Consider the following 56,653-nt stretch of genomic DNA (forward strand, 5'->3'; position numbering starts at 1 on the left):
AGCCAGCGCGCCGGGGTGCTGTTTAGCGGCGAGTCTGACGGCAACGATCCCCAGGTTTTTCGCGCGGGCTATGGGCCTGGCGCCGCCACCGGGATTGGTATCGGTCTATTCGATGCGATGGGGAACCTGGTAAAGCCAGACACCGCGCCCCCCTGGTACAGACCTTTGCAGGACGGTGAAAACCGGCTGAGCTATATCGCCAGGTATCGCGCCACCGAAGATAGCGTCAACGCTGGTACCGCGAACGCGCAGGTCTGGTTCATCGTTTTTTACCAATAACTGACTCACAGGCAAGAAGCCTGACACATGAGAAACTGAGGGAACAATGCGTATCATTACATCACGCTGTAAACTGACTCGTCTGATAGCTGGCGCGCTAACGGCTCTGTTCGCGATGGGGATGGCCGGTTCTGCCAGCGCAGGCGGTATCGCGCTCGGGGGAACCCGGGTGATTTATCCCCAGGGTGATAAGCAGGCTTCATTAGCCATTATTAACTCTTCAACGAATACCACTTTTTTAATTCAGAGCTGGGTGTCCAACGCCGAAGGGGCAAAATCAGCGGATTTTGTCATTACGCCGCCGCTGTTCGTTATCCATCCTAAAAAAGAGAATACCCTGCGTATTATGTACGTGGGCCCCGATCTGCCTGTCGATCGTGAAAGCGTTTTTTATCTGAACAGCAAAGCCATTCCTTCCGTCGAGAAAAATAAGCTTTCCGGTAATACGCTACAAATTGCCACCCAGAGCGTTATTAAACTTTTTATCCGGCCGAAAAAATTGCCGTCGCTCTCTATTGATGCGCCCAAAACATTAACCTGCTCAGTCACCAATGGAAAAGTCACTATTACCAATCCATCGCCTTATTACGTTTCGTTGGTTCAGTTTTTCGTCGGCAACACGCAACTGGCAAATAACATGGTAGCGCCCAAAAATAACCTGGTGGTGGAGATCCCCGGTGGCGGCACTGGCAGCGTGAGGTTTCAGACCGTTAATGACTTTGGTGCCAACACGCCCGTTCAGTCATGCGCGAAATAAGTCGTATACGGCGTTACGTATGACGTTTTGTCATTAAAAGCCTCGCAGGTAAGGGAAGACATGAAGCGTGTTCAGCCACGAAGATTTAACGCGCTCGTCAGAGCGTCGCTAACGCCGCTGGCGTTGACGATTGCGGGACTCCTTTCGTCCATCACCGTGCGCGCGGAGTATTTTTTTAACCCGGCATTTTTGTCGAGCGATCCTTCCGCCGTGGCGGATCTCTCCCGTTTTTCAACAAATGGCCAGGCGCCGGGCGTCTATCGCGTGGATCTCTGGCTGAATGGAACATTTGTCACCACCCGCGATATCAACTTTATCGCCAGAACCGTAACGGACGGAGCCGTACAGGGCGACGACACGGGGCTAATGGCCTGCCTGACGCCCAAAGCGTATGAAAACCTGGGCGTCAACGTTCAGGCATTCCCGGCGCTGGCCGCCGCGAAAGCCGACAGCTGCGTGGACATTGCCGCCATTATTCCGGCCGCTGCCACTCTCTTTAATTTCGAACAGCAGCGTCTGGAAATCAGCATTCCGCAGGCCGCATTACGCAACAACGCGCGCGGCTATATCCCGCCAGAGCAGTGGGATGAAGGTATTAACGCTCTGCTGCTGAACTATAACTTTAGCGGCTCATACAGCCGCGATCGCAGCGAAAACGGCACAACCCACAAAAGCTATTTCCTCGGCCTGAACAGCGGGGTGAATCTTGGTGCGTGGCGTCTGCGGGACTACTCGACGTGGAACTACTATAACAGCGACGAGAACCGCCATAGCGAATGGGAACATATCAACACCTATCTTGAGCGGACGGTGATTCCGCTAAAGGGCAGACTGACGGTGGGCGATAGCTATACCTCGTCGGAAATTTTCGACAGCCTTCCCTTTCGCGGCGCGCAGATCGCCTCGGACGACAACATGCTGCCAGACAGCATGAAAGGCTTTGCGCCCACCATTCGCGGGATTGCCAAAAGCAACGCGCAGGTCACCATCAAGCAGAACGGCTATAGTCTTTACCAGAGCTACGTTCCGCCCGGCGCCTTCGCCATTAACGATCTCTTCCCAACCTCCTCCAGCGGCGACCTCACGGTGGAAGTGAAGGAGACGGACGGCAGTATCTCCCGCTATTCCGTTCCTTACTCCGCCGTACCGCTCCTCCAGCGCGAAGGGCGGGTGAAGTATGCCCTGACGGCGGCACAGTACCGCAGCAATAACGGTCAGCAGGACGAGGTGAATTTTGCCCAGGGCACGCTGATTTGGGGGCTACCGCAGGGCGTAACCGTCTATGGCGGCTCACAGCTTTCCGGCGATTATCACGCGCTGGCTCTTGGCGCTGGCCTCAATATGGGCAACTTTGGCGCCGTCTCTCTCGACGTTACCCACGCGCGCAGTACGCTGGCCGACGACACCAGCCATACGGGGCAGTCTCTTCGTTTCCTGTATGCCAAATCCCTCAACAAGATGGGTACGAACTTCCAGCTGCTGGGCTACCGCTACTCCACGTCCGGGTTCTATAACCTGGATGAGACAACCTACACACATATGCAGGGCTATACGGGCGATGCGGAGCAGGATGACGCGAATGAGGCCACGAACTGGCTGGACTACTACAACCTCAACTGGACTAAACGCGGCAAGCTTCAATTCAATATTTCGCAGCAGCTAGGCAGGCTCGGCTCGCTGTTCGTGACCGGAAGCCAGCAGAGCTACTGGCACACGGACGACAAAAACACGCTCGTCCAGGTGGGATACAGCGGTACCTGGGCCGGGATCTCATACAGCCTGACCTACAACTACAACAAATCGCCGGGCATGTCGGATAGCGATGAGATTTATGCGATTAACCTTTCCTTCCCGCTTAGCCAGTGGCTTTCACCTGCCAATGACGTCAGCCAGAAGCGGAACTACGCCTATGCCACCTACGGCATGAGCGCCAATAAACATGGAGAAACATCTCAGAACGCGGGGATTAACGGCACGCTGCTGGCGGAGAACAACCTTAACTACAGCGTGCAGGAAGGTTATGCCCGCCAGGGGGCTGGCTCGCAAGGTTCCGCCAGTCTGGAATACGATGCCGCCTACGGCAACGCCAGCCTGGGCTACAACTACAGCGATAACGGCGATTATCGGGAAGTAACCTACGGCCTGAGCGGAGGCGTGGTAGCCCACCGCAACGGCATCACCTTAAGCCAGCCACTGGGTGATACCAACGTGCTGATTGCCGTACCGGGCGCAGCGGACGTCAGCGTCGAGAATGAACCCGGTATCCATACCGACGGACGCGGCTATGCGGTGGTGCCTTACGCCTCGGCCTACCATCTGAACAGGATGGCGCTGGACATTAACTCCCTCTCAGACGCCATGGATATCGATGATGCCGTCACCAGCGTGGTGCCGACCCACGGCGCCATCGTGCGCGCCACGTTTAACGCCCGTCTGGGCGCACGCGCGCTGGTAACGCTGCGCTACCACGGCAAGCCGGTGCCGTTTGGCGCCATGGTTTCCCGCGACGATAACGGCAGCGACACCATCGTAGGCGAAGAAGGCGAAACCTACCTCTCCGGCCTGAGCCAAAAGGGAGTGTTGAAGGCGCAATGGGGAGAAGGGGCGGATAAGCGCTGTACGGCCAACTACCACTTACCTGAAAGCAAACAGCCGCTGCTGCGGATCATCATGGAGTGTTCATAAATGAAATTAAGGATGATGCTTCTCTCTGCCGCTGGGCTACTTTTTTCGCTGAGCAGCCTGGCCGCAACGTGCAAAAACGCTAACGGCGGAATTTCCATGGTGAATTACGATCTGACCACCACGCTCACCACGGATCAAAACATCAAGGGCAACGGTACAGAGCTGAACCGAACCCAGGATATCCACGTCAACGCCACCTGTCCCCCAGGCAACTGGGAGAAGCGCACCTATCGTACCTATATCTCACCTTTCCCCGTGGTCAAAACGGAAGGCGAGTGGAAATATTTACAGCTTGATCCGGATTATATTATCGGTGCGATGAAAATCCATGATGCCACCATCGGCGATTTTTATCCGCCGGTGGAGTATGTCCACATGGGGGGGCACGAAGAGGTGGATACGGGCGGCGTCTTCCCGGTGAACGACAGCAATCTGACCTTCAAAATACAGATTGTCAGGCCGTTCATCGGCTCGGTCGTGATCCCGCCGAAACTGATGTTTAACGTCTATGTCACCACGACGGAAAATGACCGGCCCACCGTAATCGTTTATCAGATCACCTACAGCGGCGTAATAACCGTCCCGCAAAACTGCGTGATTAACGCCGGGCAAACCGTCACCGTCGATTTTGGGGCACTCTACCACGGCGATTTCACCCAGGCCGGACAGCGACCCGACAGCGTAGCGCCAAAAACCTTTACCGTGCCGATCGAATGCAACGCTGATGTCAACTCACCGGCGCAGCTCACCCTACGGGTACAGGGGACGGCAGACGCTCGTTTCGCCAACGCGCTGGCGACGGATAACCCGGACGTGGCCGTCGTCGTGACCAGCCCGCAGGGCGAGATCCTGCGGCCAAACGTGTTCTCAAGCAGCGTCCCCTTTACCACGGATATGTCAGGACGCGCGGACGTGACGCTGCAAGCCTACCCCATCAGCACCACCGGGCAGTCGCCAGAGCTGGGCGTCTTCAGGGCGCTGGCGCTGTTACGCATTGATTTCGCCTGAGGAAGCGTAATGACCATTTCATGGAAAAACACCGTATGGCTGAGCGTGGCCCTGTTAAACCCGCCGCTGGTGAAGGCTGACGACACAAGCTTTAACGTGCAGTTTATCGGCACCATCGTTGGGGAATCCTGTAACGTCGATACTAACAGCGCAGAGCAAACGATCGACCTGGGTGAATTTACGACAGAGGAATTTCCGCGCGTGGGCGCCACGACACCGGAAAAGCAGTTTACCATCACGCTCAAAAACTGCACCCGCGCAATCGGCGGCACGACCGTCTGGTTTACCGGCGACGCGGACGCCAACGATCCCAAGCTGCTTGCCTTATCAGATACGGGAAAAGGGACGCAGCACATGATGGCGACCGGACTGGCAGTCGAGCTGCTCGACAGCGCGCGGGCGTCTGTCCCGATCAATAATACCGAGTCGCCGCTATATCCCCTGCTGCCGGGCGATAACACGCTGACCTTCTTCCTGCGCTATAAATCTACGCTGCCGACGGTCACCACCGGCAACGCCACCGCCGTGATGTATTTCGATCTGCTTTACCAGTAAGGAGACAGAATGACGATCCTGAACAGGTTATTTATCTGTTGCGCGCTGCTGTTGTCAGGCAAGACGCTCGCCCATGACGGCACGGTCTATATTACCGGCGTGGTGAAAGGCAAAACCTGTATTGTCTCCCCCGGCTCGGAACAGCTGGTAGTGGAGATGCATGATGTGGTGGCCCGCCAGCTGGCCGGGCAAAAAAACGAAACGCCCTATGAGCCGTTCACTATTAACCTTGAAGCCTGCGGCGCCGGGTTATCCGCCGTCAGCACCCATTTTGAAGGCACGCCGGACGGTAACAATAGCGATCTGCTGGCCCTGACCGGCGGGCCGGACTATGCAACCGGCGTGGCTATCGGCCTCTATAATCCTGATAAATCGCTGATCGCCATGGGGGATGAAAGCCTGCCGTTCGCGCTAAGCAATGACCAGACCACCCTGGCGCTGCATTTTTACGCCCGCTACCTCGCCGTGACGAACGCCGTTACGCCGGGGGTGGCTAACGCTGCCGCCACCTTTGTGCTGACCTATGCGTGAGGCCAGCCTGCTGAAAAAAGCGGAGATAGCCCTGCTGACCGCCGCGTCTTTCTGGCTCTTGCCCACTCAGGCCGGGGTGGTGATTGGCGGCACGCGGTTTGTTTATCCTCAGGATCAGCGCGCTATCAGCGTCACCGTGCGCAATAAGTCCTCGCTGCCGTATCTGATTGGCACAAAAATTTATCGCGGCGGCCGATGGCCGGGGGCGCAGCAGCCCCCCGAAGCGGCCACCGCGTGGTTTACCGCGACGCCGCCACTTTTTGCACTCCAGCCCGGACGTGAGAATAAGATCCGTCTGTTTCGCGCCGATGCGCCGCTTCCTGCCGATCGCGAAACGCTTTTCACGCTAAGCATTGCCTCCATTCCGGCCAGCCAGCGTCACAGCGATAACGTTCAGATGGCGGTACGTTCCAGCATGAAGTTTATCTATCGCCCGGAGAGGCTTCAGGGCGAACCGGCGCTGGCCTATCGTCAGCTACGCTGGCAGCTGACCGCCGACGGGCTGACGGTTGAAAACCCGTCGCCTTATTACGTCACGCTGTATCAGCTTTCCGTTAACGGAACGCGGGTGGATAACGCCGGCGTTGTCGCCCCTCTGAGCCAGCGACAAACGGACTGGTGTAAAGGGACTGCCAGGTGCCAGCTCACCTGGCAGTCGCTGAGCGACGAGGGGCGGATATTGCCCTCGATCGCCCGCACGGTGAAATAATTGCTCGCGGGGGTATCCTGGCAGCGGACCGACACTAGCGGTGAAACTCCGCTACCGTCATGGTAAAGCGCAGCACTTTTTCTCCCTCATTGGCATAGCCGTGCGCCGCTTCCGTTTTCGCTACCGCCGACGCGCCAGCATTAACCTGTACCACCGTCTCGTCCACCGTCAGGGTTAATACGCCTTCGTTCACGTGCAGCAGCTCAAACGTTCCCGCCGGATGTCCCGGAGAGGTGAAAGTCTCTCCCGGATGCATCTCCCACTGCCACAGCTCAATCATGTCGGGGCCTGCGGTGCCTGCCAGCAATCTGGCATAACCGCCCTGTGCGCCCTGCCACAGAACCGGGATCGCCTCTTCCTGAATAATGTGTATCTGCGGCTCGCTGGAGACGTTAACGATGTCTGCCACCGAGACGCCAAGCGCGGCGGCCAGTTTGCACAGAATGGCAATGCTGGGGTTGGCAGCCCCTTTTTCGATCTCCACCAGCATGCCTTTGCTGACGCTGGCGCGGCGGGAAAGCTCGTCCAGCGACAGCTTTTTCTCTTTCCGCCAGCTGCGGATACGGTTCGCCACGGCCAGGCTTACCTGGGCAACATCGGCGCCCGCATCGGTCATTATATTAACTTTATCAGTCATTGGTCACTACCATGGTATAAAACAGTCAATACAGGATTATTTATGTCTCTTCTAACACCGTCAATAGATTCGCGACTTGTCGGGATCGCGCCCGGCTTTCGGGCGCTGAGCATTCTGGTTGAAGCTGCCCCGATTACCCAACCGGAGGTTGCGCCCGCTGCGCTGGCGCAGGCCTGCCAGCAGATGCTCAATGATGATGTGCCCTGGGCAGAAAATCATCTCGCCGCCTGGGATGAGGTGTTTAAAGCCTTTGGTGCAAAACCCAAACGTACGCCCTGCTCGGCCTCGGCCCTGCGCAAGCGCGTGATGAGAGACGGTTCGCTGCCGCCGCTCGACCCGGTGGTGGATGTCTATAATGCCATCAGTATCCGCTACGCTATTCCGGTAGGGGGAGAAAATCTGGCGGCTTACTCGGGAGCGCCGCGCCTGACGCTGGCCGACGGCAGCGAGCCGTTTGATACCTTTAAAGAAGGTGAGCCGGTTGTAGAAAATCCGGAGCCAGGCGAAGTTATCTGGCGTGACGATCTCGGCGTCACCTGCCGCCGCTGGAACTGGCGACAGGGGGTACGCACGCGTCTGGACAGCCAGGCGCAATCCATGTGGTTTATTCTCGAAAGCCTGCCGTCGATGCCGCTGGCGGCATTACAGGAAGCTGGCGATGAGCTGGTGAGCAATCTGCAAAAGCTGATGCCGGGCGCGACGGCGCGTATTCAGTTGCTGGAGCTGGCGTGAACAACGCCGGGTGGCGCTTCGCTTACCCGGCCTACAAAATCAACACCCCCCGTACCCGTAGGCCCGGTAAGCGTTAGCGCCACCGGGCAAATACCGCACCATCTCGCCCCCGTAGGCCCGGTAAGCGCAGCGCCGCCGGGCAAACACCGCACCATCCCCCGTAGGCCCGGTAAGCGCAGCGCCACCGGGCAAAGCCGCTACTCCGGCAACAACCCCACAAAACAGCGTTTTTTGCGCGGCTCTGACATCAGCTCTTCAAGCTTATCCACGCACGCCAGATAGTGTGGCGTTTGCTTATGCGCCAGCACCGCCGCTTCGTCTTTATAGGCTTCGTAAATAAAGAAGCGGGTTTTCACCCGTGGGTCCTGCAAGACATCAAAGCGCAGGTTTCCCGGCTCCTTGATGGCCCCCTCGTGGTTGGCGCGAAATACCTCCAGAAACTCGTCCACCCGCTCGGGTTTAATATTAATCTCCACCAGCGTCACGTTCATTTTGCTTCTCCCTGTTTCTCTTCCTGCCAGAACTGGAACGCCTCCCGGGCGCTCATGTTCTCGTGAACGACTTTCTTCACCGCCTTCAGCATGGCGAGTGGCGCGCTGGACTGGAAGATGTTGCGCCCCATGTCCACGCCGGATGCGCCCTGGTCAATCGCCCGCCAGCACATCTCCAGCGCCTCGTGCTCCGGCAGCTTTTTGCCCCCGGCGATAACAATCGGCACCGGGCAGCTGGCGGTCACTTTTTCAAAGCCCTCGTCCACGTAGTAGGTTTTGACGAACTGCGCTCCCATTTCGGCGGCGATGCGGCTGGCAAGCGAGAAATAGCGCGCGTCACGCGCCATCTCTTTCCCCACGCCCGTCACCGCCAGCGTCGGCATGCCGTAGCGCGCCCCCGCATCCACCAGCTTGATGATGTTGTTGATCGACTGATGCTCAAACGGGCTTCCGATATACACCTGCGCCGCCACCGCGCAGACGTTCAGACGCAGCGCGTCCTCCATCGCCACCGCCACGCACTCGTTGGAAAGCTCGCCCAGAATCGAGTTACCGCCGGAGGCGCGCAGCACCACCGGTTTGTTGGTCGCGGCAGGCACCTGGCTCCTGAGGATGCCGCGGGTGCACATCAGCACGTCGGTTTCACCAAACAGCGGCGCGATGGAGAGATCGATACGCTCAAGGCCGGTGGTCGGCCCCTGAAAGTAGCCGTGGTCAAAGGCCAGCATCACCGTGCGGTTGCTCTGTGGGTTGAAGATGCGCGCAAGCCTCGACTGCATTCCCCAGTCCAGCGAGCCGCAGCCCTTCAGGGTGTAAGGCACGTTCTGCTGCGGCGTGCCGATGCCAAAATCCTTGCCGTCTTTGATGTCGTCTAAATCAGCCATTTGCTCCCCCGTCAGAAATCGTATTTGTTGATGTTCTCTTTGGTGAACACCACCCGCTCCGGCAGCAGCACGATGCCGTTGCCCTTCGCCTCATACTGGTAGCCCTGCACGCTGTTCGGCTCGACCTTCAGCGTCCCGATATCTTTCACGTCGACGCTGTCGCCAGGGTTAAGATCGCCTTTTTTCAGTAAACGATCGGCGACATTGACCGCAATTTTGCCCTGTTGCACCACATCCCACAGGCCGAAGGCTTTCACCGTGCCGCGCTCAACGTACGGGCGCATCACGTTCGGCGTGCTGAAGCCGACAATCGCTACCCCTTCCCGTTTCAGGTTTTCCGCCGCCTGTGCCGCGGCTGGCAGGGCGTTGGCGTCCGGGGCGATAATCGCGTCCAGATCCGGGTAGGCTTTTAAGATCCCCTCGGCGGTTTGCAGGGATTTGGTGGCGTCGTTATAGCCAAACTGGGTGGTGACGACCTGCCACTGAGGATGATCTTTCTCGATCTTGGCCTTCGCCTCTTTCACCCACTGGTTCTGGTCGGTGACGGTCGGGCTTGAGTAGAAGAACGCCACTTTGGCATTCGGTTTGGTGACCTGCTTGCCCGCCATCTCCACCAGCAGGCCGCCGAGCTGCTGCGGCGTGCCCTGGTTAATGTAGATGCTGCGGCACTCCGGTTTGGTGTCGGAGTCCCAGGTCAGCACCTTCACGCCGCGCTGCATCGCGCGCTTGAGCGCCGGGCAGAGGCCGTCCGGCGACACGGCGGAGACGATAATGGCGTTATAGCCCTGGTTGACGAAGTTATTGATCAGCTGCACCTGGCCGGAGACGCTCGGCTCGGTCGGGCCGTCGTAGGTCACGTCCACGCCGAGATCTTTCCCCGCCTCTTTCGCGCCGTTGCCGCCGCTGGTGAAGAATCCCACGCCTACCAGTTTCGGGATAAAGGCAATGCGGTCCGCCGCCTGCGCCGAAGCGAAGCTGAGGGCCATTGCCAGGACGAATAGTTTTGTTTTCATCTTACGCTCCGGATAGTTTTCTGAAGAGAGAACGCACCCATTCGCGGTGCAGACTCAGCGAACGTCCCATCACCACCACAACCAGCAGCGCCCCTGACAGCGCGCTCGACACCTGGTTGGGGATGCCGACCATCTGTAAACCCTGTTGCAGGTACCCCACCAGCAGCGCCGCCAGCGCCGTACCGACAACCGAACCTGACCCGCCGTAGATATTTGCCCCGCCGAGTACGGCGGCGGTGAGCGCGGGCATGAGTAAATCGCGCCCCAGATCCGAGCGCGCGGAACCGAAATAGGAGACCATCACCAGCGCGGCAACCGCCGAGGCTACCCCCACCAGGCCGTACAGCGCGTACGGCATGCCGTTCACCGACAGCGCCGCATAGCGCGCCGCACGCGGATTCTGGCCGATTAAAAACAGATGCCGACCAAAGCGCCCGCGGTGGGTAATCAGCCAGAAGAAAGCGGTAATCACCGCGAACAGCACCAGCGGGATCGGCAGGCCCACCACCGTGAGGTTAGCGAAGGTGGTAAAGCTGTCCGGGAAGCCGCCGATCCCCTCGTAGCCCGTCGCCCCCGCCATGCCGGAGAGCAGCAGCGCCCCGCCGCCGTAGAGGTAGAGCGTGCCGAGGGTAATGACCAACGGGCTGATGCCGGTGTAGTGGATCAGCGCCGCATTCACCAGCCCGCACAGCAGGCCGAGCAGCAGCGTCAGAGGGATGGCAACCGCCATCGGCCACCCTGCCTGCATCATCACCCCCAGCGCGATGGCGCACAGGCCGATGGTTGAGCCGAGGGAAATATCGATCCCGCCGCTGATAATCACAAGCGTAAGCGGCAGCGCCACGATGCCAATGCAGATAAAGTCGCTGGTGCTGAACAGCAGCATGTTGATATCAAGCATGCGCGGGTTGATGGCGCCGAAGAGCAGGATCTCCAGCACCAGTAAAATCAGCAGCGCGCTTTCCCAGTTAAGCCTCATTTACGCCACCTCTTTTTTGCGTTTGGGAAACGGGGTAACGTGCTTTCCCCCTTTGTTACCCGGCTGGAAACGGCTGTATTTCAGCGCCCGCTGATGCCGTGAGAGCGCCTGACGCAGCCGCCCGTCGAGCACCAGCACACCCAGCAGCACCAGCCCGGCGATAAAGTCGTTCCACCACGCCGGGAGCCTGAACAGCACCAGCACGGTATCGATTTGGGTGAGGAAGAACGCGCCGAGTAAGGCGCCGACCAGCGTGCCGGTGCCGCCCAGCAGCGAGATGCCACCGAGCACGCAGGCGGCGATGGCTTTCATCTCCAGCCCGCTGCCGGTCTGGTTGGGCACAAAGCCTATCTGCGCGGCAAACACAATCCCGGCGCAGGCCGCCAGCATGCCGTTGAGGGTAAAGGCGATCATGCGGGTGCGGTTCACCGCCACGCCCAGCTGGCGCGCGGCGGCGAGGTTATCCCCCACGGCGTAAAAATCACGTCCAAAGGCGGTGCGCGACAGCGTCCACGCGCCGATGGCCGCGATAATCAACACCAGCATGCCGAGCGGCGAAATGCCGACGGCGGCGGGCTCAGAGAGAGATTTCAGCCCCGGCGGCAGCCCTTCTATCCACTTCCCGCCGGTCCACAGCAGCATCGCCCCACGATACAGCCCCAGCGTGCCGAGGGTGGCGACAATCGCCGGAATGCGCAGGCCCACCACCAGAAAACCGTTGAACGCCCCCGCCAGCGCGCCAATCGACAGCGCGAAGAGAATGGAAACGGGCAGGCTGTAGCCGCTGTTCAGCGCCACGCCGACGGCGATCGCCGAAAGCCCGACGGTGGAGCCGACGGAGACGTCAATATTGCGGGTCAGCATCACCAGCGCCGCGCCGATAGCCAGCAGGATCAAGATCTGCGAGCTGGCGAAGATCATCCCCAGCGTCTGTAAGCTCAGGTAGGACGGGTTCAGCGCCACCAGCACGGCGAACAGCGCCAGAATGGCGAGAAACGCGCTCAGCTCGCGGTTTTTCAGTAAGATCTTCATGATTGCCCTCCAAACGCCAGCGCCATCATCCGGTCGAGGCTGACGGCGTGGCGCGGCAGCTCGCCGCTGAGCACGCCCTGATGCATTACCAGCACCCGATCCGCGAGGCCGGGAAACTCATCGAGATCGCTTGAGATCATCAGCACCGCCACGTTCTGCGCCGCCACGCTTTTCAGCAGCTGATAAATATCGGCGCGCGCCGATACGTCCACGCCGCGCGTCGGTTCATCGACGATCAGCAGCAGCGGGTTGGCCTCAAGACAGCGCGCCAGCAGCACCTTCTGCTGATTACCACCGGAGAGCGTGCGCACGGTTTGATCCGCATGGTTGAGCTTGATCCCCAGCGCCCGGTGATAGCGTTCCACTACCGCAGACTCCCGCTTTCGCTGCTGCCAGAGCGACGGCTCGTTCAGCGCCACGGTGTTCCAGCGGATCGGCGCGTCGAGAAACAGGCCGGACACCTGCCTGTCTTCCGGCAGATAGACCAGCCCTTTTTGCAGGCGTGAACTGACCGGATCGGCGGTGATCTCCTGGCTCTCCAGCCACACCCGCCCGCCGCGAACCGGACGCAGGCCGTAGAGCGTTTCGGCAAACTCGGTGCGCCCGGACCCCACCAGCCCGGCCAGACCAACGATCTCCCCGGCGTAAATCTCAAGGCTGAGATCGATAAAGCCCTCCCCGGTGAGCGCTTCCACGCGCAGCACGGGAAAATCCTGCGCCTGGGTGCGGCGGTTGCCCGGCAGCGCCAACCACAGCTTTTGCGTATCGCTCAGGGATGCTTCCCGGCTTACAGGCGTCATGGCGGCGATCAGGGCGTTATCGTCAAAATGCGCAGTTTCGCCGCTGAGCACCACCGCGCCGTCGCGCATCACTGAGACGTGACTCGCCAGCTGTCGAATCTCCGGCAGCTTATGCGAGATAAAAACAATCCCGACGCCAAGATCCTGCAAGGCGCGGATCTGGCGAAACAGCCGTTCGGTTTCACCGGGCGTCAGCGAGGCCGTGGGTTCATCAAGGATCAGAATTCTGGCGTTGCGCATCAGCCCGCGCAGGATCTCTACCATCTGCTGGTCCGCCACCTCGAGGGTGCTGGCGGTAGCGTCGAGGTTAAGCTGGCATTGCAGCTGCCGGAGTTTTTCCGCCAGGCGTTTTTCCCGATCGCGCTCTCGCGGCAGACGAAACAGGATGTTTTCCCGCACCGTCAGGTTGGGAAATAGCAGCGGCTCCTGCGGCACCAGATAAATGCCTAACCTGTGCGCCTGCGCCGGGGTAAGCCGTGCAAAAGACTCACCCGCCACCGAAAGTTCACCGCTATCCGGGGTTTCTACCCCGGCGATGATCTTCATCAGCGTCGATTTTCCCGCGCCGTTACCGCCCATCAGCGCATGCACCTGCCCCGCAAGCAGTGTGAAATCAATGCCTTTTAAGACCGGTACGCCTGAAAACTGCTTGCTGATATCACGCGCGTCGAGAAGTGGTGTCATCATCGCTCCGCTATTGAACAAATGATTTTTAGATTTAATAATGTTCAAAAGCGTAGACGGTGAACTATATTTACAACCGTGCAGGGATCACAGTTTTATCGATTGAGATTCAGATAAAGCGGAAACGATCGAAAAGATCCGTTTTGTCGCGTGGCTCACATTTTCACGTCGCACCATCACGAACATATGATCTAAATTTTTATAAGAGTTCAATTATGAGCGATAAACGCACTGCGGAAGAAGGACGGTTTGCCGGGCTGGCACTGGCGGAAGAGGAGCTGGTGGCGCGCGTGGCCTGGTGCTACTACCACGACGGGCTGACCCAGAACGACATCGGCGAACGGCTCGGGCTGCCGCGTCTGAAGATCTCCCGCCTGCTGGAGAAAGGCCGTCAGTCCGGGGTGATCCGCGTGCAGATCAACTCCCGCTACGAGGGCTGCCTGGCGCTGGAAACCGAGCTGCAACAACGATTTGGCCTGAAGCTGGTGCGCGTGATGCCCGCCCTGAATACGCCGCCGATGAACGTGCGGCTGGGCATTGGCGCGGCACAGTCGCTGATGGGCGTACTGCAACCCGGCCAGCTGTTAGCGGTGGGCTTCGGTGAAACCACCATGAGCAGTCTGCAACACTTAAGCGGTTTTATCAGCTCGCAGCAGATCCGCCTGGTGACGCTCTCCGGCGGCGTCGGGCCGTATATGACCGGTATCGGCCAGCTGGATGCGGCCTGTAGCGTCAGCATGATCCCCGCCCCGCTTCGCGTGTCATCCGCTGAAGTCGCCGGGATCTTAAAGCGCGAAACCAGCGTGCGGGACGTGATCCTCGCCGCCACCGCGGCTGACGTGGCGGTGGTCGGGATTGGCTCGGTAAACCAGCGCCGTGACGCGACGATACTGCGCTCCGGCTATATCAGCGAAGGTGAACAGCTGATGTACGCCCGTAAAGGCGCGGTGGGCGATATCCTTGGCTATTTCCTTAATGCCGAAGGGGAATGCGTTGAGGAGCTGGAGATCCACAAAGAATTACTGGGCGTCACGCTCGATGAACTGGCGCAGCTGCCCACCATCGTAGGCGTGGCCGGAGGGGAAGAGAAAGCCGATGCGATTTATGCCGCACTGAAGGGTCGCCGTATTAATGGCCTGGTGACGGAAGAGACGACAGCCCGCGCGGTGCTGGCTCTGGCCGGATAAGAGCAGCCCTGCGCCTGACACGAGGCAAGCTCATGAGTTACCTTTTAGCGTTAGATGCAGGGACAGGCAGCGTTCGCGCCGTGATTTTTGATTTACAGGGCAACCAGATTGCCGTTGGCCAGGCCGAGTGGAAGCACCTGAGCGTGGAGAACGTGCCGGGCTCGATGGAGTTCGACCTCAACACCAACTGGCGGCTGGCCTGCCGGTGTATTCAGCAGGCGCTGGAGCGCGCACGCCTGAGCGCGGCGGATATTCAGTCCGTCGCCTGCTGCTCGATGCGCGAAGGGATTGTGCTGTACGACCGCAACGGCGAGGCTATCTGGGCCTGCGCCAACGTCGACGCCCGCGCCAGCCGCGAGGTGGCTGAACTCAAAGAGATCCACGACTACCGGTTTGAATCCGAAGTGTATGATGTTTCCGGCCAGACGCTTGCCCTCAGCGCCATGCCGCGCCTGCTGTGGCTGGCGCACCATCGTCCGGATATTTATCGTAAAGCCGCCACCATCACCATGATCAGCGACTGGCTGGCGGCGAAGCTCTCCGGTGAGCTGGCGGTCGATCCGTCCAATGCGGGCACCACCGGCATGCTGGATCTCTTCTCCCGCGACTGGCGTCCGACGCTGCTCGACATGGCCGGGCTGCGCGCCGATATTCTCTCTCCGGTGAAAGAGACCGGCACCGTGCTGGGCGCTGTCACCAAAGAGGCCGCGCAGCAGAGCGGCCTGCGCGAAGGCACACCGGTGGTGATGGGCGGCGGCGACGTGCAGCTGGGCTGTCTGGGGCTGGGCGTGGTCCGCGCCGGACAAACGGCGGTTCTCGGCGGCACCTTCTGGCAGCAGGTGGTGAATCTGCCGCAGGTGCGCACCGACCCTGAGATGAACATCCGCGTAAACCCGCACGTCATCCCCGGCATGGCGCAGGCGGAGTCGATCAGCTTCTTTACCGGGCTAACCATGCGCTGGTTCCGCGACGCCTTCTGCGCCGAAGAGAAGCTGATTGCCGAACGAATGGGAATGGACACCTACTCCCTGCTCGAAGAGATGGCGAGCCGCGTCCCGGCGGGCTCCCACGGCGTAATGCCGATCTTCTCCGACGCGATGCATTTTAAGCAGTGGTATCACGCAGCGCCGTCGTTTATTAACCTCTCCATCGACCCGGAAAAGTGCAACAAAGCGACGCTGTTCCGCGCGCTGGAAGAGAACGCGGCCATCGTCTCGGCCTGCAACCTGGCGCAGATTTCGCGCTTCTCCGGCGTGACGTTTGAGAGCCTGGTGTTTGCGGGCGGCGGGGCCAAAGGCGCCCTGTGGAGCCAGATTTTAAGCGACGTTACCGGGCTGCCGGTGCGCGTGCCGGAAGTGAAGGAAGCGACGGCGCTGGGTTGCGCGATTGCGGCAGGTGCTGGCGCGGGGTTGTTTGCGGATATGGCTTCGACGGGCGAGCGGCTGGTGAAGTGGAGCCGCGAGTTCACGCCGAACCCGCAGCACCGCGAGCTGTACGACGGCATGATGCAGAAATGGCAGGCGGTGTATGCCGACCAGCTCGGGCTGGTGGACAGCGGGCTGACCACGTCGATGTGGCAGGCGCCGGGGCTGGTGCGGGCAGCGGCGCCGTAAAATACGCCGGATGGCGCTGCGCTTATCCGGCCTACGGTTTGTAGCCCCGGTAAGCGCAGCGCCACCGGGGAAGTTATTTGAGATCTATCACAATCATTCGATCCCGCTTTTACCTTTCCGCTGCCGCTGGCTAAATTAGTAACTCATCCGACCACATAACAATAATTTTACACTGGAAGAGACTATGAGCCGCTACCCGTCGTTATTCGCCCCTCTCGATCTGGGGTTCACCACCCTCAAAAACCGCGTGCTGATGGGCTCGATGCACACCGGGCTGGAGGAGCGTCCGGACGGGGCTGAACGTCTGGCAGCCTTCTATGCCGAGCGCGCGCGCCACGGGGTGGCGCTGATTGTCACCGGCGGCATAGCCCCTGCCCCTTCCGGCGTGACGATGGAGGGCGGCGCAGTGTTGAACGATGCGTCACAGCTGCCGCATCACCGCATTGTGACCGACGCGGTCCACCGCGAGGGCGGCAAAATCGCCCTGCAAATTCTGCATACCGGACGCTACAGCTATCAGCCGAACCTGGTTGCCCCCTCGGCTATTCAGGCGCCGATTAACCGCTTTACTCCCCATGCCCTCAGCCACGACGAGATCCTGGCCCTGATAGACGATTTTGCCCGCTGCGCCGCGCTGGCGCGGGAAGCGGGCTACGACGGGGTGGAGGTGATGGGCTCGGAAGGCTACCTGATCAACGAATTCCTCGCCGCACGCACCAACCAGCGCGACGACGAATGGGGTGGCGACTATGCCCGCCGGATGCGTTTTGCCGTGGAGGTGGTGCGCGCGGTGCGTGAACGTGCGGGTACGGATTTTATTATCATCTTCCGCCTGTCGATGCTCGACCTGGTAGAGGGCGGCGGCACCTTCGACGAAACCGTGCAGCTGGCGCAGGCGATTGAAGCCGCTGGCGCCACCATCATCAACACCGGGATTGGCTGGCACGAAGCGCGCATTCCGACCATCGCTACGCCGGTGCCGCGCGCGGCGTTCAGCTGGGTAACGCGCAAGCTGAAAGGCAAAGTCTCCGTTCCACTGGTCACCACCAACCGCATTAACGATCCGCAGGTGGCGGAGGATGTGATCTCACGCGGCGATGCCGATATGGTATCGATGGCGCGCCCGTTCCTCGCGGATGCCGAACTGCTCTCCAAAGCGCAAAGCGGCCGTGCGGACGAGATTAATACCTGCATCGGCTGTAACCAGGCGTGTCTGGATCAGATCTTCGTCGGCAAGGTCACCTCCTGCCTCGTTAACCCCCGCGCCTGCCATGAAACCAAAATGCCGATCGTTCCTGCGGTCAACAAGAAGCGTCTGGCCGTGGTGGGTGCAGGGCCGGCGGGCCTGGCGTTTGCAGTCAATGCCGCCTCGCGCGGGCACAGCGTGACGCTGTTTGATGCGCTGGCGGAAATCGGCGGGCAGTTTACTATCGCCAGACAGATCCCCGGCAAAGAGGAGTTCTACGAAACGCTGCGCTATTACCGCCGGATGATCGAGGTGACGGGCGTCGATCTGCGGCTTAAACAGTTTGTCAGCGCGGCGGATCTGATCGGTTTCGACGAGGTGATCCTCGCGAGTGGGATCGCCCCGCGCACGCCAGCGATCGAAGGCATCGATCATCCGAAGGTATTGAGCTATCTGGATGTATTAAGGGACAAAGCGCCGGTTGGCGAGAAGGTGGCGATCATCGGCTGCGGCGGGATCGGTTTTGATACCGCGATGTATTTAAGCCAGCCGGGCGAAGCCACCAGCCAGAACATCGCTGAGTTCTGCGTGGAATGGGGGATCGACACCAGCCTGAACCAGTCCGGCGGGCTACGCCCGGAAGGGCCGCAACTGCCGAAAAGCCCGCGCCAGATCGTGATGCTCCAGCGTAAAGCCAGCAAGCCGGGTGAAGGTCTGGGAAAAACCACGGGCTGGATCCACCGCGCCACCCTGCTCTCGCGCGGGGTGAAGATGATCCCGGGGGTGAGCTACCAGAAGATCGACGACGACGGGCTGCACGTGCTGATCGGCGGCGAACCGCAACTGCTGCGCGTGGAGCATGTGATTTTGTGCGCCGGGCAGGAGCCGAAGCGGGATCTGGCGGATCCGCTGCGTGAGGCGGGGAAAACGGTGCATTTGATCGGCGGGTGCGATGTGGCGATGGAGCTGGATGCGCGGCGGGCAATTGCGCAGGGGACGAAGTTAGCTCTGGCGATCTAGGGCATTGCCGGGCGGCGCTTCGCTTACCGGGCCTACGGGTCCGAGGCCATTGTAGGCCCGGTAAGCGAAGCGCCACCGGGCATTTGAAACCGTAGGCCTGTGCAAGCGAAGCGCCGCCAGGCAAAGCGATCTTACCGACGACGCCCCAGCTTCACCGATTTCAGCACCACGAATTTGTTATTGGTGGCAATGGTGACGCAGTTGCCGAAAATCTTCTTCAGCTTGTGGAAGTAGTCCAGGTGGCGGTTCGCCACGATATACAGCTCGCCGTTGATTTTCAGGCAGCGGCGCGCGTGGTGGAACATCTCCCACGCGACGTTATCCGTCAGGGCGTGCTTCTGGTGGAACGGCGGGTTACAGAATACCGCGTTGAAGCGGAAAGGCTCTACGCCCGACAGCGCGTTATTGATCATAAACTCGCAGCGATCCAGTGCCTCCGGCAGGTTGGTTTCCACGTTCAGACGGCTGGACGCCACCGCCATTGGCGATTCGTCGCTGAACACCACGCTGGCCTCCGGGTTCTTCGCCAGCAGCGTCAGGCCAATCACGCCGTTACCGCAGCCGAGATCAACGATTTCCCCTTCCAGGTTTTCCGGCAGGTGTTCCATAAAGAAGCGTGCGCCGATATCCAGACCGGTGCGGGAGAAAACGTTCGCGTGGTTGTGGATGGTCCAGTCGGTACCTTCCAGTTTCCAGCTCAGCGTCTCCGGCGCGTCGGCCAGCGCCGGTGCGCTGAAGGTACAGTTGATCAGGCGCGCTTTTTTCCAGGCAAGCGTCGTGGTGGTCGGGCCGAGCACTTTCTCGAACAATTCCAGCGTCGAGGTGTGAATATCGCGCGCTTTGGCACCCGCGATAATACGCGTATTCGGCGTCACGACCTTACGCAGCGCGCGAAGCTGCTGCTCCAGCAGCGCCATGGTTTTGGGCACTTTAATCAGCACCACGCCCGGCGCCTGCGGGTAGTCCGCGGTGCTGTCGAGGAACTTCACGCTGGATTCTTCGATATCGTTGTGACGCAGGTTTTCACGCGTCGCCAGCTCGCTTAAGTAAGAATCGCCGATACTGTAAGGCGCATGTTCCGCCAGCGCGCAGGCCAGCGCGCCAAACGCGTCATTCAGGATCAGAACCGGGCCGCTGATTTCAGTCCCATCCAACTGTTGCAGCAGATATTCATCCGCCGCTTCCCACGCCTGAAGCGGGTTAACGTCGTCCGTTTCCGGGAAACGTTTAAGGTTGAGTGAACGGAAACCGTTGTCTAAGTGGCTCATCGGCCCTCCTGAATGGTAAAATTTGGCGTATCCCTGAAAAGGGTGCGTGAGTATACCCGTTTTCACACTATTTTGGGGTTTTGATGAACCAGCTGACTTATCTCCAGGGCTATCCGGAGCATTTACTTTCCCAGGTTCGTGACCTGATTGCCGCGGGAAAGCTCGGTACGGTGCTGGAGAAACGCTACCCGGGCACGCATGATTTCGCGACTGACAAAGCCCTCTGGCAGTATACGCAGGATCTGAAAAACCAGTATCTTAAGAGCGCCCCGCCGATCAACAAGGTGATGTACGACAATAAGATCCACGTGCTGAAAAACGCGCTCGGCCTGCATACCGCCATCTCCCGCGTACAGGGCGGCAAGCTGAAGGCCAAAGCGGAGATCCGCGTCGCGACCGTCTTTCGCAATGCGCCGGAAGCCTTTCTGCGGATGATCGTGGTGCACGAGCTGGCGCACCTGAAAGAGAAAGAGCACGACAAAGCGTTCTACTCACTGTGCTGCCATATGGAGCCGCAGTACCACCAGCTGGAGTTTGATACCCGTTTGTGGCTGACGCATTTATCGTTAAAGAGTAATGCGCAGTAGCGCACGCGAAATGTCATGATGACGTGCTACAGTGGCTTTAGGTTCCCTGCTACGGAGTACGTAAACGTTTATGATACGTTTCGCAGTCATCGGTACGAACTGGATCACGCGCCAGTTCGTCGACGCCGCCCACGAAACCGGCAAATATAAGCTCACCGCAGTCTATTCCCGCAGCCTTGAGCAGGCGCAGAGTTTTGCGAATGACTATCTGGTTGAACATCTGTTCACCTCGCTCGATGAGATGGCGCAAAGCGACGCCATTGACGCGGTCTATATCGCCAGCCCGAATTCTCTGCACTTCCCGCAAACGAAGCTGTTCCTCAGCCACAAAAAGCATGTGATCTGCGAGAAGCCGCTCGCCTCGAATATTGAGGAAGTGGAAGCCGCCATTGCGCTTGCCCGCGAAAACCAGGTGGTACTGTTTGAAGCGTTCAAAACCGCCAGTCTGCCGAACTTCCTGCTGTTGCAGCAATCGCTGCCGAAAATTGGCAAAGTGCGTAAAGCCTTTATCAACTACTGCCAGTATTCCTCGCGCTACCAGCGCTACCTGGACGGCGAAAACCCGAACACCTTTAACCCGGCCTTCTCGAATGGCTCGATTATGGATATCGGTTTTTACTGCCTGGCCTCTGCGGTCGCCCTGTGGGGTGAACCGCACGGCGTAACCGCCACCGCCAGCCTGCTGGAAAGCGGCGTGGATGCACACGGCGTTGTGGTGCTGGACTACGGTGATTTTAGCGTGACGTTGCAGCACTCGAAGGTCAGTGACTCCGTACTGCCAAGCGAAATTCAGGGCGAAGACGGCTCGCTGGTGATCGAAAAAATCTCCGAATGTCAGAAGCTAAGCATCGTTCCCCGCGGCGGCAAAGCGCAGGAGCTGACGCAGCCTCAGCATATTAACACTATGCTCTATGAGGCAGAGGTCTTCGCCCGTCTGGTAGAAGACAACGAAGTGAACCACCCGGGGCTGGCGATCAGCCGCACCACGGCGAAGCTGCAAACGGAGATCCGCCGACAGACTGGCGTGATCTTCCCCGCAGACGGCGTGAATGTGGAAGCCGTCGCGTAAAACTGTGTAATGAAATCGTGCAGACCATTGACGAAACCGATGGTCTGACATAATTTGTTACCTGCAAAGGGGAGTAACTTCTTCGCCGGTGGATCGTCATTACGATGCGTGCAAAACCGCATCCGGTCGCCGGGCAACCTTCGTGGTTGTAAGTGAGACCTTGCCGGAAGGCGAGGTCTATGCATAAAAAGCTAACGGCTATCGTCTTCTGACCATGGCCGTTTTTGTTTTTTATGTGTAAGGAAAATAGTATGCATTCTGTCGGCACTCCAATGCTGTGGGGCGGATTCGCGGTTGTCGTGCTCATCATGCTGGCAATCGACCTCTTTTTGCAGGGTCGTCGCGGCGAGCACGGCATGAGCGTCAAGCAAGCCGCCGTCTGGTCGCTGGTATGGGTTACCCTCTCACTCCTCTTCTGCGCCGCCTTCTGGTGGTATCTGGCCTCAACCGAAGGCCGCGCGGTGGCCGATCCTCAGGCACTCGCCTTCCTCACCGGCTATCTGATTGAAAAAGCGCTGGCGGTTGATAACGTCTTCGTCTGGCTGATGCTGTTCAGCTACTTCGCCGTGCCTGCGGCTCTGCAACGCCGCGTGCTGGTGTACGGCGTGCTGGGCGCTATTGTCCTGCGTACCATCATGATCTTCGCCGGTAGCTGGCTAATTACCCAGTTCGAATGGCTGCTGTATGTATTTGGCGCGTTCCTGCTGTTCACCGGGGTAAAAATGGCGCTGGCGAAAGAAGACGATACCGGGATCGGTGATAAGCCGCTGGTGAAGTGGATCCGGGGTCATCTGCGCATGACGGACAAGATCGAGAGCGAGCATTTCTTCGTGCGTAAGAACGGCCTGCTGTTCGCCACCCCGCTGCTGCTGGTGCTGATTCTGGTCGAACTGAGCGACGTGATTTTCGCGGTGGACAGTATCCCGGCTATCTTTGCGGTCACTACCGACCCGTTCATCGTGCTGACTTCTAACCTGTTCGCCATCCTCGGCCTGCGTGCGATGTACTTCCTGCTGGCGGGTGCGGCAGAGCGCTTCTCAATGCTGAAGTACGGTCTGTCGGTGATTCTGGTGTTTATCGGTATCAAGATGCTGATCGTCGATTTCTACCATATTCCGATCGCCATTTCGCTCGGCGTGGTGTTTGGCATTCTGCTGGTGACGCTGATTATCAATACCTGGGTTAACCGCCAGCACGATAAGAAGCAGCAGGCTTAGTGCAACGTTCGGTGCGGGCTGATGCCCTCACCCCAACCCTCTCCCACAGGGAGAGGGGGAAATGCAATGTAGGCCGGGTAAGCGCAGCGCCACCCGGCACTTTCGTTAACCAATAGTTAAAAAACATGACACAACACGTAAAATCCAGCATTTTACGCTTCCGCCTTTCGCTGCTTTCCCTGATACTCAACCAGGCAAACAAATACTTACATCCGGACACAAATGTGACTTAGAGCACATCCAGGATGGAACGCAATTTCACTCAGGAATAACGTATGAGCACACAATCACGCGGTCTGTTCGCGCGCCTGGCGCAGGGCAGTCTTGTAAAACAAATTCTGGTCGGGTTGGTACTGGGTATTCTGCTGGCGATGGTGTCAAAACCTGCCGCGGAGGCCACGGGGCTGCTCGGCACCCTTTTCGTTGGCGCACTGAAGGCCGTCGCCCCGGTACTGGTGCTGATGCTGGTGATGGCGTCGATTGCCAACCACCAGCACGGACAAAAAACCAACATTCGCCCTATTCTGTTCCTGTATCTGCTGGGAACCTTCTCTGCTGCCTTAACGGCCGTGGTGTTTAGCTTCCTGTTCCCGTCCACGCTGCACCTGACCAGCGCGGCCGGTGATATCACCCCGCCGTCCGGGATTGTGGAAGTGCTTCGCGGTCTGCTGATGAGCATGGTCTCTAACCCCGTCACCGCGCTGACGAACGCGAACTACATCGGCATCCTGGTCTGGGCGATCGGTCTGGGCTTCGCGCTGCGTCATGGTAACGAGACCACGAAAAACCTGGTGAACGATATGTCCAACGCTGTCACCTTTATGGTGAAGCTGGTGATTCGCTTTGCGCCAGTCGGTATTTTCGGCCTGGTCTCCTCCACGCTGGCAACCACCGGTTTCGATGCACTGTGGGGCTACGCGCAGCTGCTGGTCGTCCTGGTCGGCTGTATGCTGCTGGTGGCGCTGGTGATCAACCCGCTGCTGGTGTTCTGGCAGATCCGCCGCAACCCGTATCCGCTGGTGCTGACCTGCCTGCGTGAAAGCGGCGTGTATGCCTTCTTCACCCGCAGCTCGGCGGCAAACATTCCGGTCAACATGGCGCTGGCGGAGAAGCTGAATCTGGATCGCGATACCTATTCGGTGTCGATTCCTCTGGGTGCAACCGTGAACATGGCAGGTGCGGCGATCACCATCACCGTGCTGACGCTGGCGGCGGTGCATACGCTGGGCATTCCGGTGGATCTGCCGACCGCGCTGCTGCTGAGCGTCGTTGCATCACTGTGTGCCTGTGGCGCCTCCGGTGTGGCGGGCGGCTCGCTGCTGCTGATCCCGCTGGCCTGTAACATGTTCGGTATTCCGAACGAGATTGCCATGCAGGTTGTCGCGGTCGGCTTCATTATCGGCGTATTGCAGGATTCCTGCGAAACCGCGCTGAACTCCTCTACCGACGTGCTGTTTACCGCAGCGGCCTGTCAGGCAGAAGACGCACGTTTAGCGAAGAACGCGCTGCGCAGTTAAAAAGAAAAGCCCGGTGGCGGCTACGCCTTACCGGGCCTACAGGGTAAATGCAAAACGGCAACCCTGAGGTTGCCGTTTTTAGTGTTTGCACCCTCTCCTGTGGGAGAGGGCCGGGGTGAGGGCACCAGCCCGCACCCGACTTATAGCGTCACACCACTCTTAAAGATCGCCAGCTCGCGGAAGTCGTTCTTCTCGTTGCAGGTCTGCCTGCCGCTGGCAAATTCCACAATCGTGTCCACGAATTCGCTCAGCAGCTGCGGCATCGCTTTGCCGTGAATCAGCTGGCCGGCATCAAAGTCGATCCAGTGTTTTTTCTTCGCCGCCAGCTCGCTGTTAGTGGCGATTTTCACCGTTGGCACAAATCCGCCGTACGGCGTGCCGCGCCCGGTACTGAACAGCACCATGTGACAGCCCGCTCCCGCCAGCGCACTGGTGGCGACCGCATCGTTGCCCGGTGCGCTCAGCAGGTTCAAACCGTGCGTTTTCAGCCGTTCACCGTAGCGCAGCACGTCCACTACCTGGCTGGCGCCCGCTTTCTGGGTGCAGCCCAGGGATTTCTCTTCCAGCGTGGTGATCCCGCCCGCCTTGTTACCCGGCGACGGGTTCTCATAAATCGGCTGGTTATGGGCGATGAAGTACTGTTTGAAATCGTTGACCATGGTGACGGTCTTCTCAAAGGTCTCTTCGTCGCGGCAGTGGCTCATCAGAATGCGCTCTGCGCCGAACATCTCCGGCACTTCGGTCAGCACCGTGGTGCCACCGTTGGCAATCACGTAATCTGAGAAGCGGCCCAGCATCGGGTTAGCGGTAATGCCGGAAAGCCCGTCAGATCCGCCGCACTCCAGGCCAAACTTCAGTTCACTCAGCTTGCCCGGCTCGCGCTTGTCGTGACGCATCACCTCATACAGCTGGTGCAGCTGTTCAACGCCCGCTTCCACTTCGTCGTCCTGGTGCTGACACACCATAAAGTGCACGCGCTCAGGATCGAACTCGCCCAGCGTGTCGCGGAAGGCGTCGACCTGATTGTTTTCACAGCCGAGGCCAATCACCAGCACCGCCCCCGCGTTCGGGTGACGCACCATATTTTGCAGCATGGTGCGGGTATTGATGTGGTCGTCGCCCAGCTGGGAACAACCGTAGGTATGGCTGAACAGATGCACGCCGTCGGTGCCTTCAGCATTGTTGGTCTCTTTCAGGAAACGCGTCTGAATTTGACGCGCGATCCCGTTCACGCAGCCGACGGTCGGGAGGATCCACAGTTCATTGCGGATCCCCACCTCCCCGCTGGCGCGGCGGTAGATCTGCACCTCACGATCGGCCGCCTGTCCTTCTTCTGCCTGGAAGTCAGGTTGATAGCTGTACTCGTCCAGATCGCTGAGATTGGTGCGGGTATTGTGGGAATGAATGTATTCACCCGGCGCAATATCCGCCAGCGCATGACCGATGGGCAAACCGTACTTCACCACGTTCTCCCCTTTCGCGATGGGGATCAGGGCAAACTTATGTCCACGTCCAATGGCCTGGCGTAACGTCACCGACTGGTTGTCGAAGGTCACTTCCGTCCCTTCGGCTAAATCGGCCAGCGCGACGGCAACGTTATCCAGCGAATGGATTTTGATGTATTGCATATCAACCTCAAACGGCCTTAGTTCAGTTCAATGGCGAAGTAGTCACGCGCATTGTTAAAGCAGATGTTTCTCACCATTTCGCCCAGCAGCTGGATATCCGCTGGCGCTTCGCCCGCGTGCACCCAGCGGCCAATCATCTGGCACAGAATGCGGCGGAAATATTCATGGCGGGTATAGGAGAGGAAACTGCGGCTGTCGGTCAGCATGCCAACGAAGCGGCTCAGCAGGCCGAGCTGCGCCAGCTGCGTCATCTGACGCTCCATGCCGTCTTTCTGATCGTTAAACCACCAGCCGGAACCGAACTGCATCTTGCCCGGCATCCCCTCGCCCTGGAAGTTGCCGATCATAGTGCCCAGCACTTCGTTATCGCGCGGGTTCAGGCAGTACAGAATGGTTTTTGGCAGCAGGTTTTGCTCGTTCTGTTTGCTCAGCAGTTTTGACAGCTCTTCCGCCATCGGACGGTCGTTGATGGAGTCAAAGCCTACGTCCGCGCCCAGCAGTTTGAACTGACGCTGGTTGTTATTACGCAGCGCGCCGATGTGATACTGCTGAACCCAGCCGCGACGGGCATATTCCGCACCGAGGAACACCAGCACCGCGGTTTTAAACTGCGCCACTTCGTGCTCGCTCAGGGCTTCGCCGGAGAGACGACGCGCCAGAATACTGTCCAGCTCAGCTTCACTGGATTCCGCGAACAGCACTACGTCCAGCGCGTGGTCAGACACTTTACAGCCGTGTGCGGCAAAGTGATCCAGACGTTTGGTCAGCGCGGTTTGCAGATCGCCAAAGCGACGAATGTCGGTATCCGAAACTTCCGCCAGCTTCGCCATGTAGTCGTTAAAGGTCGGCAGCTCGATGTTGAAGGCTTTATCCGGGCGCCAGCTTGGCAGCACTTTGATGTCAAACGTGCTGTCCTTGGCGACAACAGCGTGGTGCTCCAGAGAGTCGACCGGATCGTCGGTGGTGCCCACCATCTTCACGTTCATCTGCTGCATGATGCCGCGCGCCGAGAAGCTATCCTGCGCCAGCAGTTCGTTGCACTGATCCCAGATTTCATCCGCCGTGGCGGGAGAGAGCAGCTTGCCGGTGATACCAAACGGACGACGCAGTTCGAGGTGCGTCCAGTGGTATAACGGGTTACCGATGGTGTGAGGAACGGTAGCGGCCCAGGCGTCAAACTTCTCGCGATCGGTCGCGTCGCCGGTACACAGGCGCTCGGCCACGCCGTTGGTGCGCATTGCGCGCCACTTATAGTGGTCACCCTTCAGCCAGATATCATACAGGTTTTTGAAACGGTAATTTTCGGCAACCTGCTGCGGCGGTAAATGGCAGTGGTAGTCGAAAATCGGCTGGTCTTTTGCGTAGTCGTGGTACAGGCGGCGAGCAAATTCGGTATCTAGCAGAAAATCGTCGGTCATAAACGGTGTCATTATCGTCTTCCTCATTACGGGAGCGTCAGAAAGCTTATGTTCAGATGCTGCAAAGTTATCACACCAATTTCCAGAGTCCGACGTTTTTTTCGTGAGTTAGATCAATAAACGTCGACAAATAAATTACCCTCAAAGGGGTAAACCCTCTCGCAGACCGCGCCAGTTCTGGCTTTGCGCGCGCCGCATAATGTCCCTACAAAGATTCACACTTTTGTGATGTCACTCACCTTTTAAAGTTGTATGACAAGTTATCTTTTCGCCGTCGCAAACTATAAGCCGACGGAATGCATTACCGGTGTTTGAGACATCGGATTTAACGGTACGGAAGCCGACTTAGCACGATTACTTATGGCAAGGTTCGGGCCGTTCCGGGACAGGTTCCCGGTTACGCCCCTCCCGTTACAGAACAACTCCCGGCAACGGTTGAGTTGTTGCCGTGTCCCGACACGGAAATAACATAACGATGAGGTTTTACATGCGTAAAATTAAAGGGTTACGTTGGTACATGATCGCACTGGTGACGCTCGGCACCGTGCTGGGCTACCTGACACGTAACACCGTGGCAGCAGCGGCGCCAACGTTGATGGAAGAGTTACATATCTCCACGCAGCAATACTCTTACATCATTGCGGCTTACTCTGCCGCTTACACCGTAATGCAGCCTGTTGCAGGTTATGTTCTTGATATTCTGGGTACAAAAATTGGTTATGCCTTCTTCGCTGTAGCCTGGGCCGTCTTCTGTGGGGCGACCGCGCTGGCCGGCAGCTGGGGCGGACTGGCGCTGGCGCGTGGTGCGGTAGGTGCTGCCGAAGCAGCGATGATCCCCGCGGGTCTGAAAGCCAGCTCTGAATGGTTCCCGGCAAAAGAGCGTTCAATCGCTGTCGGTTACTTCAACGTAGGCTCCTCCATCGGGGCGATGATTGCTCCGCCACTGGTGGTGTGGGCGATTGTGATGCACAGCTGGCAGATGGCGTTCATCATCTCCGGTGTGCTGAGCTTTGCCTGGGCCATGGCGTGGCTGATCTTCTATAAACACCCGCGCGACCAGAAAAAGCTGTCTGACGAAGAACGTGACTACATTATTAATGGTCAGGAATCCCAGCATCAGACTGACAACGGCAAAAAGATGTCCGTCTGGCAGATCCTGGGCACCCGTCAGTTCTGGGGTATCGCTCTGCCACGCTTCCTGGCAGAACCGGCCTGGGGTACGTTTAACGCCTGGATCCCGCTGTTCATGTTTAAAGTTTACGGCTTTAACCTGAAAGAGATCGCGATGTTCGCCTGGATGCCAATGCTGTTTGCAGACCTGGGCTGTATCGTCGGCGGCTACCTGCCACCGCTGTTCCAGCGCTGGTTTGGCGTGAACCTGATTGTGTCCCGTAAGATGGTGGTCACCATGGGCGCCCTGCTGATGATCGGCCCGGGCATGATCGGCCTGTTCACCAGCCCTTACGTGGCTATCGCCCTGCTGTGTATCGGGGGCTTTGCTCACCAGTCTCTTTCCGGTGCGCTTATTACGCTCTCGTCCGACGTGTTTGGTCGTAACGAAGTCGCTACCGCCAACGGCCTGACCGGTATGGCCGCCTGGACCGCAAGTACACTGTTTGCGCTGGTGGTCGGCGCGCTGGCAGATACGATTGGTTTCAGCCCGCTGTTCGCGGTACTGGCTATCTTCGACCTGATGGGTGCGGTGGTTATCTGGACGGTGCTGAAGAGCAAATCCGCCGATGAACTGGCGAAAGAGTCCCTTGGGGGACCGGCGACGCAGAGTTAGCGTTGTTGTGCCGGGTGGCGGCTCCGCCTTACCCGGCCTACAAAACCCAATAAAATCGTAGGCCGGGTAAGCGCAGCGCCACCCGGCAAAATCTTCTCAAAAGCCGCCTACGGGCGGCTTTTTTCATGGTGAAATCTGGAGAGTGGCACGCAAAAGTGGTATAACAAATCATTCGCCGTACCCTGCCTGGAGCGCATATGGAAATCACCGAATCACGTCGTTTATATCAACAACTTGCCGCCGAGCTGAAAGATCGCATCGAGCAAGGGGTCTATCTTGTCGGTGATAAACTTCCCGCTGAGCGTTTCATTGCGGATGAAAAAAGCGTCAGCCGTACGGTGGTCCGCGAAGCCATCATCATGCTGGAAGTGGAAGGGTATGTTGAGGTACGCAAAGGTTCCGGCATTCATGTGATTTCCAGCCAGGCGAAACACTCCCCCACCCCGGACGAAAGTCTGGAGTTTGCCAGCTACGGTCCGTTTGAGCTTCTCCAGGCTCGCCAGCTGATTGAAAGCAACATTGCGGAATTTGCTGCGACGCAGGTGACCAAACAGGACATCATGAAGCTGATGGAAATCCAGGATCATGCGCGTAAAGAAAAATGTTTCCGCGATTCCGAATGGGACCTGCAATTCCACGTCCAGGTCGCCCTTGCGACTCAGAATACGGCGCTGGCGGCAATCGTTGAAAAAATGTGGACTCAGCGCGTTCACAACCCGTACTGGAAGAAATTACACGATCACATTGATTCCCGCACGGTAGACAACTGGTGTGACGACCACGACCAGATTCTTAAGGCTCTGATTCGTAAAGATCCGCATGCGGCGAAACTGGCAATGTGGCAGCACCTGGAGAACACCAAACAGATGCTGTTTAATGAAACAAGTGATGACTTTGAATTTAACGCTGACCGCTATCTTTTTGCCGATAATCCGGTCGTTCACCTCGATACCGCGACCAATCTCGCAAAATAACGCCCCGAACTGCTGGCAGGCGCACCGCCGCGCCTTCCGGCCAGACAGGGTAAGAAAACCTCTATAGTGTCAGCCTTTGTAAAATTTCTCGCTCCCCTCCGTGGCTTACGCCAAAATCGTGTTTCCCCTCAAATTCTGTGACGCAGAACGTCGGGCTTTGTTACAATTGGATTCACTTCGTTATTTTGTAAGTTAGTGCTTGCTAACCAGCCAATTAACAGGGAACAGTGTTGGCCACACATCAATGTGTCCGCGAGCGACCATAATGAAATCATAACAATGTCGCCGTGCTGTTTTCCCGAATGACAGGCGTGACGTTAACCGATTTCCAGGAACACTGAATGGAACTTTTGACCCAACTACTGAACGCCCTCTGGGCTCAGGATTTCGAAACGCTGGCCAACCCGTCCATGATTGGCATGCTCTACTTTGTGTTATTTATGATCCTGTTCCTTGAGAACGGTCTGCTGCCTGCTGCCTTTTTACCCGGCGACAGCCTGCTGGTGCTGGTCGGGGTGCTCTGTGCAAAAGGGGCGATGGCTTTCCCGCAAACGGTCCTGCTTTTGACCATTGCCGCCAGCCTGGGCTGCTGGGTGAGTTACATTCAGGGGCGATGGCTGGGTAACACGCGAATCGTTCAGAACTGGCTTTCGCACCTTCCGGCCCATTACCACCAGCGAGCGCACCACCTTTTCCATAAGCATGGGCTTTCCGCCTTACTGATCGGCCGCTTTATCGCATTCGTACGCACCCTGCTGCCCACCATTGCGGGCCTGTCCGGCCTGAGCAGCACGCGCTTCCAGTTCTTTAACTGGATGAGCGGCTTGCTGTGGGTTCTGATCCTGACCACGCTCGGCTACGCGCTGGGCAAAACGCCGGTCTTTATGAAATATGAAGACCAGCTGATGTCTTGCCTGATGCTGCTGCCCGTCGTTCTGCTGGTGTTTGGCCTGGTCGGGTCCCTGGTCGTACTGTGGAAGAAGAAATACGGAGCCAGGGGTTAACGATGGTTATCTCCCCGCTCGCGCTGCGCCGCTTCTCTTACGCTATCGTCGCGCTGATGATGTTCAGCGCTCTTATCCTGCTGTGGTCTGCGCTACAGCATCAGGAGTCGACGCTGGCTATCCGTCCTGTGAGCCAGGGAACCAGCGTGCCGGATGGTTTTTCCATCTGGCATCATCTGGACGCAAACGGGATCCGCTTTAAGAGCATCACGCCGCAAGACGATGTGCTGCTGATAAAATTTGACTCCAGTGCGCAAAGCGCCGCGGCGAAAGCCGTGCTGGACCGCACGCTGCCGCAGGGTTACATCATTGCGCAACAGGATGATGACAGCCACGTAGCCTCCTGGATGTCACGGTTACGCGACACGTCGCATCGATTTGGTTAACGACTAAGATTCCGAATATTTTCACCTACTTTGGTGAAACTCCCGTTTACTTACTATGCTTAAGTACGCGGAGCACCCCTCAGATGTTCTCCGCATAGTTCTGGAACACGGCTTACGCCGTAACACAATGGAAGGTTTCTATAATGAAATACCGCATCACTCTGGCTCTGGCCCTTTTTTCTTTAAGCACAGCTTCCTTCGCTATGTCTCTTTGTCAGGAGAAAGAACAGGATATCCAACGCGAAATCAGTTATGCCGAAAAGCATAACAATCAGCACCGGATCGACGGGCTGAAAAAAGCGTTGAGCGAAGTGAAAGACAACTGTACGGACAGCAAGCTGCGTGCCGATCATCAGGAAAAAATCGCTGAACAGAAGGACGAGATAGCCGAGCGCCGTCAAGACCTACAGGAAGCGAAAGAGAAAGGTGATGCGGAAAAAATTGCCAAGCGCGAGAGGAAGTTGCAAGAGGCGCAGGACGAACTGAAAGCGCTGGAAGCTCGCGATTATTGAGTTAACGGAAATCTCAACAGGAGAGAATCATGTCAAAAGATACAACTTCAGAAAATCTGCGCGCTGAACTGAAATCCCTGGCGGACACCCTGGAAGAGGTGCTGAACTCTTCTGCGGATAAATCGAAAGAAGAAGTAAGTAAACTGCGCAGCAAAGCGGAGCAGGCACTGAAAGAGAGCCGTTACCGTCTGGGCGAAACCGGTGATGCGCTGGCGAAACAAACCCGCGAAGCGGCAGCGCGCGCAGACGAATATGTACGTGATAATCCATGGACGGGTGTAGGTATTGGCGCCGCAGTGGGTGTGGTGCTGGGTGTCCTGCTGACGCGTCGTTGATTATGGAAGATCCACGTCACGCACAAGGGCCTGCTAAAAACGTCCTCGGCATCGGCCAGCGTATTCTTACGACGCTGGTCGGGATTGCCGAAACGCGCGTCCGGCTTGCGGTAGTGGAGCTGGAAGAGGAGAAAGCCAACCTCTTCCAGATGCTGCTCATGCTTGGGCTTACGATGCTCTTTGCCGCGTTTGGTCTGATGAGCCTGATGGTGTTAATCATCTGGGCTATCGATCCACAGTATCGTCTGAACGCGATGATTGCGACTACCGTGGTTCTGCTGGTGGCGGCGCTGATAGGCGGTATCTGGACCCTGCATAAAGCGCGCACGTCGACCTTCCTGCGCCATACGCGCCAGGAGCTGGCCAACGACCGCGCCCTGCTGGAGGATGATAAGTCGTGAGCGACAAAGCCGAACGTCAAAAGCGGAAAGCGTATCTGTTGAGCCAAATCCAGCAGCAGCGGCTGGATTTGTCTGCCAGCCGTCGAGACTGGGTTGAAGCCACGCATCGGTTTGACCGCGGCTGGAACACGGTCCTGAGCCTGCGCTCATGGGCGCTGGTCGGCAGCAGCGTGATGGCGATCTGGTCGGTTCGGCATCCTAACATGCTGATCCGCTGGGCACGCCGCGGCTTTGGCGCCTGGAGCGCCTGGCGTCTGGTGAAAACCACGCTGCGACAACAGCAGTTGCGCTAGCCTTCTTGCCGGGTGACGCTGCGCTTACCCGGCCTACGATTGCGTGTAGGCCGGGTAAGGCGTAGCCGCCACCCGGCAAAATCCCCTCCCTTACTCAATATCTTTGAAGAAGATTAACAGTTTTCCTTGCTAACATTTGCCATCCGCCCCGTTTACACTCCTCTCCATCGACAGCAAAGACGCGGTATCTACCCGAATTTGCAAGCAAATAACGTTTAGCCGCTGATGTGGTTTCCTGGAGAGTAAAATGAAAAAATTAGAAGATGTTGGTGTACTGGTAGCGCGTATTCTGATGCCTGTTCTGTTCATCACCGCAGGCTGGGGCAAAATTACCGGCTATGCGGGCACTCAGCAGTATATGGAAGCGATGGGCGTGCCGGGGTTCCTGCTGCCACTGACCATTCTGCTTGAGTTCGGCGGCGGCCTGGCAGTGCTGTTCGGTTTCCTGACCCGCACTACGGCGCTGTTCACCGCAGGCTTTACCCTGCTGACCGCGTTCATCTTCCACAGCAACTTTGCGGAAGGCGTGAACTCCCTGATGTTCATGAAAAACCTGACCATCGCGGGCGGCTTCCTACTGCTGGCTATCACGGGTCCGGGCGCCTACAGCATCGACCGTCTTCTGAATAAGAAGTGGTAAGCAGGCTATACTGATTACATTCAAAGCGAGGAGACATCTCCTCGCTTTTGCTATCTGACGGAGGAGTAAAAAATGGGACAACTCGTAGACGGCGTCTGGCAGGATGTCTGGTATGACACCAAATCCACCGGTGGACGCTTTAAGCGCTCTGTTTCGGCCTTCCGTAACTGGCTGACCGCCGACGGCGCACCCGGCCCGAGTGGCGAAGGGGGCTTTGCGGCGGAAAAAGATCGTTATCATCTGTATGTTTCTCTCGCCTGTCCGTGGGCGCACCGCACGCTGATTGTGCGCAAACTTAAAGGTCTCGAATCGTTAATTCCGGTTTCGGTGGTCAACCCGCTGATGCTGGAAAACGGCTGGACGTTCGACAGTGGCTTCCCGGCCGCGACGGGTGATGAGCTTTATCATCACGATTTCCTGTATCAGCTCTATCTGCGCGCCGATCCGCACTACACCGGACGCGTAACGGTGCCTGTGCTGTGGGACAAGAAAAACCAGACGATCGTCAGCAATGAATCCGCTGAAATCATTCGCATGTTCAATACCGCGTTTGACGCGCACGGTGCCCGCGCCGGGGATTACTACCCGGTTGAGCTGCGCGAGAAAATTGACGAGCTGAACGGCTGGATCTACGACAACGTTAACAACGGCGTCTACAAAGCGGGCTTTGCCACCAGTCAGGAAGCGTACGACGAAGCGGTCGGCAACGTGTTTGGATCCCTGGAGCGCCTGGAGCAGATCCTCGGCCAGCATCGTTATTTAGCGGGCGATCGCCTCACCGAAGCAGACATCCGCCTGTGGACGACGCTGATCCGCTTTGATCCGGTATATGTCACCCACTTCAAGTGCGACAAGCATCGCATCAGTGATTACCTGAACCTGCACGGTTTCCTGCGCGACATCTATCAGATGCCGGGGATTGCGGAGACGGTCAATTTTGACCATATTCGCACCCACTATTTCCGCAGTCATAAGACCATCAACCCAACGGGCATTATCTCCATTGGCCCGTGGCAGGACCTGGATGAACCGCACGGGCGCGACGTGCGTTTCGGATAATTATTTAGGGAATCAATTGATTCCCTTTTTTAATTCACAGCATACATCTATCCTTACCTCGATCGCTTAGAAAACAAGTGATTGACTGATTAAGAGGCAAGGAAAAATGGACTGGTATTTAAAAGTACTGCGCAACTACGTTGGATTTGGTGGCCGTGCCCGCCGTAAAGAGTACTGGATGTTCGTTCTGGTGAACTTCGTCCTGATTATGGTGCTGGGCATTGTGGACAAGATCCTCGGCTGGGAACGCGAGGGGGGTGAAGGCATTCTCACCACCATTTATGGTGTGTTAGTTCTGCTGCCATCATGGGCCGTACTGTTTCGTCGTCTCCACGACACCGATCGTTCGGCGTGGTGGCTGCTGTTGCTGTTGATCCCGCTTATCGGCTGGATCGTGATTTTGATTTTCAACTGTCAGAGCGGAACGCCGGGCGAAAACCGCTTTGGTCCGGATCCTAAAGCAAGCGCGTAAATTCTGCCCGGTGGCGCATACGCTTACCGGGCCTACGCTTATTTGTTGTGGTGGGCAAAGAGCTTGGGAATTTCACGCAAACACCACGATTTGGCTTCGCCCATGCTGTCGCGACGCCACGCCATAATGATATCCACTTCGCTGGTGTATTCCGGGCTGACGACGCGCAGCCGCCCTTCTGCAATGTCCTTTTCGACAAACGGATACGGCATAGTCGCCACGCCCAGCCCCGCCAGGAGCGCCTGTCGCTTATCTTCCAGCGACGTTACCGTCAGTCGCGGCTGTTTATCCAGCAACTGTACCGTTAACACCGGGCGCTCTCGGGCGGTATCCGCGACCGCCACACCGCGGTATTTCACGCGCGTGACCTCAGAGAGCGGCTCCGGCTCCTGATGGATAGGGTGATCCGGGGCGGCGACGTAGACGTTCATCACGCTGTACAGTTTGCGCGAATTGATTTCTGACGATGAGCGGAAATGCATGTCCGGCGCAATCACGATATCCGCCCTGCCCGTCTCAAGACGCTCCCACGCCCCGGCCAGCACCTCAGTGATGATCGACAGCTGGGTATTGGCTTTCGCGGCCAGTCTGTCCACCAGCGGGAACAGCGCCTCGGTGGGCACCAGCGCTTCGGTCACCAGCGTCAGATGGGTTTCCCAGCCGCGGGCCAGCGCTTCGGCATCCGTCGTCAGCTTATCCGCCGCTTCCAGCAATACGCGGCCGCGCTCCAGCAGCATCCGCCCAACGTTGGTGAATTTTGTTCGATGACCGGAACGGTCAAAGAGCACAACATCCAGCTCCTCTTCCAGCTTTTGCATGGTATAGCTCAGGGCAGACGGAACGCGCCCCAGTTCATCTGCCGCCGCGGCAAAACTGCCGCGCCTGTCAATCGCGTCCATGACGCGAAGCGCCTCAAGCGTCAATGCTCTCTCTTTAGCCATCTCGTTCTCATTCAGGAAATTTGAACATACCAGGCAGAATATCTGGCTAACAATGCAGCGTCCATACCTTTACCATTGATTTAGTGTAAAGAGAGGTCAAGTTTATGATTACGACAAGAACAGCGAAACAGTGCGGACAAGCCGATTTCGGTTGGTTGCAGGCCCGCTACACCTTTTCCTTTGGACACTACTTTGACCCTAAACTCCTCGGTTACGCTTCACTGCGCGTATTGAATCAGGAAGTGCTCGCCCCGGGCGCGTCCTTCCAGCCGCGCACGTACCCTAAAGTCGATATCCTGAACCTGATCCTGGAAGGCGAGGCAGAATACCGCGATAGCGAGGGCAATCATGTCCAGGCAAAGGCTGGCGAGGCGCTGTTAATTTCCACGCAGCCAGGTATTAGCTACAGCGAGCATAACCTCAGCAAAGATAAAACGCTGACCCGCATGCAGCTGTGGCTGGATGCCTGTCCGGAGCGGGAAAATCCGCTGGTGCAAAAAATCGATCTGAAGGGCGGTAAACAGCAGCTGATTGCCTCGCCAGACGGCAGCAAAGGCAGCTTGCAGTTGCGCCAGCAGGTGTGGCTGCACCATATCGAACTGAAAAAAGGTGAACAGGCGAGCTTCCAGCTTCATGGCCCGCGTGCCTATTTGCAGTCCATTCACGGAACGGTGCATGCGGTCACGCATACGGAAGAGAAAGAAGCGCTCACCTGCGGTGACGGGGCGTTTATTCGTGACGAAGCGAATATCACTCTGGTTGCCGATACGCCGCTGCGCGCGCTGCTGATTGATTTGCCGGTTTAAGATCAACACGCCCCCTCGCTCGATCGGTTCCCTCTCCCTATGGGAGAGGGTTAGAGTCAGGGGTAACGGGTTGGATTAAATCACAACACCTTACTCGCCATAATTTCAATGATCTGCCGGTCCGTCGCCTGCATTGCGCGGCACGCCAGGGCGCACAGGTTAGAGATAGACTGTTCCACGTCGTGCGCCACAATCCCCTCGTTACCCGTCACGGCAGTATCATCCAGCGCCATCATCACGGCTTTCCAGGCGCTGGTAACGCTGGTCGAGACCTTCATTGCGCAGCTGTTAGAAGCCCCATCGCAGATCATCCCGCTCACGTCGCCGATCATACTGCCGATCGCCATGGCAATGGTCTGGTAAGAACCGCCCATCAGCCACGCCATCCCCGCCGCTGCCCCCATTCCGGCCGTTGTCGCCGCGCACAACGCGGACAAGCGCGGAAGCTGGTAGTGGATATAGATAGCCGACAGATGCGAGAGCATCAGCGCCCGCGCCAGCCGTTCGTCATCGGCCTGAACGTGCTCAGCCACCACCACTACCGGCATGGTGGCGGTGATGCCCTGATTCCCGGAACCCGAGTTGCTCATCGCCGGCAGCGTCGCGCCTCCCATGCGGGCATCCGAGGCTGCGCTGGTGCGGATAATAATGTCTGAACCCAGATCCTGCGCCATCCAGCCGCGTGCGCGCTGTTTATTGAGCGTCGCGCCAATATGCAGCCCCCAGTTGCCACGCAAACCTTCGCGGGAGAGCGCATCGTTCAGCCGCCCCGCATCGAGGATAAAGCGGATCGCGTCGAACGGCACCTGCTCTACAAACTCAAGGATCTGCGACAGCGTGGTGGTCGAGAGCACCGCCAGCGGATCGTCGTTGTTCTGGCTTTGACGATCGTCAAGCCTGAAGCGCGTTTCGCCCTGACAAACTACCTCCACCACGCGAGTGTGCCCGCCAGCGATGGTCACCATCGCCGAGGATTCACCGACGTAAACGCAGGCGCGTGAATAGAGGATCTCCTCGCACGGCTCCTGCAATTTCACCTGCACCAGACCTGCGTTCAGCAGTGCTTTGGCGCGCGTTAGCGCCTCGGCCGACGCGTCTTTCAACACCTCCAGCCCGGCGTGTGCATTACCGCCTGTCGCCCCCAGCGCGGCCGCGATGGGTAAACCGACCATACCGGTGCCGGGCACCGTTACGCCAAGCCCGTTTTTCATCAGGTTCGGCGATACCCACGCCTCGATACGCGTCACCTCACCGTCAAGCTGTCCGGCAGCCATCGCGCACGCCAGCGCCAGCGAGACGGGTTCGGTACAGCCCAGCGCAGGCTTTACCTCTTCCTGCACAGCGCGAATAAAATGGTTCCATAAAGGATTAATTTGCTCAGACATCGTTACGACCTTATTTAACCTCATGAGAAGGCGAGGAAAGGAGAAACACAAAGCAGCAGCCCGGTAATCACAATAATCACCAGCGATACGCCTTTATATTTATGAAGTGCGGGCACTTTGTAGACCAGCCACGCCGGAATTAAGCAGCCCACCATCCCGAAAATAGGGCTACAGATGGAGGTGAAGCTCAGCACCGGCGCGTTTAACACAATCGCGCTCCAGGCCAGCAGGATAGCGAACAGCATAATCCCGCGCTGGACGGTGCTTTCATTGATTTTCTCCGCCGGCATTTTGCGGCGCAGGATGTTCATCACGATGCCCTGCGTCGCCTCACGAAAGCCGAGATAGACGCCAAAGAACGCGGTCATCACGGCAAAAATGTTGAGGATCACGCTGACGATTTTGACCCAGCCCGCACCGTCACCGCTGATGAACTGTGCTGCGATTGCCAGGGCGGAAATATTCTGCTCGTAGGCTTTTACCGCCTCGTCGTGCCCCATCGCCAGCGTAAAGGAGACCGCGTAGAAAAAGACCGTCACAAACAGCACGCCAAAAGCGATATTCATTGCCCGCAGCGCTTTATGACGCGCCACCTCAACGGATTTTTCCCGTGAACGATAGGAAATCACCATCGGGCTTAATGTCTGAATAAACAGAATGGAGGTTAAGGTGAAAGGCAGCGTAATAATGGCGTTTTTAATCAGCAGGCCCATCGGCGGCAGCATACCGACGTTGGCTAAATGCCAGAGGCCAATCATCGAAAGCCCCAGCGCCGCCACCACAAATAATTTGGTCAGCACCATCAGGCTGGAGACTTTAAACAGCAGTTTTTCACCGCGCGACGAAATGGCGACCAGAATGCAGATCAGGAATAAGCCGTAGAACGGATTTTCCGACAGCAAACCGTCGGTTACGCCGAAGGTGTGTAGGTAGGATGCGCTGTCGTTGGTGATAGCCGTGGAATAGACAAACATCCAGATCACCAGCATCACGAAATAAAGCGCACCCAATAAGATGCCCCAGTTTTTACCTAAATAACCGCTAATGACGCTCGGGTAATCTTTGCATTCCGGTGATTCCGCCAGCGTATTAATAAACAGGCGCTGGAACAGGTACATAGCCGGATAACCAATTATCGACGAGAGTAAAAACACCCACAGCCCCATTAACCCGACCTGCACAGGAAGAAAAACGATGCCCGCGCCGATAGCCATCCCGATACTCATGATGACCCAGCCCGTATCGGTGCTGTCGAATTTGATCGCCTCTCGCCATTCGCTTTCGCTCATTCCCGCCCGCCTTGCCGCAGGGGAATCACTCACAATCACACTGCTGTTTGTTGCCATATTCATTGGGCACTCGCTTATTTTGTAGGGTAACTGGTTGTTTTTATAAGGTTCCGATCGCCAGCGATTGCGAGTCAGAGGGTGCAGGTGTGAGTTATTGATATGGGAAGATCATATCCGGAGCGCGGGAGAAAAAAGTCACAACTTTTATGGGGATTTTCTAAAACGAGAGAATAATATTAATTCAGGATAGCAGAAAGGAGAGTAAGTTTTCTAAAATTGACGGCGTTCACAAAATTAAAAGCCTCCCCATTTGAGGAGGCTGAAGATGAAGCCTGTATTACATCGCCTGCGTAAACGTCCTCGAAATCACGTCCTGCTGCTGCTCGCGCGTCAGGGCGTTAAACCGCACCGCATAACCTGAAACGCGGATCGTCAGGTTCGGATAGTTCTCCGGATGGGCGACGGCATCCAGCAGCATCTCCCGGTTCATCACGTTGACGTTCAGGTGTTGCCCGCCCTCAATGGTCGCTTCGTGGTGGAAGTATCCGTCCAGCAGCCCGACAAGGTTGGTTTTGCGCACTGGCTCGTCCTTGCCCAGTGCCTGCGGCACGATGGAGAAGGTGTAGGAGATCCCGTCTTTGGCATAGGTGAACGGCAGCTTGGCGACCGAGGTTAACGACGCCACCGCCCCTTTTCTGTCGCGCCCGTGCATCGGGTTGGCGCCAGGCGCAAACGGCGTGCCGCCGCGACGTCCGTCCGGCGTGTTGCCGGTCTTCTGCCCGTAAACCACGTTGGAGGTGATGGTCAGGATCGACTGCGTCGGTACCGCGTTGCGGTACGTCGGCAGCGCCTGGATTTTCTTCATAAAGCGCTCAACCAGATCGCAGGCGATACTGTCCACGCGATCGTCGTTGTTGCCGTACTGCGGATAGTCGCCTTCGATGACGAAATCGACCGCCAGACCGGTGTGGTCGCGCACCGGTTTTACCGTGGCGTATTTGATGGCCGACAGGGAATCCGCCGCCACCGACAGCCCGGCAATGCCGCAGGCCATGGTGCGGTAGACGTCCCGGTCGTGCAGCGCCATCAGCGAGGCTTCGTAGCTGTATTTATCATGCATATAGTGAATGAGATTCAGCGCGCTGATGTACTGCACCGCCAGCCAGTCCATGAAGTGATCGAGGCTCGCCATTACGGTGTCGTAATCCAGTACCTCATCCAGCAGCGGCTCGGTTTTCGGCCCCACCTGGATCTTCAGCTTCTCATCCACCCCGCCGTTGATTGCATACAGCAGCGTTTTCGCCAGGTTGGCGCGTGCGCCGAAGAACTGCATCTGCTTGCCGATCACCATCGGGCTGACGCAGCAGGCAATGGCGTAGTCGTCGCTGTTGAAGTCGGCGCGCATCAGATCGTCGTTCTCGTATTGCAGCGAGGAGGTGACGATCGACACCTGCGCGGCGTATTTCTTGAACGCGATCGGCAGTTGTTCGGACCAGAGGATCGTCAGGTTTGGCTCCGGCGCAGGCCCCATGGTGTGCAAGGTATGCAGGTAGCGGAAGCTGTTTTTGGTCACCAGCGTACGGCCATCCAGCCCCATGCCGCCAATCACTTCCGTGGCCCAGATCGGATCGCCGGAGAAGAGCGTGTCGAACTCCGGCGTGCGCAGGAAGCGTACCATGCGGATCTTCATGATGAAGTGGTCGATCAGCTCCTGGGCCTGCACCTCATTCAGCCTTCCTGCCTGCATGTCGCGTTCAATGTAGATATCGAGGAACGAGGCCGTGCGCCCCAGTGACATCGCCCCGCCGTTCTGGGATTTCACTGCGGCAAGGTAGGCAAAGTAGACCCACTGCACCGCTTCCTGCGCATTCATCGCCGGACGTGAAATATCAAAGCCATAGTTCGCCGCCATCTGCTGGATCTGGAGCAACGCACGTTTATGCTCCGCCAGCTCCTCGCGCAGGCGGATCGTGGCCTCCAGATCTTCTCCGCGCTCCAGTTTCCCCTGGAGATCGGCGAACTGAAGTTCACGCTCGCGCACCAGATAACTGATGCCGTACAGCGCCACGCGGCGGTAGTCGCCGATGATGCGTCCGCGCCCGTAGCCGTCCGGCAGACCGGTCAGCACGCCCGATTTGCGGCAGCGCATCATCTCCGGGGAGTAAACGTCAAACACGCCCTGGTTGTGGGTTTTGCGCAGGTCTGTGAAGAGATATTCAAACTGCGGATCCATCTCGCGACCGTAGGCTTCGAACGAGCTGCGGATCATGTTGATCCCGCCGTACGGATGCAGGGCGCGCTTGAGCGGCTTGTCGGTTTGCAGGCCAACGATCGTCTCCAGCTCCTGATCAATATAGCCCGGCCCGTGCGCGGTAATAGTAGTGGCGATGTTGGTGTCAAAATCCACCGGGGCGTGAGTAGCATTCTCCTGACGAATGCCGACCATCACCTTCTGCCACAGCGCCGTCGTTGCTGGCGTCGCCTGCGCGAGGAAAGCTTCATCGCCTTCATAAGGGGTGTAGTTATGCTGAATAAAATCGCGCACGTTAATGGCGTTTTTCCATTCTTCACCGCGAAACCCGGCCCATGCGTCGCTGTAAGGCGCGACGCCCGTATCGATTGTTACTTTCATCAGATTCTCGCTTTATCAGGCGTAAGCCGCAGCCGGAGTAACCTTCCCAAGACGGAGGGCGTCCAGTGCGATCATTTTTTCTTCATTGGTAGGGATCACCGCGCAGGCCGCGCGGGACGACTCGGTGGAGATCACGCGCTCGCCCGCGCTGCCCGGCAGGGCATTTTTGGACTCGTCGAGGATGATGCCAAACACCTTAAGATGCTCCACCACCAGCGCGCGGATAAGCACGGAGTTCTCACCGATCCCGCCGGTAAACACCACGCCATCCAGACGGTGCAGGGACGCGGCATGACCGGCGATATGTCGCGCAATCCGGTGGACAAAGGTCTTTATTGCCAGCCGCGCCCGCTCGTTGCCGTCATGCCAGGCTTTCTCCAGCGCGCGCAAATCGGAGGAGATGCCAGAGATCCCCAGCAGCCCGGACTCTTTGTTGACCACGCGCTCCAGATCCTCGAACGACTGGCCGGTCTGCCGGGCAATCCACGCCATCGCGCCAAAATCCACGTCGCCGCAGCGCGTGCCCATCACCAGTCCTTCAAGCGGCGTCATCCCCATGGACGTGTCCACGCTTACGCCGTTACGCACCGCGCAGATGGACGCCCCGTTGCCGAGATGGGCAATCACCAGGCCGCTGTCATCGGGAGAGAGCCCGAGAAGCGCGTGCGCCTGCGCCGACACGTAGCGGTGAGAGGTGCCGTGGAAACCGTAGCGGCGCACGCCCAGCTCTTCAAAATAGCGGTACGGCAAGCCGTACAAATACGCCTGCGGCGCCATGGTCTGGTGGAAGCTGGTATCAAATACCGCCACCTGCTGCACGCCGGGGAACAGGCGCCCGGCGGCTTCCACGCCGCTCAGGTTGGCGTAGTTATGCAGCGGCGCCAGCGGGGAGACCTCGCGGATCTGCGCCATCACCTCTTCCGTGATCAGGGTCGACTCGCTGAAGAGGTCGCCGCCGTGGGCAATGCGATGGCCAATCAAGGCCACGCTGCCCATCAGGTTGCGTTTCTCCAGCTCCAGGGCGATGGCGGCCAGCGCCCCTTCGTAGTCCTGGTGAGCCAGTCTGACCGGCTCACCCCCATTGACGGAAATAAAGGCTTTTTCAGTGTTGATGCCGTCCGCAATGCCCGTCATCAGGGCATCGCAGCCTGCGGCGTCCAGCACCGAGAACTTAACGGAGGACGATCCGCAGTTAATGACCAGTACTACCGGAAACTCAATCATGGTATGGCTCCGCTCTTCCTGAGCTTTGGTTTAAAACAGTTTGTACACGATGTTCAGAATGGTCAGCAGGCCGACCACGGTTACGAAGATGTTCTCGGTCCGGCCTTTGTATTTCGCCAGCGCAGGCGCCTTGCGGATGGCGTACATCGGCAGCAGGCACAGCAGAGAGGCGATAATTGGCGCGCCCATGGCTTCAATAAGGTCCAGGATGTTCGGGTTGGCGTAGGCCACAATCCAGGTGGAGCCCATGATGAAGACCATGCTGATGGTGTTCAGCTTGCCCACGGAGACTTTCTTCTTGTCGCCCTTGTAACCGAACTTGAGGATCAGACCGTTCAGCCCCTCCAGCGTGCCCAGATAGTGGCCGAAGAAGGATTTAAAGATAGCGACCAGCGCGATGATGGAGGCGCCGTATTCCAGCACCGTGGCGAACGTGGATTTACTGCCTGACATCGACGCGAAGTGGTTCGCCAGGTAAGAGAGCACCGGAATGTTCTGCGCTTTGGCGTCCGCCATGTTCTGCGGAGAGAGCGTAAACAGGCAGCTAAAGGCGAAGAACATCACCACCGCCACCATCAGCAGGCTGGCGCGACCAATGATTTTGGAACATTTCTGCTCGGTAAACTCTTTCCCGAACTCTGGTTCGTACTCTTCGCGTTTGGAGACCACAAACGAGGAGACGATAGGCGAGAAGTTGAAGGAGAAGACCATGATGGAGATCCCCAGCCACACCGTGACCAGAATGCCGTCATGACCGGTGAAGGCGATATCGCTCAGGTTAACCTGGTCGATCACCGCCGAGTTCCAGTACGGGATCAGCGAGAGAGAAATCAACACCAGGCTGGCGATGAACGGGAACACAAGGTAGCTCATCACTTTCACCATCAGGTCTTTACCGAACCAGATAACAAAAGCCATCAGCAGCAGCAGGAATAGCGCCACCACGCCGCGGTTCAGGGCGGGCATCTGGAGCTGGTTTTCCCAGAAGGTCATAAAGGTGTTGGTAATGGTGACGCCGTAAATCCACAGCAGCGGGCAAATGGCAAAGAAGTAGAGGAAGGTGATCACCACCCCGCCGGTCTTACCAAAATGCTCCTCCACCGTTTCGGTGATGTTGCCGGAGACGTTACTGCCGGACAAACACAGACGCGCCAGTGCGCGGTGGCAGTAAAACGCAATCGGAAACGCGAGTACCAGCATCAGCAGGATAGGGATCAGGCCGCCAAAGCCTGCACGGATAGGGAAGAACAGCACGCCTGCGCCAATGGCGGTACCAAACAGGCCGAGCGTCCAGGTGGTATCCGATTTACGCCAGGTGGACGTTTTTGTCTGGCCAACGATAATGCTTTCTGTGTTGCTCATAAGTCATCCTTTATGCGTCAACGAAGCCGGTAATTTGGGAAACACGGGAGAGATCGATATTGCCGCCGGAAATAATGCAGACGGTTTTTCGGCCCTGAATATAGTGGTCCAGCTTGCCGCTTAATAACGCCGCGCACGCCAGCGCACCGGCACCTTCCGTGACCACCTTATTTCGCTGAATAAGCGCGATCATGCTGTTGCGAATCTCGTCTTCGCTGACCAGCACAATGTCATCGACTAATTCACGAACAATTTCGAAGGTTAAATTACCTGGGCGAGACACGTCGCAGCCGTCAGCTAATGTGCCGGTAACACGATGACTGGTTATTTCTCCGGCCTGATACGATGCCGCCATTCCGTGCACATTTTCAGACTGCACGCCGATAATATTGATAGTTGGGTTGATGGATTTAATTGCTGTCGCAATACCGGCAATTAAACCGCCGCCGCCGATGGGGACAATCACGTTATCCACGTCATATAAATCTTCGAGGATTTCCAGGCCGATGGTGCCCTGGCCGGCAATGACTTTCGGATCGTCGTAAGGCGGGATAAAAATGCGCCCTTCCATCTCGACGATTTCGCTCACTTTGGCGATGGTGTCGTTAAAGTTCTCGCCGTGCAGCACCACTTCGGCAGAGTAGTCACGCGTGGCGGCAACCTTGGATTTCGGCGCGCCCATCGGCATGACCACTTTGCCGTCGATGCCGAGCATGGCGCAGGAGAGAGAGACCCCCTGCGCGTGGTTCCCTGCGGAACAGGCCACCACGCCCTTGCGTTTTTCCGCATCGGTCAGCGAGCTTAATTTATTAAACGCCCCACGTATTTTAAACGAACCGGTACGCTGCATATTTTCAAATTTCAGGAATATCTCACCCTTACACCGTTCGCTCAGATAATTCGAGCGCGGCATACCGGTTTTATAGATCTTTCCCGCCAGTCTTTTTCTGGCGTCCTGAATATCTTCAATGGTCACCGGGAGATCGTAAGTAATGTGCATAATATCCTCGTTATAATAATTCATTGTTTTCAGGCAAAGTCAGGGTATCAGAGCGTTAAAAAGCGTCGCTCCGGGTGTTTTAAATCATCATTATTTCTATCGTCGTTTTTCGATATTCATCGACGAATATTGTTTTGCCAGTTCAACTAATACTGACGCCGATTTTTTAATACTGTAATTTTTTGACCACACGGCGGCATAACGCGCCACGGGTAATTCATCTTCCACCGGCAGAACAATAAACTGGTCCGAGCCGAATGGCGCAATCATGTCACGGGGGATCACCGTCAGGTAATCGGCATTGAGGACAAGGTTATAGATGGTGACGACGGAATCGGTCTGGACGATGTTTTCAATGCTGATGTGGTTGTCTTGAAGGGTGGTCAGGAGTTCGTTGTAGTAGCCCATATCGGTTTGCGGCATCACCCACTGCTCGTGCGTGAGCGATGCCAGTCTGGTCGGGCCGGTGCACGTTCGTGATTTACTCGCCACCAGCACAAACTCGGATTCAAACAGTGGCTCAACGTGAAGATCCTGAAGCTGCATCCCGTCGCTCAGCGTGCCGATGGCGAAATCCAGCCGGCCATCGCGAATGGCGGGCAGGAATGAAGAGAGCTGCGCTTCATACATTGAGACACGCGCTTTCGGGAACACTTCCTTGAATTTTTTGATCATCCCGGACAGGAAGGTGAAGCCAATCAGCGACGGATAGCCAAAAGAGACGTCCATGACGGTACTGAAACTGAGGCTGTTAATCTCGCTCACCATGTTTTTCATTTCGCGGGTGATCGACTCAGCGTAGGACAGCAGCACCTGACCGGCGGCAGTGAGTTTTACGCCGGTGTTCTTACGCACCATCACTTCCACCCCAAAGTAGGATTCGATGTCGCTGATGATTTTGCTGACGGCAGGTTGCGTCAGCCCCAGTTGTCTTGCAGCAGAACCTATGGAGCCACTTTTGATGACTTCCTGAAATACCACGAGGTGCTGTGTTTTCGGTAGAATAATAGTATTCATAATATTCTGCGCTTATTTCCCTATGACGCAGCGGATTCTACCCAATATTGTTTCAGGGGGTATGTGCTGTTACTCACAATTTGCCAGGACGCTCTGTTTTCAACCGCACCCGAAATCTATTTATGTCTTTATAAATCAAATACTTATTACAATAAAAATACGCATTTACGCTGATATTGATCAATAAAAAACGCGGTAATAAATTTATTTTATGGCAATAACCAGCGTGAATTTTTTTGCCTTAAAAATATTAATAAAGGCTATCTTTCAGGCAATTAAAGGTTAATAAAACACCATTGTTCCTTTAAAACATTTTTGTGGTTTATCAACTTTACCAGGAATATTTATTCAATTTCCGGTTAAAGAGTGGGATATATCACACATTCACCAGAAGAATGTTTTTAGATTCAATATTAAATTATCAAATGAATAACATTCGGCATCACTGACTAAACATTTACAACATCTGCTCAACACTAAAATTTTCTAATTTTATAGCGTTAAATTTTGTGATTGCGATCATGCGCAGCAGATGAGAGGAACACAAAGTCAACCAAATAGTGAAATGTGCTTAGCGTCGCAAAATTGAGAATTGATGTCGTTTGGCGCTTCGCTTACCCGGCCTGCAACCTTCAGAAAACAAAAACCCCGCCGAAGCGGGGTTTCGTAAGAAGTTGAAGCTGACCGATAAGCCGGGTTCTGTCGTGGACAGTCATTCATCTAGGCCAGCAATCGCTCACTGGCTCAAGCAGCCTACCCGGGTTCAGTACGGGCCGTACCATGTGAACCCCTATTTGGCCTTGCTCCGGGTGGAGTTTACCGTGCCACGGACTGTTACCAGCCGCGCGGTGCGCTCTTACCGCACCCTTTCACCCTTACCTGATCCCGCTTGCGCGGGCCATCGGCGGTTTGCTCTCTGTTGCACTGGTCGTGGGTTTCCCCCCCAGGCGTTACCTGGCACCCTGCCCTGTGGAGCCCGGACTTTCCTCCCCTCCGCCCGTCTCCCCCGAAAGGGACGACGACGAAGCGGCGACTGTCTGGTCAGCTTCGGCGCGCAGTATAGAGGGTTTGCGCGCCGCTGTCACCCCTGGCTACGCATGCCTACCTGCAATGTGGCCGCGATATTCCGCGAGGCGCGGTAAATGTTGTCATACGCTCCCTGGAACGCCTCTTCCAGTGAACCGATGCGGGTCAGTACGCTGAACACCGCGTCGATGCCGTACTGATGCACCACACCCACATCCTGCGTCAGACTTCCGGCAATCCCGATCACCGGCTTATGGTATTTTTTGGCGACGCTCGCCACGCCTACGGGCACTTTGCCATTAATGCTCTGGCTGTCGATGCGCCCTTCCCCGGTCAGCACCCACGTGCAATCGTGAATATGTTCTTCAAGATTGAGCGCCTGAGTGACAATCTCGATGCCGCTTTTCAGCTCAGCGCCCAGGAAGGCCATCAGCGCCGCGCCCATGCCGCCCGCGGCGCCAGCCCCCGGAACCCGGTTGACGTCAATGCGCAGTGATTTTTTGATCACCCCGGCGTAGTGGCTAAGATTGGCGTCGAGTTCGAGGATCATCTCCTCCGTGGCGCCTTTTTGCGGGCCAAAGATACGCGACGCGCCGCTTTCACCGACCAGCGGATTCGTCACGTCACAGGCGACGCGGATTGCGCATCCCTGAAGACGCGGATCGAGATCGGAAATATCAATCCGGTTAAGCGCCATCAGGCTGCCGCCGCCGTAGCCGATCTCCGTCCCGTTCGCATCCGTAAACTTCGCGCCCAGCGCCTGCATCATACCCGCGCCCCCATCGTTGGTTGCGCTCCCGCCGATACCGATAATGATGTTGCGCGCGCCTTTATCCAGCGCGCTGAGGATCAGCTCCCCCGTCCCGCGCGACGTCGTGACCAGCGGGTTACGCTGCGCGGGAGGAACAAGCACCAGGCCGCTGGCGGCGGCCATCTCGATAAACGCGGTGGTACCGTCGCCCGAGATCCCCCAACTGGCCTTCACCTTTTCCCCTAACGGGCCGGTGACGACAGCCTGCTGCCAGGTGCCCTGCGTCGCAGCGATCATCGCTTCAACCGTACCTTCTCCGCCGTCAGCAACGGGAACAGACACGTAATGAGCGTCGGGGAAAATTTCCCGAAATCCTTTTTCTATCGCCTGCGCCACCTCGGTGGCAGGCAGGCTTTCTTTATAAGAGTCTGGCGCGATTACGATTTTCATAGTTGTATGCCTGAGCCGTAGGCCCGGTAAGCGTAACGCCACCGGGCGGGACGTCATTAGCGAGCAATTTCAACCTTCGCCAGTTTTTCGTAATAGCACGCTAACGCGCTGTGATCGGCGGTGCCCAGACCGTCCGCACGCAGCGCCTGCATCATCTCCATGACGGCGGCAGTCAGCGGCAACTGCGCGCCCACGCCGTGGGAGGTATCCAGCGCATTCGCCAGATCCTTAATGTGCAGATCGATGCGGAAGCCCGGCCTGAAGTTACGATCCATCACCATCGGCGCCTTGGCATCCAGCACGGTGCTGCCCGCCAGACCACCGCGAATGGCCTGATAGACCAGATCCGGATTAACGCCCGCTTTGGTGGCCAGCGTCAGCGCTTCGGACATGGCCGCGATGTTTAACGCCACAATCACCTGGTTTGCCAGCTTGGTGACGTTGCCTGCGCCAATTTCACCGGTGTGCACCACGGAGCCAGCCATGGCTTTCATCAGGTCGTAGTATTTGTCAAACACGGCTTTATCGCCCCCCACCATCACCGACAAGGTGCCGTCGATGGCTTTCGGTTCGCCGCCGCTGACCGGCGCATCCAGCATTTCCACGCCTTTCGCTTTCAGCGCCTCGCTGATTTCGCGGCTTGCCAGCGGTGCGATAGAACTCATGTCGATCACCACCAGACCCGGCTTCGCGCCGTCGATAATGCCGTTCTCACCCAGCGCCACCTCTTTCACGTGCGGGGAGTTTGGCAGCATGGTGATAATTACGTCGCACTGCTCAGCAATCGCTTTTGCGGTTGTCGCCGTTTCTGCGCCAGCCGCAATCACCTCTGCCACCGCGTCTGAATTCCGATCTAAAACCACCAGTGAGTAACCTGCTTTGATGAGGTTTTTGCTCATTGGTTTGCCCATGATACCCAGGCCAATAAAACCCACTTTCAGCGTCATAATCTGTTTCCTCAATGATGGTTATTTTTTAAAAGCGTCCGCTAATTTCTGCGTGGCGGCGCGGAATACGCCGAGATCGCTGCCCACGGCGACAAACGTTGCGCCCCACTCCAGGTAGCGGCGGGCATCGGCTTCCACTGGCGCCAGAATGCCGCACGGTTTACCGTGCGCTTTGGCACGGGCAAAAATGTGCTGAATTGCGCGCTGCACGTCCGGATGGCTGGCGTTGCCCAGATGACCAAAGGCGGCCGCCAGATCGCTCGGGCCGACGAAAATGCCGTCTACCCCCTCCGTCGCGGCAATAGCGTCGACGTTATCGACCCCCTGCTGGCTCTCGATCTGAACCAGAATGGTGATGTTCTTGTTGGACTGGGCGAAATAGTCCGGCACGGTGCCAAACATGTTGGCGCGGTGCGAGACGGACACGCCGCGGATCCCTTCCGGTGGATAGCGGGTCGCCGCCACGGCCAGCACCGCTTCTTCTTCCGTTTCAACAAACGGGATCAGGAAGTTGTAGAAGCCGATATCCAGCAGACGCTTGATGATCACCGGCTCGTTGGTGGGCACACGCACCACCGGCGCGCTGTGGCTGCCTTTCAGCGCCATCAGCTGCGGAATAAACGTGTTGATATCGTTTGGCGCATGTTCGCCGTCCAGCACCAGCCAGTCGAACCCGGCCAGGCCCAGCACTTCGGTGCTGATGGGGTTGGCCAGCGCAGACCAGCAGCCAATCTGAATCTGGTGCGCCGCGAGGGCCGCTTTAAATTTATTCGGGAAGATGTCGTTACTCATTACTTATACCTTTTTTAATTCCGCAGTTTTAGCCAGTAGCTTTTCTTATTTATTCCGACTCAGCGTCAGCGTTATATTTATTTTCCTGACTGAATTTTGGCGTTATAAAATCGTCATTCAGTATAATCGTCACCACCCGGCAGCACATTGTCTCAATGCTCAATTATCTAACGGGAGTGGCACGCTATTTTGAGCATATGCCCAACACAGTGGGCGCTGATGCACAGAATCAACGATTAGTGGTTCGGGAGCGATCGCGATCACATTCTCACCTTTCCTCTCCTGGCATTCTTTATTTCCTCAATAAGAAACAATTAACCATCTGGCTATATTTAGTATCAGATATTTTGCTGGAGAAGAGTGAACAATGGCCGATATTGAAATTCGACAGGCGTCGCCGACGGCGTTCTATATAAAAGTGCACGATACCGATAACGTGGCGATTATTGTCAACGACAATGGCTTAAAAGCTGGCACCCGCTTTCCGGATGGCCTGGAGCTGATTGAGCACATTCCGCAGGGGCATAAAGTCGCACTGGTCGATATCCCGGCGCAGGGCGAAATCGTGCGCTACGGCGAAGTCATCGGCTATGCGGTGCGCGCTATCCCGCAGGGTAGCTGGATTGAGGAGTCGCTGGTTGAGCTGCCCACCGCCCCGCCGCTGGAGTCGTTGCCGCTGGCTACCCGCGTCCCTGAGCCGTTGCCTCCGCTGGAGGGTTATACCTTCGAGGGTTACCGCAACGCGGATGGCAGCGTGGGAACCAAAAACCTGCTTGGCATCACCACCAGCGTGCATTGCGTGGCGGGCGTAGTGGATTATGTGGTGAAAATTATTGAGCGCGATCTGTTGCCGAAATACCCCAACGTTGACGGCGTGGTGGGTCTTAACCACCTGTACGGCTGCGGCGTGGCGATCAACGCGCCCGCAGCGGTCGTGCCGATCCGCACGATTCACAATATCGCCCTTAACCCAAACTTTGGCGGTGAGGTCATGGTGATTGGTCTCGGCTGTGAAAAATTGCAGCCAGAACGCCTGTTGCAGGGTACTGAGGATGTGAAAGCCATTCCGGTTGACGATGCCAGTGTTGTGCGACTTCAGGATGAACACCATGTCGGCTTCAGATCGATGGTCGACGACATTTTACAGGTGGCAGAGCGCCATCTGGAGAAGCTGAACAAACGCCAGCGTGAAACCTGCCCGGCCTCTGAACTGGTCGTTGGGACACAGTGTGGCGGCAGCGATGCGTTTTCCGGCGTCACCGCCAACCCGGCAGTCGGTTATGCCTCCGATCTGTTCGTGCGCTGCGGCGCCACGGTGATGTTCTCCGAAGTCACCGAAGTACGTGATGCTATCCACCTGCTCACGCCGCGCGCCGTCAACGAAGAGGTGGGCAAACGCCTGCTGGAGGAGATGGCCTGGTACGATAACTATCTCGACATGGGCAAAACCGACCGCAGCGCCAACCCGTCTCCGGGTAACAAGAAAGGCGGCCTGGCCAACGTGGTGGAAAAGGCCCTCGGGTCGATTGCCAAATCCGGCCAGAGCGCGATTGTGGAAGTGCTCTCCCCTGGCCAGCGACCAACCAAACGCGGTCTGATCTACGCGGCAACGCCTGCCAGTGATTTCGTGTGCGGTACCCAGCAGGTGGCGTCCGGCATTACGGTACAGGTCTTTACCACCGGGCGCGGCACGCCGTACGGCCTGATGGCGGTACCGGTGATCAAAATGGCGACCCGCACCGAGCTGGCAAACCGCTGGTATGACTTAATGGATATCAACGCGGGCACCATCGCCACCGGGGAAGAGAGTATTGAAGAGGTGGGCTGGAAGCTGTTCCACTTCATTCTGGATGTGGCAAGCGGGCGGAAGAAAACCTTCTCCGATCAATGGGGATTGCATAACTCGCTGGCGGTGTTTAACCCGGCGCCGGTGACGTGATGGCCCCTCACCCTGTCCTCTCCCCACCAGGGAGAGGGTAAAAAACCGCACCGGGCAGTCCTCTCCCCCCTATGGGGCTGAGGGTTCCCCACAAAATAATGCCTGCACAGACGGCCCCCTCTCCCTTGAGGGAGAGGGTTAGGGAGAGGGGAAAAGCCTCTTTAGACCAGCACCACATCGATCCCGCTTTTGCGTAATCCTTCAAGGCTTTCCGCCGGAATGCCTTCATCAACGATAATCATGTCGATCCGCTGAGTATCAATGATTTTATGCAGGCTTGAACGGTTAAACTTGCTGGAGTCAGTGACAACGATAATACGCTCCGCCACCTCGCACATTTTGCGGTTCAGACGGGCTTCATCCTCGTTGTGCGTACTCACCCCCCGGTCGAGATCGATGGCATCGACACCCAGGAACAGCAGGTCAAAATGGTAATTCTGTAAGGACTGCTCCGCCTGGTCGCCATAGAAGGACTGCGACTGACGGCGCAAGTGCCCGCCGGTCATCAGCAGCTCTACGCCCTCCGCTTCCAGCAGCGCGTTTGCCACGTTCATCCCGTTGGTCATGGCAATGACATCGGTGTGCTGGCGCAGCATGCGGGCAATTTCAAAGGTTGTGGTGCCGGAGTCCAGAATAATGCGGTGACCCGGCTTCACCAGTTCAGCCGCCGCCTGCGCGATGCTGCGCTTCACTGCCGTATTAAGGGAACTTTTGTCCTCAACGGACGGCTCCACGCCGGGGGCATTGCCTTCGCAAATCAGCGCGCCGCCGTAAGCGCGAACGGCAATCCCCTGCTTTTCCAGAAAGGCCAGATCGTTACGGATCGTCACCGTCGACACGCCGAATAAAAGAGAAAGATCGTTAACCTGCACGCTTCCCTGCGCCCGCAACCGCTGAATGATCTGCTCTCGCCTTTCACTGGTGCCGGTGATGCGCTTCTCTGCGGATGAATCGGTGCTGCTCATACGAGCTCCTTAGTAAATACACTTTCGTTTCATTTCGTTTTGCTTATTAACGCCTTTCTTTTGAGGGAATGCAAGCCCTGTATGGTGGGCGGACGCAAGCTTAACCGCCGCTGAAACCTTTCATTATGTTTCTTTTGTGAAACAGATCGGAAAACTATTATCTTTCGTTTTATTTTTACCTCACCATAATGCAGTATCAAATGAAACAAAACGAAAGATGAATACCAACACCATCCGAAATGGAGAGGAAAGTGAAACATCTGACAGAAATGGTGGAACAACATAAACGGGGGAATACAAACGGGATTTATGCCGTCTGTTCCGCACATCCACTGGTACTTGAAGCTGCACTACGTTACGCCCATTCACAACAGACGCCCCTGCTGATAGAAGCCACCTCAAACCAGGTGGATCAGTTTGGCGGTTATACCGGTATGACGCCCGCCGATTTTTATGGGTTTGTCTGCAAGCTGGCGGGATCTCTTGGTTTCCCCACCTCGCAGCTGATCCTTGGCGGCGATCATTTAGGTCCAAACCGCTGGCAAAACCTGCCGGCTTCGCAGGCGATGGCGAACGCCGACGATCTGATCAGAAGCTACGTGGCGGCCGGATTTAAAAAAATTCACCTCGATTGCAGCATGTCCTGCGAAGACGACCCGGTTCCGTTAACCGATGCAATCGTTGCCGGGCGTGCCGCTCGGCTGGCTAAAATTGCCGAAACCACCTGTCTCGAGCAATTTGGCGTAGCCGATCTGGTCTACGTTATCGGCACGGAAGTTCCGGTTCCCGGTGGGGCACACGAGACGCTGACCGAGCTTGAGGTCACCACGCCAGAGGCGGCACGCGCCACGCTTGAGGCACACCGCCACGCATTCGAGAAGGAAGGGTTAAGCGACATCTGGCCGCGCATTATTGGCCTGGTGGTTCAGCCTGGCGTTGAGTTCGACCATGCGCAGGTTTGTGACTATCAACCGCATAAAGCCGTCGCGCTGAGCGAGATGGTTGAAGCCTACGACACGCTTGTATTTGAAGCACACTCTACCGATTACCAGACGCCGCAGGCGCTGCGCCAGTTGGTGAAAGATCACTTCGCCATTCTGAAAGTCGGCCCTGCGCTAACCTTCGCGCTGCGCGAAGCGCTGTTCTCACTGGCAGCAATTGAAGAAGAGCTGCTGCCGGCAAAAGCCTGCTCAGGGCTGCGTCACGTCCTGGAAAACGTGATGCTCGATCGCCCGGAATACTGGCAAAGCCACTATCACGGCGACGGCAATGCCCGTCGCCTGGCGCGCGGTTACAGCTATTCCGACCGCGTGCGCTATTACTGGCCAGACAGCCAGATTGACGACGCCTTTGAGCGGCTGGTACGCAACCTGGCGGATGAACCGATCCCGCTGCCGCTGATCAGCCAGTATCTGCCGTTGCAGTACAGCAAAGTTCGCGATGGCGCTCTCAGGTCCACACCACGGGAACTCATCCTCGACCACATTCAGGACATACTCCAGCAGTACCATGCCGCCTGCGAAGGCGTAACGACTCAACACGCATAATTAAAAAGAGGAAAACGCTATGCCAAACATTGTCTTATGCCGCATTGATGAACGCCTGATCCACGGTCAGGTGGGCGTACAGTGGGTGGGGTTTGCGGGGGCGAACCTGGTGCTGGTGGCAAATGACGAGGTTGCAGACGATCCGGTTCAGCAAAACCTGATGGAGATGGTGCTTGCGGAAGGCATCGCCGTGCGTTTCTGGTCCCTGCAAAAAGTGATCGACAACATTCATCGCGCCGCCGACCGGCAGAAAATTCTGCTGGTCTGTAAAACACCGGCTGATTTTTTAACGCTGGTCGAGGGCGGCGTGCCCATCACCCGTATTAACGTCGGAAATATGCATTACGCCAGTGGCAAACAGCAAATTGCCAAAACGGTATCTGTAGACGCGAACGATATCGCCGCGTTTAACGGCCTGAAGGCGGCCGGAGTGGAATGCTTCGTTCAGGGCGTTCCAACAGAGACTGCTTTGGATCTCTTTAAACTGCTCTGAGGGATTCACAATGGAAATCAGTCTGTTGCAGGCTTTCGCGCTGGGGCTTCTCGCCTTTATAGCGGGCCTGGATATGTTTAACGGCTTAACACACATGCACCGTCCGGTGGTGCTCGGGCCACTGGTTGGCCTGATTCTGGGCGATTTGCACACCGGAATTCTGACCGGCGGTACGTTAGAACTGGTCTGGATGGGACTCGCGCCGCTGGCGGGCGCGCAGCCGCCAAACGTGATTATCGGCACCATCGTTGGCACCACATTTGCCATTACTACAGGCGTGAAGCCGGATGTCGCCGTTGGGGTCGCCGTGCCGTTTGCCGTGGCGGTTCAGATGGGGATCACCTTCCTCTTCTCGGTGATGTCCGGCGTGATGTCTCGCTGCGATCGCATGGCGGCTAACGCAGACACCCGTGGTATTGAACGGGTCAACTATCTGGCACTGCTGGCGCTCGGCGTCTTCTACTTCCTGTGTGCATTTCTGCCCATCTACTTCGGGGCTGAACATGCGAAAACCGCCATTGACGTGCTGCCGGAACGTCTGATCGACGGTCTCGGCGTCGCGGGCGGCATCATGCCAGCGATCGGCTTCGCCGTGCTGCTGAAGATCATGATGAAAAACGTTTACATCCCTTACTTCATTATCGGCTTTGTCGCCGCGGCCTGGCTGAAACTCCCGGTGCTGGCGATTGCCGCTGCTGCGCTGGCGATGGCGCTGATCGACCTGCTGCGCAAATCGCCT

The 56,653-nt window shown here is 57.3% G+C and carries 53 protein-coding genes and 1 other RNA gene (2 of these 54 cut by a window edge); 31 read left to right on the forward strand and 23 right to left on the reverse strand.

Going from position 1 to position 56,653, the window contains the following annotated elements; all coding sequences use genetic code 11:
• The 7 genes in view from SK50_RS21425 to SK50_RS21455 are tightly spaced (at most 60 nt apart) and all read left to right on the forward strand, a layout consistent with a single transcriptional unit that may run on beyond the window.
• Positions 1–279: the 3' portion of a fimbrial protein gene (locus SK50_RS21425; protein WP_048229916.1), read on the forward strand. It extends 255 nt beyond the left edge of the window; only the last 279 of its 534 coding nucleotides appear in the window; its start codon lies off the left edge, out of view; the stop codon is at positions 277–279.
• 46 nt (positions 280–325) lie between these two features.
• On the forward strand, positions 326–1,036 hold the full coding sequence (locus SK50_RS21430; RefSeq protein ID WP_017382407.1) for a fimbria/pilus periplasmic chaperone: 711 nt from the start codon (positions 326–328) through the stop codon (positions 1,034–1,036).
• Positions 1,037–1,096: 60 nt separating this feature from the next.
• A complete protein-coding gene (locus SK50_RS21435) occupies positions 1,097–3,721 on the forward strand; it encodes a fimbrial biogenesis usher protein (protein WP_045344023.1) in 2,625 nt (874 codons plus the stop codon).
• Positions 3,722–4,729 carry a fimbrial protein gene (locus tag SK50_RS21440; protein ID WP_023295472.1) on the forward strand — a complete coding sequence of 336 codons (1,008 nt, stop codon included), beginning with the start codon at positions 3,722–3,724 and terminating at the stop codon, positions 4,727–4,729.
• A gap of 9 nt (positions 4,730–4,738) precedes the next feature.
• Positions 4,739–5,284: a fimbrial protein gene (locus SK50_RS21445; protein WP_047642238.1), complete on the forward strand. Its 546-nt coding sequence runs from the start codon at positions 4,739–4,741 to the stop codon at positions 5,282–5,284.
• 9 nt (positions 5,285–5,293) lie between these two features.
• Positions 5,294–5,815 carry a fimbrial protein gene (locus SK50_RS21450; RefSeq protein WP_048229917.1) on the forward strand — a complete coding sequence of 174 codons (522 nt, stop codon included), beginning with the start codon at positions 5,294–5,296 and terminating at the stop codon, positions 5,813–5,815.
• Positions 5,808–6,524: a fimbria/pilus periplasmic chaperone gene (locus tag SK50_RS21455; RefSeq protein ID WP_048229918.1), complete on the forward strand. Its 717-nt coding sequence runs from the start codon at positions 5,808–5,810 to the stop codon at positions 6,522–6,524. The genes SK50_RS21450 and SK50_RS21455 overlap by 8 nt, the downstream gene beginning before the upstream one ends.
• Positions 6,525–6,558: 34 nt before the next feature.
• Here the strand turns inward: SK50_RS21455 and SK50_RS21460 are convergent, their stop codons facing one another.
• Positions 6,559–7,161 carry a helix-turn-helix domain-containing protein gene (locus SK50_RS21460; protein WP_023295474.1) on the reverse strand — a complete coding sequence of 201 codons (603 nt, stop codon included), beginning with the start codon at positions 7,159–7,161 and terminating at the stop codon, positions 6,559–6,561.
• Positions 7,162–7,203: 42 nt separating this feature from the next.
• On the opposite strand from SK50_RS21460, the gene SK50_RS21465 reads away from it, so the two are divergent.
• Complete coding sequence (locus SK50_RS21465; RefSeq protein ID WP_017382414.1) at positions 7,204–7,893, forward strand: B3/B4 domain-containing protein; 690 nt, start codon at positions 7,204–7,206, stop codon at positions 7,891–7,893.
• Positions 7,894–8,090: 197 nt separating this feature from the next.
• On the opposite strand, the gene lsrG is transcribed toward SK50_RS21465, so the two are convergent.
• The 6 genes from lsrG to lsrA are packed head-to-tail and all read right to left on the reverse strand — an operon-like array spanning position 8,091 to position 13,776.
• Positions 8,091–8,384: a (4S)-4-hydroxy-5-phosphonooxypentane-2,3-dione isomerase gene (gene lsrG, locus SK50_RS21470; RefSeq protein ID WP_023295476.1), complete on the reverse strand. Its 294-nt coding sequence runs from the start codon at positions 8,382–8,384 to the stop codon at positions 8,091–8,093.
• Positions 8,381–9,268 (reverse strand): 3-hydroxy-5-phosphonooxypentane-2,4-dione thiolase, encoded by an 888-nt coding sequence (gene lsrF / locus SK50_RS21475; RefSeq protein ID WP_017694299.1) that lies wholly within the window; start codon positions 9,266–9,268, stop codon positions 8,381–8,383. Before lsrF ends, lsrG begins: the two co-directional genes overlap by 4 nt.
• Before the next feature lie 11 nt (positions 9,269–9,279).
• Positions 9,280–10,281, reverse strand: coding sequence for an autoinducer 2 ABC transporter substrate-binding protein LsrB (gene lsrB / locus SK50_RS21480; RefSeq protein WP_045344026.1), 1,002 nt, complete (start codon positions 10,279–10,281; stop codon positions 9,280–9,282).
• Between the two features lies 1 nt (position 10,282).
• Entirely contained in the window at positions 10,283–11,260 is a 978-nt protein-coding gene (gene lsrD / locus SK50_RS21485; RefSeq protein ID WP_032103364.1) for an autoinducer 2 ABC transporter permease LsrD, read from the reverse strand.
• Entirely contained in the window at positions 11,261–12,292 is a 1,032-nt protein-coding gene (lsrC, locus tag SK50_RS21490) for an autoinducer 2 ABC transporter permease LsrC (protein ID WP_045344027.1), read from the reverse strand.
• The gene (gene lsrA, locus SK50_RS21495; protein ID WP_032669124.1) at positions 12,289–13,776 is read right to left on the reverse strand and encodes an autoinducer 2 ABC transporter ATP-binding protein LsrA; all 1,488 of its coding nucleotides are present in this window, start codon (positions 13,774–13,776) and stop codon (positions 12,289–12,291) included. Before lsrA ends, lsrC begins: the two co-directional genes overlap by 4 nt.
• 215 nt (positions 13,777–13,991) lie before the next feature.
• Between lsrA and lsrR the strand changes: the two genes are divergently transcribed.
• The 3 genes from lsrR (at position 13,992) to SK50_RS21510 (ending at position 18,782) form a co-directional block, all read left to right on the forward strand.
• Positions 13,992–14,963: a transcriptional regulator LsrR gene (gene lsrR / locus SK50_RS21500; protein WP_015571933.1), complete on the forward strand. Its 972-nt coding sequence runs from the start codon at positions 13,992–13,994 to the stop codon at positions 14,961–14,963.
• Positions 14,964–14,995: 32 nt separating this feature from the next.
• Positions 14,996–16,576 (forward strand): autoinducer-2 kinase, encoded by a 1,581-nt coding sequence (gene lsrK / locus SK50_RS21505; RefSeq protein ID WP_045344028.1) that lies wholly within the window; start codon positions 14,996–14,998, stop codon positions 16,574–16,576.
• Positions 16,577–16,760: 184 nt separating this feature from the next.
• Positions 16,761–18,782 (forward strand): NADPH-dependent 2,4-dienoyl-CoA reductase, encoded by a 2,022-nt coding sequence (locus SK50_RS21510; RefSeq protein ID WP_045344029.1) that lies wholly within the window; start codon positions 16,761–16,763, stop codon positions 18,780–18,782.
• Between the two features lie 131 nt (positions 18,783–18,913).
• Here SK50_RS21510 and rlmG read toward each other — a convergent pair whose 3' ends face one another.
• Positions 18,914–20,050: a 23S rRNA (guanine(1835)-N(2))-methyltransferase RlmG gene (rlmG, locus tag SK50_RS21515; RefSeq protein ID WP_045344030.1), complete on the reverse strand. Its 1,137-nt coding sequence runs from the start codon at positions 20,048–20,050 to the stop codon at positions 18,914–18,916.
• 83 nt (positions 20,051–20,133) lie between these two features.
• On the opposite strand from rlmG, the gene SK50_RS21520 reads away from it, so the two are divergent.
• The 4 genes from SK50_RS21520 (at position 20,134) to sstT (ending at position 24,440) form a co-directional block, all read left to right on the forward strand.
• On the forward strand, positions 20,134–20,637 hold the full coding sequence (locus SK50_RS21520) for a M48 family metallopeptidase (protein ID WP_045344031.1): 504 nt from the start codon (positions 20,134–20,136) through the stop codon (positions 20,635–20,637).
• A 70-nt stretch (positions 20,638–20,707) separates the two neighbouring features.
• A complete protein-coding gene (locus SK50_RS21525) occupies positions 20,708–21,706 on the forward strand; it encodes a Gfo/Idh/MocA family protein (RefSeq protein ID WP_003862623.1) in 999 nt (332 codons plus the stop codon).
• A 251-nt stretch (positions 21,707–21,957) separates the two neighbouring features.
• Entirely contained in the window at positions 21,958–22,923 is a 966-nt protein-coding gene (locus SK50_RS21530; protein WP_017382424.1) for a TerC family protein, read from the forward strand.
• Between the two features lie 275 nt (positions 22,924–23,198).
• On the forward strand, positions 23,199–24,440 hold the full coding sequence (gene sstT / locus SK50_RS21535; protein WP_045344032.1) for a serine/threonine transporter SstT: 1,242 nt from the start codon (positions 23,199–23,201) through the stop codon (positions 24,438–24,440).
• 140 nt (positions 24,441–24,580) lie between these two features.
• Here the strand turns inward: sstT and SK50_RS21540 are convergent, their stop codons facing one another.
• Positions 24,581–26,068: a UxaA family hydrolase gene (locus tag SK50_RS21540; RefSeq protein WP_015571940.1), complete on the reverse strand. Its 1,488-nt coding sequence runs from the start codon at positions 26,066–26,068 to the stop codon at positions 24,581–24,583.
• A gap of 17 nt (positions 26,069–26,085) precedes the next feature.
• Positions 26,086–27,498, reverse strand: a complete 1,413-nt coding sequence (uxaC, locus tag SK50_RS21545; protein ID WP_017382427.1) for a glucuronate isomerase — start codon at positions 27,496–27,498, stop codon at positions 26,086–26,088.
• Between the two features lie 475 nt (positions 27,499–27,973).
• Between uxaC and SK50_RS21550 the strand changes: the two genes are divergently transcribed.
• The 11 genes from SK50_RS21550 to SK50_RS21600 all read left to right on the forward strand — a co-directional run bounded on the left by SK50_RS21550 (position 27,974) and on the right by SK50_RS21600 (position 35,348).
• A complete protein-coding gene (locus SK50_RS21550; protein WP_015571942.1) occupies positions 27,974–29,272 on the forward strand; it encodes an MFS transporter in 1,299 nt (432 codons plus the stop codon).
• Between the two features lie 197 nt (positions 29,273–29,469).
• Positions 29,470–30,246 carry a transcriptional regulator ExuR gene (exuR, locus tag SK50_RS21555; RefSeq protein ID WP_003862635.1) on the forward strand — a complete coding sequence of 259 codons (777 nt, stop codon included), beginning with the start codon at positions 29,470–29,472 and terminating at the stop codon, positions 30,244–30,246.
• A gap of 341 nt (positions 30,247–30,587) precedes the next feature.
• Positions 30,588–31,250, forward strand: coding sequence for a DedA family general envelope maintenance protein YqjA (gene yqjA, locus SK50_RS21560; protein WP_003862638.1), 663 nt, complete (start codon positions 30,588–30,590; stop codon positions 31,248–31,250).
• Between the two features lie 2 nt (positions 31,251–31,252).
• Positions 31,253–31,636, forward strand: a complete 384-nt coding sequence (gene mzrA, locus SK50_RS21565; protein ID WP_003862640.1) for an EnvZ/OmpR regulon moderator MzrA — start codon at positions 31,253–31,255, stop codon at positions 31,634–31,636.
• A 143-nt stretch (positions 31,637–31,779) separates the two neighbouring features.
• On the forward strand, positions 31,780–32,148 hold the full coding sequence (locus SK50_RS21570; protein ID WP_017382428.1) for a DUF1090 domain-containing protein: 369 nt from the start codon (positions 31,780–31,782) through the stop codon (positions 32,146–32,148).
• A gap of 29 nt (positions 32,149–32,177) precedes the next feature.
• Entirely contained in the window at positions 32,178–32,483 is a 306-nt protein-coding gene (locus SK50_RS21575) for an ElaB/YgaM/YqjD family protein (protein WP_003862645.1), read from the forward strand.
• A 2-nt stretch (positions 32,484–32,485) separates the two neighbouring features.
• Entirely contained in the window at positions 32,486–32,884 is a 399-nt protein-coding gene (locus tag SK50_RS21580) for a phage holin family protein (RefSeq protein WP_003862647.1), read from the forward strand.
• Entirely contained in the window at positions 32,881–33,177 is a 297-nt protein-coding gene (locus SK50_RS21585; protein ID WP_003862649.1) for a YqjK-like family protein, read from the forward strand. Before SK50_RS21580 ends, SK50_RS21585 begins: the two co-directional genes overlap by 4 nt.
• 247 nt (positions 33,178–33,424) lie before the next feature.
• Complete coding sequence (locus SK50_RS21590) at positions 33,425–33,817, forward strand: DoxX family protein (protein WP_006812075.1); 393 nt, start codon at positions 33,425–33,427, stop codon at positions 33,815–33,817.
• A 72-nt stretch (positions 33,818–33,889) separates the two neighbouring features.
• Entirely contained in the window at positions 33,890–34,876 is a 987-nt protein-coding gene (locus SK50_RS21595; RefSeq protein ID WP_017382429.1) for a glutathione S-transferase family protein, read from the forward strand.
• A gap of 106 nt (positions 34,877–34,982) precedes the next feature.
• Complete coding sequence (locus SK50_RS21600; protein ID WP_015571946.1) at positions 34,983–35,348, forward strand: DUF805 domain-containing protein; 366 nt, start codon at positions 34,983–34,985, stop codon at positions 35,346–35,348.
• Positions 35,349–35,386: 38 nt separating this feature from the next.
• Here the strand turns inward: SK50_RS21600 and yhaJ are convergent, their stop codons facing one another.
• Positions 35,387–36,289 carry a DNA-binding transcriptional regulator YhaJ gene (gene yhaJ, locus SK50_RS21605; protein WP_003862655.1) on the reverse strand — a complete coding sequence of 301 codons (903 nt, stop codon included), beginning with the start codon at positions 36,287–36,289 and terminating at the stop codon, positions 35,387–35,389.
• Between the two features lie 104 nt (positions 36,290–36,393).
• On the opposite strand from yhaJ, the gene SK50_RS21610 reads away from it, so the two are divergent.
• Positions 36,394–37,095: a pirin family protein gene (locus tag SK50_RS21610; protein WP_017382430.1), complete on the forward strand. Its 702-nt coding sequence runs from the start codon at positions 36,394–36,396 to the stop codon at positions 37,093–37,095.
• A gap of 80 nt (positions 37,096–37,175) precedes the next feature.
• Here the strand turns inward: SK50_RS21610 and SK50_RS21615 are convergent, their stop codons facing one another.
• The 11 genes from SK50_RS21615 to garL form a co-directional block, all read right to left on the reverse strand.
• On the reverse strand, positions 37,176–38,480 hold the full coding sequence (locus SK50_RS21615) for an L-cysteine desulfidase family protein (protein WP_017693943.1): 1,305 nt from the start codon (positions 38,478–38,480) through the stop codon (positions 37,176–37,178).
• A 20-nt stretch (positions 38,481–38,500) separates the two neighbouring features.
• The gene (locus SK50_RS21620; protein WP_017693942.1) at positions 38,501–39,832 is read right to left on the reverse strand and encodes an SLC5/6 family protein; all 1,332 of its coding nucleotides are present in this window, start codon (positions 39,830–39,832) and stop codon (positions 38,501–38,503) included.
• 274 nt (positions 39,833–40,106) lie between these two features.
• The gene (gene pflB, locus SK50_RS21625) at positions 40,107–42,401 is read right to left on the reverse strand and encodes a formate C-acetyltransferase (protein WP_017693941.1); all 2,295 of its coding nucleotides are present in this window, start codon (positions 42,399–42,401) and stop codon (positions 40,107–40,109) included.
• A gap of 15 nt (positions 42,402–42,416) precedes the next feature.
• A complete protein-coding gene (gene tdcD, locus SK50_RS21630) occupies positions 42,417–43,625 on the reverse strand; it encodes a propionate kinase (RefSeq protein ID WP_045344033.1) in 1,209 nt (402 codons plus the stop codon).
• A 30-nt stretch (positions 43,626–43,655) separates the two neighbouring features.
• Positions 43,656–44,987: a threonine/serine transporter TdcC gene (gene tdcC, locus SK50_RS21635; RefSeq protein WP_006812083.1), complete on the reverse strand. Its 1,332-nt coding sequence runs from the start codon at positions 44,985–44,987 to the stop codon at positions 43,656–43,658.
• A 10-nt stretch (positions 44,988–44,997) separates the two neighbouring features.
• The gene (gene tdcB / locus SK50_RS21640; RefSeq protein ID WP_023304478.1) at positions 44,998–45,987 is read right to left on the reverse strand and encodes a bifunctional threonine ammonia-lyase/L-serine ammonia-lyase TdcB; all 990 of its coding nucleotides are present in this window, start codon (positions 45,985–45,987) and stop codon (positions 44,998–45,000) included.
• A gap of 96 nt (positions 45,988–46,083) precedes the next feature.
• A complete protein-coding gene (gene tdcA, locus SK50_RS21645; RefSeq protein ID WP_006812085.1) occupies positions 46,084–47,004 on the reverse strand; it encodes a transcriptional regulator TdcA in 921 nt (306 codons plus the stop codon).
• A 672-nt stretch (positions 47,005–47,676) separates the two neighbouring features.
• Positions 47,677–48,053, reverse strand: an RNA gene (rnpB, locus tag SK50_RS22900) — RNase P RNA component class A.
• 32 nt (positions 48,054–48,085) lie between these two features.
• Positions 48,086–49,231, reverse strand: coding sequence for a glycerate 2-kinase (garK, locus tag SK50_RS21650; RefSeq protein ID WP_045911539.1), 1,146 nt, complete (start codon positions 49,229–49,231; stop codon positions 48,086–48,088).
• Positions 49,232–49,287: 56 nt separating this feature from the next.
• Positions 49,288–50,178 (reverse strand): 2-hydroxy-3-oxopropionate reductase, encoded by an 891-nt coding sequence (gene garR / locus SK50_RS21655; protein ID WP_017382435.1) that lies wholly within the window; start codon positions 50,176–50,178, stop codon positions 49,288–49,290.
• A 21-nt stretch (positions 50,179–50,199) separates the two neighbouring features.
• A complete protein-coding gene (garL, locus tag SK50_RS21660) occupies positions 50,200–50,970 on the reverse strand; it encodes a 2-dehydro-3-deoxyglucarate aldolase (RefSeq protein ID WP_003862676.1) in 771 nt (256 codons plus the stop codon).
• 367 nt (positions 50,971–51,337) lie between these two features.
• Between garL and garD the strand changes: the two genes are divergently transcribed.
• Complete coding sequence (garD, locus tag SK50_RS21665) at positions 51,338–52,909, forward strand: galactarate dehydratase (RefSeq protein ID WP_017382436.1); 1,572 nt, start codon at positions 51,338–51,340, stop codon at positions 52,907–52,909.
• A gap of 161 nt (positions 52,910–53,070) precedes the next feature.
• Here the strand turns inward: garD and SK50_RS21670 are convergent, their stop codons facing one another.
• Complete coding sequence (locus SK50_RS21670; protein WP_017693937.1) at positions 53,071–53,874, reverse strand: DeoR family transcriptional regulator; 804 nt, start codon at positions 53,872–53,874, stop codon at positions 53,071–53,073.
• A gap of 239 nt (positions 53,875–54,113) precedes the next feature.
• On the opposite strand from SK50_RS21670, the gene kbaZ reads away from it, so the two are divergent.
• The 3 genes in view from kbaZ to agaW are tightly spaced (at most 19 nt apart) and all read left to right on the forward strand, a layout consistent with a single transcriptional unit that may run on beyond the window.
• Positions 54,114–55,421 carry a tagatose-bisphosphate aldolase subunit KbaZ gene (kbaZ, locus tag SK50_RS21675; protein ID WP_032649636.1) on the forward strand — a complete coding sequence of 436 codons (1,308 nt, stop codon included), beginning with the start codon at positions 54,114–54,116 and terminating at the stop codon, positions 55,419–55,421.
• Between the two features lie 19 nt (positions 55,422–55,440).
• Positions 55,441–55,914 carry a PTS N-acetylgalactosamine transporter subunit IIB gene (gene agaV, locus SK50_RS21680; RefSeq protein ID WP_003861728.1) on the forward strand — a complete coding sequence of 158 codons (474 nt, stop codon included), beginning with the start codon at positions 55,441–55,443 and terminating at the stop codon, positions 55,912–55,914.
• 10 nt (positions 55,915–55,924) lie between these two features.
• Positions 55,925–56,653 carry the 5' portion of a PTS N-acetylgalactosamine transporter subunit IIC gene (gene agaW / locus SK50_RS21685; RefSeq protein ID WP_003861730.1) on the forward strand. It continues 51 nt past the right edge of the window, so 729 of the gene's 780 nt are visible here — the first part of the coding sequence; the start codon lies at positions 55,925–55,927; the stop codon falls past the right edge of the window.

It is taken from the genome of Enterobacter sp. BWH64, from assembly GCF_001037645.1.
Lineage (GTDB): Bacteria > Pseudomonadota > Gammaproteobacteria > Enterobacterales > Enterobacteriaceae > Enterobacter > Enterobacter hormaechei_C.

What these genes read in the sequence shown, in the direction of transcription:
- tdcD (WP_045344033.1), bottom strand. Translation starts at nt 43,625, where the DNA reads ATGATTGAGTTTCCGGTAGTACTGGTCATTAACTGCGGATCGTCCTCC.
- tdcA (WP_006812085.1), bottom strand. Translation starts at nt 47,004, where the DNA reads ATGAATACTATTATTCTACCGAAAACACAGCACCTCGTGGTATTTCAG.
- agaV (WP_003861728.1), top strand. Translation starts at nt 55,441, where the DNA reads ATGCCAAACATTGTCTTATGCCGCATTGATGAACGCCTGATCCACGGT.
- kbaZ (WP_032649636.1), top strand. Translation starts at nt 54,114, where the DNA reads ATGGAGAGGAAAGTGAAACATCTGACAGAAATGGTGGAACAACATAAA.
- garK (WP_045911539.1), bottom strand. Translation starts at nt 49,231, where the DNA reads ATGAAAATCGTAATCGCGCCAGACTCTTATAAAGAAAGCCTGCCTGCC.
- uxaC (WP_017382427.1), bottom strand. Translation starts at nt 27,498, where the DNA reads ATGACACCGTTTATGACCGACGATTTTCTGCTAGATACCGAATTTGCT.
- pflB (WP_017693941.1), bottom strand. Translation starts at nt 42,401, where the DNA reads ATGAAAGTAACAATCGATACGGGCGTCGCGCCTTACAGCGACGCATGG.
- SK50_RS21520 (WP_045344031.1), top strand. Translation starts at nt 20,134, where the DNA reads ATGAACCAGCTGACTTATCTCCAGGGCTATCCGGAGCATTTACTTTCC.
- lsrC (WP_045344027.1), bottom strand. Translation starts at nt 12,292, where the DNA reads ATGAAGATCTTACTGAAAAACCGCGAGCTGAGCGCGTTTCTCGCCATT.
- lsrG (WP_023295476.1), bottom strand. Translation starts at nt 8,384, where the DNA reads ATGAACGTGACGCTGGTGGAGATTAATATTAAACCCGAGCGGGTGGAC.
- SK50_RS21435 (WP_045344023.1), top strand. Translation starts at nt 1,097, where the DNA reads ATGAAGCGTGTTCAGCCACGAAGATTTAACGCGCTCGTCAGAGCGTCG.
- SK50_RS21615 (WP_017693943.1), bottom strand. Translation starts at nt 38,480, where the DNA reads ATGTCTGAGCAAATTAATCCTTTATGGAACCATTTTATTCGCGCTGTG.
- garR (WP_017382435.1), bottom strand. Translation starts at nt 50,178, where the DNA reads ATGACGCTGAAAGTGGGTTTTATTGGCCTGGGTATCATGGGCAAACCA.
- garD (WP_017382436.1), top strand. Translation starts at nt 51,338, where the DNA reads ATGGCCGATATTGAAATTCGACAGGCGTCGCCGACGGCGTTCTATATA.
- SK50_RS21600 (WP_015571946.1), top strand. Translation starts at nt 34,983, where the DNA reads ATGGACTGGTATTTAAAAGTACTGCGCAACTACGTTGGATTTGGTGGC.
- SK50_RS21610 (WP_017382430.1), top strand. Translation starts at nt 36,394, where the DNA reads ATGATTACGACAAGAACAGCGAAACAGTGCGGACAAGCCGATTTCGGT.
- lsrR (WP_015571933.1), top strand. Translation starts at nt 13,992, where the DNA reads ATGAGCGATAAACGCACTGCGGAAGAAGGACGGTTTGCCGGGCTGGCA.
- exuR (WP_003862635.1), top strand. Translation starts at nt 29,470, where the DNA reads ATGGAAATCACCGAATCACGTCGTTTATATCAACAACTTGCCGCCGAG.
- lsrK (WP_045344028.1), top strand. Translation starts at nt 14,996, where the DNA reads ATGAGTTACCTTTTAGCGTTAGATGCAGGGACAGGCAGCGTTCGCGCC.
- lsrD (WP_032103364.1), bottom strand. Translation starts at nt 11,260, where the DNA reads ATGAGGCTTAACTGGGAAAGCGCGCTGCTGATTTTACTGGTGCTGGAG.
- SK50_RS21525 (WP_003862623.1), top strand. Translation starts at nt 20,708, where the DNA reads ATGATACGTTTCGCAGTCATCGGTACGAACTGGATCACGCGCCAGTTC.
- SK50_RS21595 (WP_017382429.1), top strand. Translation starts at nt 33,890, where the DNA reads ATGGGACAACTCGTAGACGGCGTCTGGCAGGATGTCTGGTATGACACC.
- SK50_RS21570 (WP_017382428.1), top strand. Translation starts at nt 31,780, where the DNA reads ATGAAATACCGCATCACTCTGGCTCTGGCCCTTTTTTCTTTAAGCACA.
- SK50_RS21430 (WP_017382407.1), top strand. Translation starts at nt 326, where the DNA reads ATGCGTATCATTACATCACGCTGTAAACTGACTCGTCTGATAGCTGGC.
- SK50_RS21575 (WP_003862645.1), top strand. Translation starts at nt 32,178, where the DNA reads ATGTCAAAAGATACAACTTCAGAAAATCTGCGCGCTGAACTGAAATCC.
- tdcC (WP_006812083.1), bottom strand. Translation starts at nt 44,987, where the DNA reads ATGAGCAACACAGAAAGCATTATCGTTGGCCAGACAAAAACGTCCACC.
- mzrA (WP_003862640.1), top strand. Translation starts at nt 31,253, where the DNA reads ATGGTTATCTCCCCGCTCGCGCTGCGCCGCTTCTCTTACGCTATCGTC.
- tdcB (WP_023304478.1), bottom strand. Translation starts at nt 45,987, where the DNA reads ATGCACATTACTTACGATCTCCCGGTGACCATTGAAGATATTCAGGAC.
- SK50_RS21465 (WP_017382414.1), top strand. Translation starts at nt 7,204, where the DNA reads ATGTCTCTTCTAACACCGTCAATAGATTCGCGACTTGTCGGGATCGCG.
- garL (WP_003862676.1), bottom strand. Translation starts at nt 50,970, where the DNA reads ATGAGTAACGACATCTTCCCGAATAAATTTAAAGCGGCCCTCGCGGCG.
- sstT (WP_045344032.1), top strand. Translation starts at nt 23,199, where the DNA reads ATGAGCACACAATCACGCGGTCTGTTCGCGCGCCTGGCGCAGGGCAGT.
- lsrF (WP_017694299.1), bottom strand. Translation starts at nt 9,268, where the DNA reads ATGGCTGATTTAGACGACATCAAAGACGGCAAGGATTTTGGCATCGGC.
- rlmG (WP_045344030.1), bottom strand. Translation starts at nt 20,050, where the DNA reads ATGAGCCACTTAGACAACGGTTTCCGTTCACTCAACCTTAAACGTTTC.
- SK50_RS21540 (WP_015571940.1), bottom strand. Translation starts at nt 26,068, where the DNA reads ATGCAATACATCAAAATCCATTCGCTGGATAACGTTGCCGTCGCGCTG.
- SK50_RS21530 (WP_017382424.1), top strand. Translation starts at nt 21,958, where the DNA reads ATGCATTCTGTCGGCACTCCAATGCTGTGGGGCGGATTCGCGGTTGTC.
- SK50_RS21670 (WP_017693937.1), bottom strand. Translation starts at nt 53,874, where the DNA reads ATGAGCAGCACCGATTCATCCGCAGAGAAGCGCATCACCGGCACCAGT.
- SK50_RS21620 (WP_017693942.1), bottom strand. Translation starts at nt 39,832, where the DNA reads ATGAATATGGCAACAAACAGCAGTGTGATTGTGAGTGATTCCCCTGCG.
- yqjA (WP_003862638.1), top strand. Translation starts at nt 30,588, where the DNA reads ATGGAACTTTTGACCCAACTACTGAACGCCCTCTGGGCTCAGGATTTC.
- SK50_RS21510 (WP_045344029.1), top strand. Translation starts at nt 16,761, where the DNA reads ATGAGCCGCTACCCGTCGTTATTCGCCCCTCTCGATCTGGGGTTCACC.
- lsrA (WP_032669124.1), bottom strand. Translation starts at nt 13,776, where the DNA reads ATGACACCACTTCTCGACGCGCGTGATATCAGCAAGCAGTTTTCAGGC.
- SK50_RS21460 (WP_023295474.1), bottom strand. Translation starts at nt 7,161, where the DNA reads ATGACTGATAAAGTTAATATAATGACCGATGCGGGCGCCGATGTTGCC.
- SK50_RS21440 (WP_023295472.1), top strand. Translation starts at nt 3,722, where the DNA reads ATGAAATTAAGGATGATGCTTCTCTCTGCCGCTGGGCTACTTTTTTCG.
- lsrB (WP_045344026.1), bottom strand. Translation starts at nt 10,281, where the DNA reads ATGAAAACAAAACTATTCGTCCTGGCAATGGCCCTCAGCTTCGCTTCG.
- SK50_RS21590 (WP_006812075.1), top strand. Translation starts at nt 33,425, where the DNA reads ATGAAAAAATTAGAAGATGTTGGTGTACTGGTAGCGCGTATTCTGATG.
- SK50_RS21550 (WP_015571942.1), top strand. Translation starts at nt 27,974, where the DNA reads ATGCGTAAAATTAAAGGGTTACGTTGGTACATGATCGCACTGGTGACG.
- yhaJ (WP_003862655.1), bottom strand. Translation starts at nt 36,289, where the DNA reads ATGGCTAAAGAGAGAGCATTGACGCTTGAGGCGCTTCGCGTCATGGAC.
- SK50_RS21455 (WP_048229918.1), top strand. Translation starts at nt 5,808, where the DNA reads ATGCGTGAGGCCAGCCTGCTGAAAAAAGCGGAGATAGCCCTGCTGACC.
- SK50_RS21445 (WP_047642238.1), top strand. Translation starts at nt 4,739, where the DNA reads ATGACCATTTCATGGAAAAACACCGTATGGCTGAGCGTGGCCCTGTTA.
- SK50_RS21450 (WP_048229917.1), top strand. Translation starts at nt 5,294, where the DNA reads ATGACGATCCTGAACAGGTTATTTATCTGTTGCGCGCTGCTGTTGTCA.
- SK50_RS21580 (WP_003862647.1), top strand. Translation starts at nt 32,486, where the DNA reads ATGGAAGATCCACGTCACGCACAAGGGCCTGCTAAAAACGTCCTCGGC.